General features: G+C 71.8%; 51 protein-coding genes, 1 tRNA gene and 2 pseudogenes (1 of these 54 running past the window's edge). 35 read left to right on the forward strand and 19 right to left on the reverse strand.

What is annotated here, in order from left to right:
- Positions 1–26 precede the first annotated feature (26 nt).
- From OHB09_RS17455 to OHB09_RS17475, 5 genes are all read left to right on the forward strand, one after another.
- Positions 27–1,004, forward strand: a complete 978-nt coding sequence (locus OHB09_RS17455; protein ID WP_328730439.1) for an AraC-like ligand-binding domain-containing protein — start codon at positions 27–29, stop codon at positions 1,002–1,004.
- Positions 992–1,453 carry a cupin domain-containing protein gene (locus OHB09_RS17460; RefSeq protein ID WP_093591444.1) on the forward strand — a complete coding sequence of 154 codons (462 nt, stop codon included), beginning with the start codon at positions 992–994 and terminating at the stop codon, positions 1,451–1,453. Before OHB09_RS17455 ends, OHB09_RS17460 begins: the two co-directional genes overlap by 13 nt.
- A 644-nt stretch (positions 1,454–2,097) precedes the next feature.
- A complete protein-coding gene (locus OHB09_RS17465; RefSeq protein WP_006141895.1) occupies positions 2,098–2,754 on the forward strand; it encodes a PadR family transcriptional regulator in 657 nt (218 codons plus the stop codon).
- A 267-nt stretch (positions 2,755–3,021) separates the two neighbouring features.
- Positions 3,022–3,762, forward strand: a complete 741-nt coding sequence (locus OHB09_RS17470) for an ABC transporter ATP-binding protein (RefSeq protein ID WP_006141896.1) — start codon at positions 3,022–3,024, stop codon at positions 3,760–3,762.
- Positions 3,759–6,626, forward strand: coding sequence for an FtsX-like permease family protein (locus OHB09_RS17475; RefSeq protein WP_328922224.1), 2,868 nt, complete (start codon positions 3,759–3,761; stop codon positions 6,624–6,626). The genes OHB09_RS17470 and OHB09_RS17475 overlap by 4 nt, the downstream gene beginning before the upstream one ends.
- Positions 6,627–6,752: 126 nt before the next feature.
- On the opposite strand, the gene OHB09_RS17480 is transcribed toward OHB09_RS17475, so the two are convergent.
- Positions 6,753–7,223, reverse strand: coding sequence for an ArsI/CadI family heavy metal resistance metalloenzyme (locus tag OHB09_RS17480; protein WP_040896107.1), 471 nt, complete (start codon positions 7,221–7,223; stop codon positions 6,753–6,755).
- A 78-nt stretch (positions 7,224–7,301) separates the two neighbouring features.
- Here OHB09_RS17480 and OHB09_RS17485 point away from each other — a divergent pair, with 78 nt between their 5' ends.
- Genes OHB09_RS17485 through OHB09_RS17495 form a run of 3 tightly spaced genes read left to right on the forward strand, consistent with a single transcriptional unit; the run spans position 7,302 to position 9,224 of the window.
- Positions 7,302–7,709: an ArsR/SmtB family transcription factor gene (locus OHB09_RS17485; RefSeq protein WP_093591453.1), complete on the forward strand. Its 408-nt coding sequence runs from the start codon at positions 7,302–7,304 to the stop codon at positions 7,707–7,709.
- Complete coding sequence (gene arsB, locus OHB09_RS17490; protein WP_309486428.1) at positions 7,706–8,803, forward strand: ACR3 family arsenite efflux transporter; 1,098 nt, start codon at positions 7,706–7,708, stop codon at positions 8,801–8,803. Before OHB09_RS17485 ends, arsB begins: the two co-directional genes overlap by 4 nt.
- Positions 8,796–9,224 (forward strand): arsenate reductase ArsC, encoded by a 429-nt coding sequence (locus OHB09_RS17495; protein ID WP_191854035.1) that lies wholly within the window; start codon positions 8,796–8,798, stop codon positions 9,222–9,224. Before arsB ends, OHB09_RS17495 begins: the two co-directional genes overlap by 8 nt.
- A 217-nt stretch (positions 9,225–9,441) precedes the next feature.
- On the opposite strand, the gene OHB09_RS17500 is transcribed toward OHB09_RS17495, so the two are convergent.
- Positions 9,442–9,864 carry a PIN domain nuclease gene (locus OHB09_RS17500; RefSeq protein ID WP_093591462.1) on the reverse strand — a complete coding sequence of 141 codons (423 nt, stop codon included), beginning with the start codon at positions 9,862–9,864 and terminating at the stop codon, positions 9,442–9,444.
- A complete protein-coding gene (locus OHB09_RS17505; protein ID WP_046249112.1) occupies positions 9,861–10,076 on the reverse strand; it encodes a type II toxin-antitoxin system VapB family antitoxin in 216 nt (71 codons plus the stop codon). The genes OHB09_RS17500 and OHB09_RS17505 overlap by 4 nt, the downstream gene beginning before the upstream one ends.
- Before the next feature lie 337 nt (positions 10,077–10,413).
- On the opposite strand from OHB09_RS17505, the gene OHB09_RS17510 reads away from it, so the two are divergent.
- Together OHB09_RS17510 and OHB09_RS17515 are read left to right on the forward strand one after the other, a co-directional pair.
- Positions 10,414–10,830 carry a DUF5958 family protein gene (locus OHB09_RS17510; protein ID WP_191891942.1) on the forward strand — a complete coding sequence of 139 codons (417 nt, stop codon included), beginning with the start codon at positions 10,414–10,416 and terminating at the stop codon, positions 10,828–10,830.
- A gap of 93 nt (positions 10,831–10,923) precedes the next feature.
- Positions 10,924–11,250, forward strand: a pseudogene (locus OHB09_RS17515) (transposase); the annotation flags it as partial.
- Between the two features lie 25 nt (positions 11,251–11,275).
- Here OHB09_RS17515 and OHB09_RS17520 read toward each other — a convergent pair.
- On the reverse strand, positions 11,276–12,496 hold the full coding sequence (locus tag OHB09_RS17520; RefSeq protein WP_328922225.1) for an IS256 family transposase: 1,221 nt from the start codon (positions 12,494–12,496) through the stop codon (positions 11,276–11,278).
- A 160-nt stretch (positions 12,497–12,656) separates the two neighbouring features.
- Between OHB09_RS17520 and OHB09_RS17525 the strand changes: the two are divergent.
- A pseudogene (locus OHB09_RS17525) lies at positions 12,657–13,116 on the forward strand (transposase); the annotation flags it as partial.
- An 87-nt stretch (positions 13,117–13,203) separates the two neighbouring features.
- Positions 13,204–13,521, forward strand: coding sequence for an Imm51 family immunity protein (locus tag OHB09_RS17530; RefSeq protein ID WP_167796245.1), 318 nt, complete (start codon positions 13,204–13,206; stop codon positions 13,519–13,521).
- 25 nt (positions 13,522–13,546) lie between these two features.
- Here OHB09_RS17530 and OHB09_RS17535 read toward each other — a convergent pair whose 3' ends face one another.
- On the reverse strand, positions 13,547–14,668 hold the full coding sequence (locus OHB09_RS17535; protein WP_328922227.1) for an IS630 family transposase: 1,122 nt from the start codon (positions 14,666–14,668) through the stop codon (positions 13,547–13,549).
- A gap of 81 nt (positions 14,669–14,749) precedes the next feature.
- Here OHB09_RS17535 and OHB09_RS17540 point away from each other — a divergent pair, with 81 nt between their 5' ends.
- Entirely contained in the window at positions 14,750–15,007 is a 258-nt protein-coding gene (locus OHB09_RS17540) for a hypothetical protein (protein WP_191891940.1), read from the forward strand.
- A gap of 214 nt (positions 15,008–15,221) precedes the next feature.
- Here the strand turns inward: OHB09_RS17540 and OHB09_RS17545 are convergent.
- Both OHB09_RS17545 and OHB09_RS17550 read right to left on the reverse strand, forming a co-directional pair.
- Positions 15,222–15,295 (reverse strand) — tRNA-Gly (locus OHB09_RS17545).
- Between the two features lie 66 nt (positions 15,296–15,361).
- Positions 15,362–16,390 (reverse strand): dCTP deaminase domain-containing protein, encoded by a 1,029-nt coding sequence (locus OHB09_RS17550; RefSeq protein WP_006141906.1) that lies wholly within the window; start codon positions 16,388–16,390, stop codon positions 15,362–15,364.
- Between the two features lie 285 nt (positions 16,391–16,675).
- Between OHB09_RS17550 and OHB09_RS17555 the strand changes: the two genes are divergently transcribed.
- On the forward strand, positions 16,676–17,296 hold the full coding sequence (locus tag OHB09_RS17555; RefSeq protein WP_167792879.1) for an adenylyltransferase/cytidyltransferase family protein: 621 nt from the start codon (positions 16,676–16,678) through the stop codon (positions 17,294–17,296).
- A gap of 7 nt (positions 17,297–17,303) precedes the next feature.
- Positions 17,304–18,188, forward strand: a complete 885-nt coding sequence (locus OHB09_RS17560) for a deoxycytidylate deaminase (protein WP_093591481.1) — start codon at positions 17,304–17,306, stop codon at positions 18,186–18,188.
- Here the strand turns inward: OHB09_RS17560 and OHB09_RS17565 are convergent.
- From OHB09_RS17565 to OHB09_RS17610, 9 genes are all read right to left on the reverse strand, one after another.
- On the reverse strand, positions 18,163–18,657 hold the full coding sequence (locus tag OHB09_RS17565; protein ID WP_006141909.1) for an HIT family protein: 495 nt from the start codon (positions 18,655–18,657) through the stop codon (positions 18,163–18,165). The two genes, OHB09_RS17560 and OHB09_RS17565, sit on opposite strands and share 26 nt — an antisense overlap.
- Entirely contained in the window at positions 18,654–19,262 is a 609-nt protein-coding gene (locus OHB09_RS17570) for a dihydrofolate reductase (RefSeq protein WP_328922228.1), read from the reverse strand. The genes OHB09_RS17565 and OHB09_RS17570 overlap by 4 nt, the downstream gene beginning before the upstream one ends.
- Complete coding sequence (gene thyA, locus OHB09_RS17575; protein ID WP_328922229.1) at positions 19,259–20,155, reverse strand: thymidylate synthase; 897 nt, start codon at positions 20,153–20,155, stop codon at positions 19,259–19,261. Before thyA ends, OHB09_RS17570 begins: the two co-directional genes overlap by 4 nt.
- A gap of 127 nt (positions 20,156–20,282) precedes the next feature.
- The gene (locus tag OHB09_RS17580) at positions 20,283–21,035 is read right to left on the reverse strand and encodes a helix-turn-helix domain-containing protein (protein WP_006141912.1); all 753 of its coding nucleotides are present in this window, start codon (positions 21,033–21,035) and stop codon (positions 20,283–20,285) included.
- 800 nt (positions 21,036–21,835) lie between these two features.
- On the reverse strand, positions 21,836–22,879 hold the full coding sequence (locus OHB09_RS17590; RefSeq protein WP_078631052.1) for a Yip1 family protein: 1,044 nt from the start codon (positions 22,877–22,879) through the stop codon (positions 21,836–21,838).
- A gap of 89 nt (positions 22,880–22,968) precedes the next feature.
- Positions 22,969–24,315, reverse strand: coding sequence for an FG-GAP and VCBS repeat-containing protein (locus tag OHB09_RS17595; RefSeq protein ID WP_328922230.1), 1,347 nt, complete (start codon positions 24,313–24,315; stop codon positions 22,969–22,971).
- Positions 24,316–24,473: 158 nt separating this feature from the next.
- Positions 24,474–25,949: an FG-GAP-like repeat-containing protein gene (locus OHB09_RS17600; RefSeq protein ID WP_093591494.1), complete on the reverse strand. Its 1,476-nt coding sequence runs from the start codon at positions 25,947–25,949 to the stop codon at positions 24,474–24,476.
- A gap of 79 nt (positions 25,950–26,028) precedes the next feature.
- Complete coding sequence (locus tag OHB09_RS17605; RefSeq protein ID WP_093591497.1) at positions 26,029–27,480, reverse strand: FG-GAP and VCBS repeat-containing protein; 1,452 nt, start codon at positions 27,478–27,480, stop codon at positions 26,029–26,031.
- A gap of 320 nt (positions 27,481–27,800) precedes the next feature.
- Positions 27,801–30,089, reverse strand: coding sequence for a heterodisulfide reductase-related iron-sulfur binding cluster (locus OHB09_RS17610; RefSeq protein WP_319117026.1), 2,289 nt, complete (start codon positions 30,087–30,089; stop codon positions 27,801–27,803).
- Between the two features lie 272 nt (positions 30,090–30,361).
- Between OHB09_RS17610 and OHB09_RS17615 the strand changes: the two genes are divergently transcribed.
- The 7 genes from OHB09_RS17615 to OHB09_RS17645 all read left to right on the forward strand — a co-directional run bounded on the left by OHB09_RS17615 (position 30,362) and on the right by OHB09_RS17645 (position 38,678).
- The gene (locus OHB09_RS17615) at positions 30,362–31,501 is read left to right on the forward strand and encodes an MraY family glycosyltransferase (protein ID WP_328922231.1); all 1,140 of its coding nucleotides are present in this window, start codon (positions 30,362–30,364) and stop codon (positions 31,499–31,501) included.
- A 122-nt stretch (positions 31,502–31,623) separates the two neighbouring features.
- Complete coding sequence (gene dnaK / locus OHB09_RS17620) at positions 31,624–33,480, forward strand: molecular chaperone DnaK (RefSeq protein ID WP_191852452.1); 1,857 nt, start codon at positions 31,624–31,626, stop codon at positions 33,478–33,480.
- Complete coding sequence (gene grpE / locus OHB09_RS17625; RefSeq protein ID WP_328922232.1) at positions 33,477–34,190, forward strand: nucleotide exchange factor GrpE; 714 nt, start codon at positions 33,477–33,479, stop codon at positions 34,188–34,190. The genes dnaK and grpE overlap by 4 nt, the downstream gene beginning before the upstream one ends.
- 33 nt (positions 34,191–34,223) lie before the next feature.
- Positions 34,224–35,423: a molecular chaperone DnaJ gene (gene dnaJ, locus OHB09_RS17630; RefSeq protein ID WP_093591503.1), complete on the forward strand. Its 1,200-nt coding sequence runs from the start codon at positions 34,224–34,226 to the stop codon at positions 35,421–35,423.
- A 7-nt stretch (positions 35,424–35,430) separates the two neighbouring features.
- Positions 35,431–35,895 (forward strand): heat shock protein transcriptional repressor HspR, encoded by a 465-nt coding sequence (locus OHB09_RS17635; RefSeq protein WP_006141923.1) that lies wholly within the window; start codon positions 35,431–35,433, stop codon positions 35,893–35,895.
- A 337-nt stretch (positions 35,896–36,232) separates the two neighbouring features.
- Positions 36,233–37,369, forward strand: coding sequence for a sugar ABC transporter substrate-binding protein (locus OHB09_RS17640; protein ID WP_328922233.1), 1,137 nt, complete (start codon positions 36,233–36,235; stop codon positions 37,367–37,369).
- Positions 37,370–37,643: 274 nt separating this feature from the next.
- Positions 37,644–38,678, forward strand: a complete 1,035-nt coding sequence (locus OHB09_RS17645; RefSeq protein ID WP_006141925.1) for a helix-turn-helix transcriptional regulator — start codon at positions 37,644–37,646, stop codon at positions 38,676–38,678.
- A gap of 111 nt (positions 38,679–38,789) precedes the next feature.
- Here OHB09_RS17645 and OHB09_RS17650 read toward each other — a convergent pair whose 3' ends face one another.
- A complete protein-coding gene (locus OHB09_RS17650) occupies positions 38,790–39,734 on the reverse strand; it encodes a hypothetical protein (RefSeq protein WP_006141926.1) in 945 nt (314 codons plus the stop codon).
- Between the two features lie 171 nt (positions 39,735–39,905).
- On the opposite strand from OHB09_RS17650, the gene OHB09_RS17655 reads away from it, so the two are divergent.
- The 4 genes from OHB09_RS17655 to OHB09_RS17670 all read left to right on the forward strand — a co-directional run bounded on the left by OHB09_RS17655 (position 39,906) and on the right by OHB09_RS17670 (position 44,204).
- Positions 39,906–40,280, forward strand: a complete 375-nt coding sequence (locus tag OHB09_RS17655; RefSeq protein WP_040896116.1) for a hypothetical protein — start codon at positions 39,906–39,908, stop codon at positions 40,278–40,280.
- Entirely contained in the window at positions 40,277–40,633 is a 357-nt protein-coding gene (locus OHB09_RS17660) for a Rieske (2Fe-2S) protein (RefSeq protein ID WP_006141928.1), read from the forward strand. The genes OHB09_RS17655 and OHB09_RS17660 overlap by 4 nt, the downstream gene beginning before the upstream one ends.
- A gap of 286 nt (positions 40,634–40,919) precedes the next feature.
- Positions 40,920–43,517, forward strand: a complete 2,598-nt coding sequence (gene clpB, locus OHB09_RS17665) for an ATP-dependent chaperone ClpB (protein ID WP_006141929.1) — start codon at positions 40,920–40,922, stop codon at positions 43,515–43,517.
- 138 nt (positions 43,518–43,655) lie between these two features.
- Positions 43,656–44,204, forward strand: a complete 549-nt coding sequence (locus OHB09_RS17670) for a type III secretion system chaperone family protein (RefSeq protein WP_006141930.1) — start codon at positions 43,656–43,658, stop codon at positions 44,202–44,204.
- Positions 44,205–44,255: 51 nt separating this feature from the next.
- Here OHB09_RS17670 and OHB09_RS17675 read toward each other — a convergent pair whose 3' ends face one another.
- Both OHB09_RS17675 and OHB09_RS17680 read right to left on the reverse strand, forming a co-directional pair.
- Positions 44,256–45,623 (reverse strand): glycosyltransferase family protein, encoded by a 1,368-nt coding sequence (locus OHB09_RS17675; RefSeq protein ID WP_191890412.1) that lies wholly within the window; start codon positions 45,621–45,623, stop codon positions 44,256–44,258.
- 71 nt (positions 45,624–45,694) lie between these two features.
- Positions 45,695–46,909, reverse strand: coding sequence for a pyridoxal phosphate-dependent aminotransferase (locus OHB09_RS17680; RefSeq protein WP_328922234.1), 1,215 nt, complete (start codon positions 46,907–46,909; stop codon positions 45,695–45,697).
- A 140-nt stretch (positions 46,910–47,049) separates the two neighbouring features.
- Between OHB09_RS17680 and OHB09_RS17685 the strand changes: the two genes are divergently transcribed.
- The 9 genes from OHB09_RS17685 to OHB09_RS17725 all read left to right on the forward strand — a co-directional run.
- The gene (locus OHB09_RS17685; RefSeq protein WP_328922235.1) at positions 47,050–47,538 is read left to right on the forward strand and encodes a VOC family protein; all 489 of its coding nucleotides are present in this window, start codon (positions 47,050–47,052) and stop codon (positions 47,536–47,538) included.
- 877 nt (positions 47,539–48,415) lie between these two features.
- Positions 48,416–49,015 (forward strand): DUF2617 family protein, encoded by a 600-nt coding sequence (locus OHB09_RS17690; protein ID WP_191852457.1) that lies wholly within the window; start codon positions 48,416–48,418, stop codon positions 49,013–49,015.
- A 197-nt stretch (positions 49,016–49,212) separates the two neighbouring features.
- Positions 49,213–50,862, forward strand: coding sequence for a polyamine aminopropyltransferase (locus tag OHB09_RS17695; RefSeq protein ID WP_319351187.1), 1,650 nt, complete (start codon positions 49,213–49,215; stop codon positions 50,860–50,862).
- A gap of 65 nt (positions 50,863–50,927) precedes the next feature.
- Positions 50,928–51,986 (forward strand): SRPBCC family protein, encoded by a 1,059-nt coding sequence (locus OHB09_RS17700; RefSeq protein ID WP_328922236.1) that lies wholly within the window; start codon positions 50,928–50,930, stop codon positions 51,984–51,986.
- Between the two features lie 61 nt (positions 51,987–52,047).
- Entirely contained in the window at positions 52,048–52,836 is a 789-nt protein-coding gene (locus OHB09_RS17705; protein ID WP_006141938.1) for an aldose epimerase family protein, read from the forward strand.
- 10 nt (positions 52,837–52,846) lie between these two features.
- Positions 52,847–53,431: an orotate phosphoribosyltransferase gene (pyrE, locus tag OHB09_RS17710; RefSeq protein WP_006141939.1), complete on the forward strand. Its 585-nt coding sequence runs from the start codon at positions 52,847–52,849 to the stop codon at positions 53,429–53,431.
- A 183-nt stretch (positions 53,432–53,614) separates the two neighbouring features.
- Complete coding sequence (fbaA, locus tag OHB09_RS17715; protein WP_006141940.1) at positions 53,615–54,646, forward strand: class II fructose-bisphosphate aldolase; 1,032 nt, start codon at positions 53,615–53,617, stop codon at positions 54,644–54,646.
- Between the two features lie 214 nt (positions 54,647–54,860).
- Positions 54,861–55,031, forward strand: a complete 171-nt coding sequence (locus OHB09_RS17720; RefSeq protein WP_006141941.1) for a hypothetical protein — start codon at positions 54,861–54,863, stop codon at positions 55,029–55,031.
- A gap of 300 nt (positions 55,032–55,331) precedes the next feature.
- On the forward strand, positions 55,332–56,423 hold the 5' portion of the coding sequence (locus OHB09_RS17725; RefSeq protein ID WP_234527468.1) for an MFS transporter. 384 nt of this gene lie beyond the right edge of the window; the window shows 1,092 of its 1,476 coding nt (coding positions 1–1,092); the start codon lies at positions 55,332–55,334; its stop codon lies off the right edge, out of view.

A 56,423-nucleotide genomic window follows, 5' to 3' on the forward strand; every position in this document is an offset into this window, starting at 1 on the left:
GGTGCCGCCGTTACCGTTGACCGGTGATGGGCAACCTTGAGACGTTCCAGGACGAGCTGGCCGCCGGCGGGTTTCCGCCGCTGGCCAACAAGCTGGCCGGGGCCGACTTCCGGGGCCGGATCGCCACCCGCGACCTCGGGCCGCTGCGGCTGTTCTCCCTCGACACACCGGCGAGCGCCTGCGTCGGACGGGAGCGCGACGCCTCCGACGGCGAGAACCTGGCGCTCAAGGTGATGACCAGGGGCCGGACGCGGATCGAGCAAGGGCGCGGCGACGCCGAACTCGGCCCGACCGACCTGGTGCTGCTCGATCCCACGCGTACGCTCCGGTTCGAGAGCACCGCCGCGGCGCACGTCACCATCCTGATTCCGCGCCGGGAGCTGCGGATCCGGCCCGCGCAGATCGACCGGCTCGTCGGCGTACGCATCGACGGCGGCCACGGCCCGGGCGCTCTCGTCTCCGTGCTTGCCCGGGAGTCGGCGCGGTCGGCGACCGGGTTCCGCGAGGCGGAGGCGCTGCGGTCGGCGGCGGCCGTCGTCGAGCTGGTCGCGGTCGCGCTGGAGTCCCGGCTCGGCGACGAACAACCGGCCGCGGACGAGTGGCTCCGGGACCGGATCACCGGTTACATCGAGGCACGGCTGGCCGATCCCGATCTGTCCCCGCCCGCCGTCGCCGCCGCCCACCACATCTCGGTACGCCGGCTGCACAAGCTGTTCGAGGACCAGCCGCTCACCGTCGCGGCCCTGATCCGCCGTCGTCGCCTGGAGCGCTGCCGAGCCGAACTGACCGGAAGCGGACGTACGGTCACCGCCGTGGCCACCCGGTGGGGATTCGCCGATCCCACCCATTTCAGCAAGCTCTTCAAGGCGACGTACGGCTACAACGCCCGCGCACTGGTGACCAGCAACCGTGCACAGACGACCAAGACGCGTACGGCAGGCTCGGAAAAGGATGGTGTCGACCAAGCCACGCGACAGCAAGAGGAGAAGTCATGGCGAAGGTGAACATCGTCCGCCCCGGCGAGGGCGAGATCCTCGGCAGCGGAGCACAGCGGATCCGCATCCTGGAGAACGGCGAGCACACCGAACACCGGCTGGGCTTCGCCGAGGTCACCATTCCGCCGGGCACCCCGAGCCCGTTGCAGCATCGCCACGCCCAGCACGACGAGGGCTTCTACGTGCTGGCGGGAACCTTCCGGTTCACCGTCGGCGAGGACCACTACGACGCCGGGCCGGGTACCTGGGTCATCGTGCCCACGGGGGCGCCGCACACGTTCGCCAACGTCGGCGACGAGAACGCGGTCATGCTGAACACCTTCACGCCGGACCTGTACGTGCAGTACTTCCGCGACTTCAAGGCCATGATCGATTCCGGGCAGCCCGTCACCGCCGAGACCATGCGACCGCTCTGGAAGAACTACGCCACCGAGATCTCGAACGAATACGCCTCGTGAAGCGCCTCCGGTACGACCGCTACGGCGGCCCGGAGCTGATGCGGCCGGCACAAGGTCGAGCCCCGGGCGAGGCCCGTTCCGGGCGCTGACGGGGAGGCCGGTGCCCGCCGATCTGCAGGGAGGCGGCAAGGACCCTGCGCCTCCCCATCGCCCGTACCCTCCCGTTGGCCGAGGCGAGGCCCGCGCCCAGCGACTCCGCCGCCCTCGGGGCGCCGGCGAGGGAGGGCCGGGAGCGGCCCGGCCGACCGGCCGAACCCTCCGGCTCGCCGTCCTCCACGAGCCCGGTCGTACCGCAACCGCTACGGAGGAGGGGCCCGCCGAGGAGTCGGACGGGGGCCGACGCAGTACCCGAGACGGACGTCCCCCCGGCCGCCGAGGGCATGCCGGCGGAGCAGTCGGTGGCCGCTCACGGGACCGGGACCGACCGGCACCGAGGCCCCCCTCGGCCTCTCCGACCGGCGGATTCCCGTGTTCACACGGTGCGTGGCGCCGGCCCCCGCCGGCCTCGGCATCGTCTTCCTCGGGGGTGCGGACGCGCCGCCGCCGAACGGCTCGCGACGGCCCGGGTCCCCCTTGAGTCGTACTTCCGGCGTCCGCCTCAGGACGCTTGTCCACCCGGACCTACCCGGTATTGCATACTCGGTATGTCCATCCGCCACGGGCTCCTCGCCCTCCTCGAACGCGGCCCGCGCTACGGCTCACAGCTCCGTACGGAGTTCGAGTCCCGCACCGGCTCCACCTGGCCGCTCAACGTGGGTCAGGTCTACACGACGCTCAGCCGGCTCGAACGCGACGGCATGGTCGTGCAGGACGGTGAGGACGAGGCCGGCCACCCGCTCTACGCGATCACCGACAGCGGTCGCGTCGAACTTCGCAGCTGGTTCGAGCATCCCGTCGACCGCACCAGCCCGGCCCGTGACGAGCTGGCCATCAAGCTGGCCATGGCCGTCGGGGCGCCCGGAGTCGACATCCGTGACGTCATCCAGTCCCAGCGCCGACACACGGTGAAGGCCATGCAGGACTACACCCGGCTGAAGGCGCAGGCCCTCACCGCCGTGGAGAAGAACGGGGACCGGGAGCGGGACGACATCGCCTGGCTCCTCGTCCTGGAGCAGCTGATCTTCCAGACCGAGGCCGAGGCGCGCTGGCTCGACCACTGCGAGTCCCGGCTGATCCGTCTCTCGTCGACCGCCCAGGCGGCGGGGCCGGAGCCGGCCTCGCCGGGGGCGGTGGCGGGAGCGGCGGGGACGGGAGCGCGGGCGGCGGCCGGGACAGAGGAGACCGCACGCCACCGCCCGTGACGTCCGGCCTTCACGACCGTCCCTGAGCGCCCGAACGACCGCCCCCACAGGACCGACCGAGTCCACCGGCTCCACCGGCTCCACCGGCTCCACCGGCTCCACGGGCTCCATGGGCTCCATGGGCTCCACCGGCTCCACCCGACCCACTCGGAGCACCTGAAGACTCCGAACCACCCGACCAGATCCATACCGTACGCACCGCGCTGCCAACGACCGTCCGTCGCACCGACGTCCGGCCGCTCGTCGGCGTACGCCCGAGGGGAAACCATGTCCACACCACAGCAGCAGCCCGTGCTGACTCTGCGGAACCTGACCCGCGTCCACGGCTCCGGCGCCACCGAGGTGCACGCCCTGCGCGGCATCGACCTCGACGTCCACCCCGGTGAACTCGTCGCCGTCATGGGCCCGTCGGGCTCCGGCAAGTCCACCCTGCTCACCATCGCCGGCGGCCTCGACAACCCCACCTCCGGACAGGTGTTCGTCGAGGGCACCGACATCACCGCCCTCGGCATCAAGGGGCTCGCCGCCCTGCGCCGCCGCAGCATCGGCTACGTCTTCCAGGACTACAACCTCATCCCGGCCCTCACCGCTGCCGAGAACGTGGCCCTGCCCCGCGAGCTGGACGGCATATCGGCCCGCAGGGCCCGTGGCGAGGCCCTTGCCGCCCTCGCCGAGATGGACCTCGGCCAGCTCGCCGACCGGTTCCCCGACGAGATGTCCGGCGGCCAGCAGCAGCGCGTGGCCATCGCCCGCGCCCTCGTCGGCGACCGCCGGCTCGTCCTCGCCGACGAGCCCACCGGCGCCCTCGACTCCGAGACCGGCGAGTCCGTGCTGTCCTTGCTGCGCTCCCGCTGCGACGCCGGAGCCGCCGGCATCATGGTCACCCACGAGCCGCGGTTCGCGGCCTGGGCCGACCGGGTCGTCTTCCTGCGGGACGGCGCCGTCGTCGACCAGACCCTGCGCAGCGACGCCGACTCGCTCCTGACCGACCGGGCGGCCCAGCGGTGACGACCTGGTTCCACTCCTGGCGGGCCGCGGTCCGCATCGCCCGCCGTGACGCCTTGCGCTTCAAGGGCCGCAGCTTCCTCGTCCTCGCCATGATCGCGCTGCCGATCCTGGGCGTGAGCGCCCTGGACCTGACCGTGCGCAGCGCCGAACTCACCCCCGCGCAGCGGATGGATCGCACCCTGGGCGCCGCCGACGCTCGCTTCACCGACGCCCAGATGGGCGGCGCGGCCATCCTGCAGGACCCCGCGGGCGAGAGGAACACCCCGGCCGGGGACTACGACTCGCCGGGCAAGTCCTGGCCCGAGGGCCCGACAGATGTCACCAAGGCCATCCCGGCCGGTTCGAAGGTGCTGACCGACAGCAACGGCACCGCCAAGCTGACCACCGCTCACGGTCTGCTCCAGACCGAGGTCCGCGAGCTGGCCGCCGCCGATCCCGTCGCCCGGGGCATCATGCGGCTGCGGGAGGGCCGCTTCCCCGAGAAGAACGACGAGATCGCCGCGACCACCCGGTTCCTGGAGAGCAGCGGGCTCTCCGTCGGCTCCACCCTCACCGCCCGCGGCTTCGACCGCACCTATGTGATCAGCGGCTCGTACGAGTTGCCCAGCGACCTCACGACAGAGCAGGTCAACGCCCTGCCGGGGGCCTTCCTCGCGCCGTACGCCAAGGCGGTCGAGAAGGCCGGGCTGCCGAAGCCCAGCATCTCCACCAGCTACCTGGTGAAGAGGGCCGGTGGTTTCACGTGGAACACGGTCCAGGTGATCAACGCCAAGGGTGTCGTGGTCACCTCGCGCCTCGTTGTCCTCGACCCGCCCGCCGACTCCGACGTGCCGCTCTACCAGAAGAATGACTGGGTCAACTACGAGAACGGCGGGGGCACGGACGCCGCCGCGCTCGCCGCCGTGGCTACGGTCGTCGGCCTGGCGATGCTGGAGATCTGCCTGCTCGCCGGTCCGGCCTTCGCCGTCGGTGCCCGTCGTTCCCGCCGCCAGCTCGGCCTGGTCGGCGCCAACGGCGGTGCCCGCAGCCACATCCGGGCCATCGTGCTGAGCGGCGGGCTGGTCATCGGCGTCGCGGCGGCCCTGGTCGGCATCGTCCTCGCCCTGATCCTGACCTTCGCCCTCCGGCCGTTCCTCGAGGACCACATGGGGCAGCGGTTCGGCGGCTTCACCGTCAGGCCGCTGGAACTGCTCGCCATCGCCGCGCTCGCCGTCCTCACCGGCCTGCTCTCCGCGATCATCCCGGCCGTCACCGCCTCCCGGCAGACCGTCCTGGCCTCCCTCACCGGCCGTCGCGGCGTGCGTCGCAGCAACCGCGTGCTGCCGCTGATCGGCTTCGGCGCCGTCCTGCTCGGCGCGGCCGTCGCCCTGTACGGCTCGGTCGTCTCCGACCGGTCCGTCCTGGTCTCGGGCGGCTCGGCCGTCGCCGAGCTGGGTGTGGTCGCCATGACGCCCGCCCTGGTCGGCCTGTTCGGCAGGGCCGGCCGCTGGCTGCCGCTCTCGCCGCGCCTCGCCCTGCGGGACGCCGTCCGCAACCGGGGCCGCACGGCACCCGCTGTCGCCGCGGTCCTGGCCGCCATCGCGGGCACCGTCGCCGTCTCGGCGTACGCCGCGAGCCGCGACGCCCAGAGCCAGGCCGAGTACCGGGCCACCCTGCCGTACGGGGCCGGCGCCGCGCTCGTCACCGAGGAGGGGGGCCGGGACGTCCCCGCGGTTCGCGACGCCGTGCAGCGGACGCTCCCCGTCGACGTCCGCGCGGACGTGTCCCGGGTCGCCGTCGGCAAGCCCGGCTGCGACCCGTACGGCGAGGGCGAGGGCTGCGGTTACTACGAGGTCGTCACCCCGCCGGGCAACGAGTGCCCGCTCTGGGCCGACACCCCCGACGGCTCCGACCCGGCGGAGAAGTACACCGACGAGCAGCGGCGCGCGCTCACCAAGGACTGGCGCTGCCGCTCGCGTGACGGACACGGCATCCACGTCGACAACGGTCTCGTCATCGCCGACGCCCCGCTCCTGAAGGTCCTCGGCATCGACGACCCGGGCGCGGCCAAGGCCCTCGCCGCCGGAAAGCTCGTCAGCTTCTCCAAGCCCCAGGTCGACAAGAACGGCGCCGTCGGCATCAGGCTGATCAGCGACCCGGAGGCCGCCGACCGCGCCCGCGAGCGGAACAAGCCGATTCCGGGCGAGGTGAAGTCGTTCCCCGCCTACCAGGTGCCGGGCTCGCCCGACTCCTACGGAGTGCAGAGCGTGCTCAGCCCCGCCGCCGCCAAAGCCGCCGGACTGATCACCGTTCCCCTCGGCGCCGTCTTCAGCACCGACCGGATGCCCAGCACCGAGCAGCGGCAGAAGCTCGACGCCGAGATCGCCAAGCTCGGCAGCGACGTCGAACTGACCTTGGAGCGGGGCTGGGTCGACGAGAACGGCCTCGTCCTGCTCGCGCTGACCGTCTTCGCCGGCCTGGTCACCATCGGTGCGGCCGGCATCGCCACCGGTCTCGCCCAGGCCGACGCGGAGGCCGATCTCAAGACGCTCGCCGCGGTCGGCGCCCCACCCCGGGTGCGCCGTATCCTCAGCGGCTTCCAGTGCGGTGTGGTCGCCGCGATGGGTGTGGTCCTCGGCTCGGCGGCCGGTTTCCTGCCCGCGGTCGGGTTGCGGCTCACCGAGGGGCGCGAGCAGATGCGCTCCTACCAGGAGGCTCTCGACCGGGGGTGGACCGACGCCGGTGACGTCGCGCCGCACGTGCCGATCGTCGTCCCCTGGGAGACACTCGCCGCCCTCCTGGTCGCGGTCCCCCTCGGCGCCGCGCTGCTGGCCGCACTGCTGACCCGCTCTCGCGGTGCACTGTCCCGCCGCGCCGCCCACTGACCCCCCACCGCCGGACCGTGCCCCTGGGCGAGGGCGAATCACCCTCGCCCAGGGGCGCACCGTGTCCGGCTGCTCAGCGGCGGTCGTCGACCGGACTCGCCTGGACGGTGGCCACCGTTCCTGAATCTAGCCGCACGCGCAGCCGGCCGCTGCCGGGGTCTCCTCGGTGGTCCGGCTGGTGCAGCACCCGTCGCCGGTGGCGTCGGGGGCGGCGCTCTTTCCGAGGGTGTCGGCGTCGGCCTTCACGACGTAGACCTCCCACGGCTCCTTGCCGGGGCCGTGGACCCACACCTTGTCCTGGAGCGCGTAACAGCAGGAGGTGTCGTTCTCCTCGAAGGTGGCCAGGCCGGCGTCCTTGAGCCGGGCGGTGGCGGCGCCGACCTGGTCGGTGGAGTCGACCTCGACGCCGAGGTGGTCCAGGCGGGTCTCCTCGCCGGGCGCTCCCTCGATCAGCACGAGCTTGAGCGGGGGCTCGGTGAGGGCGAAGTTGGCGTATCCCTCGCGCCGCTTGGCCGGTTCGGTGCCGAACAGCTTCGAGTAGAAGGTGATCGACGCTTCCAGGTCACTGACACGCAGGGCGAGCTGAGCGCGGGACATGACGGGCTCCCCTCCAGTTGGATTGACGTTTGTCAATACAACATTGCGCACTGGATCGAAGAATGTCAACATAGAGTTATGTCGAAACAAGAGCTGGTGGTCCTCGACGAGAGTGACGACGCCGGAGCGTGCTGCCCCGGACTGCTGACCGCTCCCCTGGCCGAGGGCCAGGCCGTGGAGCTGGCGAAGGTGTTCAAGGCGCTGGGCGATCCCGTGCGGCTGCGCCTGCTGTCGATGATCGCCTCCCGGTCGGGCGGCGAGGTGTGCGTCTGTGACCTGACCCCGGCCTTCGAGCTGTCCCAGCCGACGATCTCGCACCACCTGAAGCTGCTGCGGCAGGCGGGCCTGATCGACTGCGAGCGGCGCGGCACCTGGGTCCACTACTGGCTCGTCCCGGAGATGACCGACCGCCTTGCCGGTCTCCTGACCCGTCCGGCCGGTGAGCCGCTGCCCGAGCGCACCGCACCGGTCGGAGCCGCCTCGTGAGCACTGCCGTACCCGAAGGGAACGTGGCCGGACGCCTGTCCTTCGTCGACCGCTACCTGGCTGTCTGGATCCTCGCGGCCATGGCCGTGGGCCTCGGGCTGGGCCGCCTGGTCCCCGGCTTGGGTGACGCGCTGGCCGAGGTGACCGTGACGGGGGTGTCCCTGCCGATCGCCCTGGGCCTGCTGGTGATGATGTACCCGGTGCTGGCCAAGGTGCGTTACGACCGCCTCGACACCGTCACCCGCGACCGCCGCCTGCTGCTGCCGTCGCTGCTGCTGAACTGGGTGGTCGGCCCGGCGCTCATGTTCGCTCTGGCGTGGCTGCTCCTGCCGGACCTGCCCGCCTACCGCACCGGCCTGATCATCGTCGGCCTGGCCCGCTGCATCGCCATGGTCATCATCTGGAACGACCTCGCCTGTGGGCACCGTGAAGCCGCCGCCGTCCTGGTCGCCCTGAACTCCGTCTTCCAGGTCGTCGCCTTCTCGGCACTGGGCTGGTTCTACCTCTCCGTCCTACCAGGTCGGCTGGGCCTGGAGCAGACCGGACTGGACGTGCCGGTAGGGGAGATCGCCCGCAGCGTGCTCCTCTTCCTCGGCATCCCCCTCGCGGCCGGCTACCTCACCCGACGCATCGGCGAGAAGACCAAGGGCCGCGCCTGGTACGAGAACAAGCTCATCCCGCGCATCGCCCCCTTCGCCCTGTACGGGCTGCTGTTCACGATCGTCGTCCTCTTCGCCCTGCAAGGCGACGCCATCACCTCACAGCCCTTCGACGTCGCCCGCATCGCCCTGCCGCTGCTGGTCTACTTCGCCGTCATGTGGGCCGGGTCCATGGCCCTGGGCCGCGCGGTCGGCCTCGACCACTCGCGGGCCACGACGCTGGCGTTCACCGCCGCGGGCAACAACTTCGAGCTGGCCATCGCCGTCGCCATCGCCACCTTCGGCGCCACCTCCGGCCAGGCCCTCGCCGGCGTCGTCGGCCCCCTCATCGAGGTGCCCGTCCTGATCGGCCTGGTGTACGTCGCCCTGTACGCCCGCCGCTACTTCCCCGCCCCCGCCCTCCCCGCGCCCCAAGAGGACCCCACCCATGCCTGACACCGCCACGCCGTCCGTGCTCTTCGTCTGCGTCCACAACGCCGGACGCTCACAGATGGCAGCCGCCTTCCTCACCCACCTCGCGGGCGACCGCGTCCAGGTCCGCTCCGCGGGCTCCGCCCCCGCCGACACCGTGAATCCGGCCGTCGTCGAAGCCATGGCCGAGGCGGGCATCGACATCAGGGCCGAGGTGCCCAAGGTGCTCACGGCGGAAGCGGTCCAGGCGTCCGACGTCGTCATCACGATGGGCTGCGGCGACACCTGCCCCGTCTTCCCCGGCAAGCGCTACCTCGACTGGCAGCTCCCCGACCCGGCCGGGCAGGGAGTGGAAGCGGTACGCCCGATCCGCGACGAGATCGAGGCACGCGTCCGCCGCCTGATCGACGACATCGCGGCGGTTGGACTGCCTCGTACCCTCTGACCTGCCCAGATTCGTGGTGCGGCTGGAGGTGCGGCGGCCTGATGGCACCGCTGTTCGCGTAGTTGTCCGCTCCTTTTGGCACGCCGTGGGCACGGGAGCGCGGCGAGGTGACGCGCGGGGCCCGCGAGAGTCTTCCTCTGCCAGGTTCACCACGGCACCTCGGCTGGCTCTGCTGTGCCATTACGCACGGGACAGCCGAACGCCCGGCCTCTTGGGTTTACTTGCCGGGTTCTGGCCCGTACCACTGGAGCGCCTGGCCTGTGACGGTGGCGATGCAGTCGAAGTCCCTGTCGCGGTGGAGGAGGGTCAGTCCCTGCAACTCGGCCGTGGCCGCCACCACGAGGTCGACGGCTCCGGCACTGCGGTGCTGTCCGCGCTGGGTGAGGATGTCCTGGACCTGCGACGCGCGGTCGTAGGCGCGGTCGTCGACCGGTACCCAGCCGAAGAGCAGACGCAGGTCCTCGATACCTCGGGCACGGTCGGCGGCGGAACGCGCGCTGTAGAAGAACTCCAGCTCGGTGAGGGGGCACGTGGCGATGAGCCCGGCTGCCGCCGCCTGGTCCCATCCGTATTGCTCGGCATCGCCGCGCAACAGCCGGGCGAGCGCGCTGGTGTCGATCAGGAATTGGGCGGCGTTCACCGACGGTAGTTTCCCTTGTCCTCAAGGAGATCGAGATCGAAGGCGCCCTCGGCCGCCGCCGCCCGCAGGCGGGTGAGGGCCAGAGCCCGCCGCCGGTTCTCCAGAACCTCGCGCAGGGCGGTGTTCACCGTCTCCTTCTTGGTGCTGGTGCCGAGGGCCTTGGCCACGTCGGCGACCAGCTGATCATCGAGGTCTATTACGGTGCGAGTCATTGATGCACCTCCACGGATATATAGAGTGCCATCAAGTATATACAGAGATATCGCTCCTGCTGAACGGTGATCGCGTTCGGGTGCCGGTGCTCCCACGCCCAGTTCCCGCGATCGGTTTCCCCTGGGCGTCACCAGGCGGTTGGGTGTTAAGGCCTGTGTGCTCCTGGGGTCAAAGGCGAGATCGTTGACGTGTTCAGGATCGGCGTGCGACACCTAAAATCGAACCAAACAGACACCAGCGAACTAAACGCTCACTTAGTACTCCAGTGCGACTTCGTGATCTGGTTCGATGACCTCGTGGGGTAGGAAGCCAGGCTTGTTGTGGAGGTGGGGCGGGATGGACGGACGCACGGTCATCCTGAACGAGTTGGCGCAAGGTATCCGGCCCGTCGCCCAGGGCGTCGGCTGGTTTGAGGGCCTCGCCGACACTGAGCAGTTCGGAGTCCTGCGCGACCTGGCAGGGTTCTGTATCCAGGCCCGTGCAATCAGCGAGGACGGGCCGGAGAGCATCCGCAAAGCCGGCATCCGGCCCACCCACACACCGGCCGTGCTGGTCACGCGCGGAAGCCTCACCGAGCAACTGGCAAAGATCATCAATCTTCCGCAGGACGAGCGGGTCAAGGCATTCCGGCTGCTTGTCGCACTTCTTGGCGTCGCTGATGAGCGGCGGCAGCTCCGCTTCTGTGCTGACGGGTGCGGGCACGCCTGGCACCACCTGAGGACCGGAGCGGGCACCGAAACGGCCACCTCGTGATCATCGGGGGTTGTGTGGACTCCTGAAGATCGTGCGGTGGCCGCGGGCCACGGCATAGACGCCGCCCGTTGGCGGGCGATGTTCGAACAGGCCATGGCCCGGATCGCGGGCCGGTTCAGGCGGGTTGAGCCGCGCGCCACGGCCCGCGCCTTCGTGCTCGGGTTACTGTCCGGCGTCGAGCGGAAGAACTGCTGGCGGCTGGCCGAGCAGGATGGCCATGCCCGCCCCGGGCCGATGCAGCGGCTGCTGCGAACCGCCCGCTGGGACGCCGACGCCCTCCGTGACGACGTGCGCGCCTACGTCCACGAGCACCTCGGCGCCGACAACGGCGTGCTGGTCGTCGACGAGACAGGCTTCCTCAAGAAAGGCTTCGCCTCGGCGGGCGTGCAGCGGCAGTACACCGGCACCGCGGGGCGGGTCATGTCCCCTGTCGTGGTGTAGGCGATCAGTCGTCTGACGTGGCGGGCAGGGCGGTTGGGGTATCGAGGTAGAGGGCGTCCATGCTCTCGTTGGAGAGGTAGCGGCGGGGGAAGGCGATCCACTCGTCGTGGAGTTCGGCGAGGACCGCGGTGGCCAGGCGGAGGACCGCGGGCGGGTTGGGGAAGACCTGGACGACGTCGGTGCGGCGTTTGATCTCCCGGTTCAGCCGCTCCAGCGGGTTCGTGGACTGGATCTTCTTCCAGTGCTGGTGGGGGAAGTCCGCGAACGCGGTCAGGTCTTCTTTCGCCTCCAGCAGCATCTCTCTGACCTTGGGGAACTGCCGGCCGAGCATGTCGGCGACGGTGTCGAGCTGGGTGCGGACCGCATCCGCGGTGGGCTGGGCGAAGACCGTGCGGATCGTCGCGGCGACCATCTCTGCCGAGCCTTTCGGGATCACGGCGAAGACGTTGCGGACGAAGTGGACCCGGCAGCGCTGCCAGGCGGCGCCGAGCATGACCTTGCGGATTGCTTTGACCAGGCCGCTGTGGCTGTCGGAGATGACCAGGCGGACGCCACTCAGGCCGCGTTCGCGCAGGTGACGCAGGAACTGGGTCCAGAAGGCTTCGGTCTCGCTGTCGCCGACCATGACGCCGACGACTTCGCGGCCGCCGTCCTGAGTGACGCCGGTGGCGATGACGATCGCCTGGGAGACGATGCGGTGGTCGACGCGGGCCTTGACGTAGGTGGCGTCGAGGAACAGGTAGGGGAAGCGGATGTGGTCCAGCGGGCGGGTCCGGAAAGCGTCGAGCTGTTCGTCGAGGTCCGCGCAGATCCGGGAGACCTCGCTCTTGGATATCCCGGTGTCGGAGCCGAGGGCTTTGACGAGGTCGTCGACGGAGCGGGTGGAGACGCCGTGAACGTATGCCTCCATGATGACCGCGTAGAGGGCCTGGTCGATGCGCCGCCGGCGCTCGAGGAGGCTGGGGAAGAAGCTTCCGGCCCGCAGTTTCGGGATGGCGAGTTCCAGGTCGCCGGCCTGCGTGGTCATGGTCTTCTCGCGGTGCCCATTGCGCCAGGTGGTGCGGGTGTCGGTGTGTTCGCCCCACTCGGCGCCGATCTTCGTGGTGGCCTCGGCCTCGATCAGTTCCTGCAGCAGCCGCTCGGCGACCTCGCGGACGAGTTCAAGACCATCGGCCGAACGTAGTGACTCAAGCAGGCGAAGTAGGTCATGCTGGGACAAGGCCACCGTGCACCCCCTGGGGTTGAACTGCCCGTTCACTCCGGACAGTTGCACGGTGGCCTGCCAGTTGAGCAGGGAGCAGACACCGGCAGACGGTGCACCCGAGGGAGCAGAACCCGCGCACTCAACCGCAAAGATCCCCTACACCACCAGGCGGGACGCCATCGCGGGGCGGATCGAGAACAGCCAGGTCGGTGTCTTCCTTGCCTACGCCTCCAGCAGAGGACGGGCGTTGATCGACCGCCTGCTCTACCTGCCCGACATGTCCTGGTCCCGGGACGCCGAGCGCCGCACCCGTGCCGGGGTGCCCGAGCATGTGGAGTTCGCGACCAAGCCCACACTGGCCGGGCAGATGATCGCGGCCGCGCTACTACGACTGGACCTGGATCGAGATCGGCGCCGACGGCCACCGACACCTGCTGGTCCGCCGCAACCCGAGCAGCGGCGAACTCGCCTTCTACCTGTGCTGGTCCCCGAAACGGATGCCGCTGTCCGAGCTGGTCAGAGTGGCCGGGACCAGGTGGTGCATCGAGGAATGCTTCCAGGCCGCGAAAGGCCAGGTCGGACTGGATCACTACCAGGTCCGCCACTGGACCGCCTGGCATCGGCACGTCACGCTAGTGCTGTGACCGGAAAGGTTCGCCGGGTTAGGTGCGGACGAGCAGTTTGAATGGGCTGGGCAGTCTGTGTGCCGGGGGTGGGAAGATCGCGGAGTGACTATCACCCTGCATGACTTTGATGGTGAGCACTCGCTGACGCTCGATGCCGGCGACCTGGCCGCTGATGCGGCTGTGGTTGCCGCCGGACACGAGCCGAACGGGTACTTCTGGGAAGGTCTTGTGCAGTTCGCCTGGCCGGATCTTGCTGAGCGCCTCGACTTCGACAGCGAGGGCGGCATGTTCTGTGCGCTCGGGAGCTTGAGTGACCTCACGCAGCTCAAGACTGCCCTTGAGCCCGTGATCTCGAGCCCCAGCGCGGTTCGCGAGCTTGTTGCCCGTGCGGAGACGGCAGGCTTTGAGTTCGACGACTGATGCTGTGCCCAGCAGGTGTGCCCGTTCAGGCCGCAAGCTGGAGAGATCTGCCGCCCCAGCGGATGTGTTTCTCGCTGCGGATGCGTGCGCGTTCATGTCGTTGGGCGGCGAGGACGTCCGGGTGGCGGGCGTTCTCGTTGCGCCAGCGCAGGTAGGCATGCAGGGCGCGGGTCTGGACGGTGTGGTTGGGGTGGTTCGAGTTGGCGAGGGTGAACTGCCGCAGGGGCCCGAAGTGGGCCTCGATCGGATTGGCCCAGGACGCATAGGTCGGGGTGAAACAGAGCTCGACCTTGTTCCGGTCGGCCCAGCGGCGGATCCGCCGGTTCAGGTGCGCGGACAGGTTGTCGAGGATCACGTAGATCGGGGCGCCGTCCGGGCGGGCCGCGCGGATCGACCGCAGTGCCGCCCAGGTGTGGTCGATGCCCTTGCGGCGGCGGACAACTCCCCAGAGCCGGTCGTTGCCGACCGAGTAGCAGCCGTGGAAGTAGGTGATGCCGTGGGTGCGTCGGTAGGTCGCCGGCAGCCGGTCCGGACTCGACCGGGGAGCCCAGCACGATCCTGCGATCGGACGGACGCCGAGCGGGCCGAACTCGTCCAGGGCGAAGGTCCGGTCCGGCCGCTCGGTGAGCGCGAACTCGATCCGGTCGAGCTTGGCGTCGAAGTCCGGGTCCGGGGACTCCTTCCAGGTCTTGGTGCGTTGGAAGGAGATCCCGCGGCGGAGCAGTAAGCAGCGTAGGGCCTCCCGGCCGATCCTCACCGGACGGGCGATGTTGCGCCGCAGATGCTCGGCGAGCTTGCGGATTGACCAGCGGGTGAAGGGCTTGCCCAGCACGGTGGGCCGGGTGGTGGCCGCCTCGATGACGAAGTCCTCGTCCTCAATGCTCAACAGGCGGGGACGGCCTCCCGCCCACCGAGGGTCCAGACAGGCCATCCCCACCTCGTTGAACCGGTGGATCACGTCCCGAACGGTGTCCTCGTCGGCCTGGACCAGCTGCGCGATCACCGGGACCGGGCTGCCGCCCGACGAGGCCAGCAGCATCATCGCCCGCCGGAACCGCACCGAACTGGTGCTTCCCCGCCGGACGATCCGCTGCAGCTTCTGCCCCTCCTGCTCGGTAAGCCGGCGAACCCTAACCGGTGATGCCATACCCGCCCCCTCGCCGAATGCCGTCACTGGCACCCAGCACAACGAGCAACCCGGCAAAGGTTCCCGGTCACAGCACTAGCCATGCTCGGCCTGGCATTCCTGGCCGCTCTCGCTGCCGACGCGACACCGGCCAGGACCGCACAGCCGTACCGGCCCGCCCACAGCCCCGACCCCATCGACCTGACCGTTCCCGAGATCCGCCACCTGCTCGGCACCCTGCTGAGCCCACCGAACACATCCCCGCGCAGGCTGCTGCACTGGTCAAACTGGCGCAGAACCCACCAGGCCACAGCCCGGTGCAGCCACTACCGACGACTCACTGCCCCTGCGACCGGATAGATCACGAAGGCACACTGGAGTATTAGAGGAAGAAAAGGGCCGGCCGGTGTGTGAGCGCGTGCACCAGCAGCTCAGTGGAACGACGGCGCGAGCCTGCCGGTCGTGCGGGAAAGCCGCGCCGCTCCAACAGCATCCCGACCAGGAATGGCAACAGGACGTCGCCGGACTCGGCGCCAACAAAGAACCCCCGGGTCTCTGACCTGGGGGTTTCGCATGGAGCGGGTGACGAGAATCGAACTCGCGCTCTCAGCTTGGGAAGCTGATGTTCTACCATTAAACTACACCCGCGCCGGGCGCCGATGATCGGTGCCCGAGTGCTCGCTCACTCTACCGCATGTCGGTGGGGGCGCGGAGTCACTCCCCCGTGTCACCTCGGCGGTCGGCTCGGCGGCCGAAGACCCCGCGGCCGGCGGCTCTTGCGACCAGGACGACGCCGGTGACGGACGTGCCGGCGTACAGGACGGCCAGGGTGGAGAGCAGGGCCGTCTTCCAGGTGTCGAGCTCGCCGAGCTTGTCGGCGAGGGAGCCGAGCATGACCAGGACCACGCCCAGCAGTGTGGTCGTGATCAGGAAGACGCCGAAGACGACGATCATGTTGCTGGTGTCGGTGACGCGGTTCACGTCCCTTTGCGTCTCGGTCACCTGGCGGGTCGTCTCGGCCTGGTTGTCCGCGAGGGCGCGGGTGAGTTCGGACAGGCGTGCCTCGGTGCGGGCCCGCTCTGCCTCCAGCTCGGCGCGGAGGTCCTTGACGTCGCGGAAGTAGGAGAGGCCGCCGTCCTCCCGGTGCTGCCCCGCGCCGAACAGGGTGCTCAGGTGCTCGAAGCCGACGTTGGGGACGGGGCCTTCGGGAATGCGGTCGATGTCGAAGAAGTGCAGGTGCGCCAGGGCGTCGCCCTTGCGCATCGTGATGTTCTTCGGGCCGACGTTCGCCACGATGAAGTACAGGCGTTCGTCGTCCTTGGGGTGCCAGGTGCCGTCCTCCGGGTCTTCCGCCCTGCCGTAGCCGGGGTGGACGGAGGAGCCGTGCAGGACGAGGAGTCCCTTGGCGGCGAGGCCGAAACGGTCGCCGATGGTCGCGGTGATGTCGAAGTCGAGCGAGAACCTCTCGATCGTGGAGATCAGCGCGGTGTCGCCCGGCGCCAGTGTGAACTCGGGTACGACGTTCTCACCCTTGACGGCCGTGTACCGGGAGTCCCCGGGGCTGTCCGGGATGACCAGCAGGTCGTCGCTCAGACGTACCGAGTAGCCGGCGCCCAGCAGCTGTTCGGGCTTCCAGGTACCGGCGCGGAAGATCCGTTCGGAGCGGGTCAGTTCGGCGAGCAGGTCCTGCTGGGAGAGCAGGGTCCCCGTACCCCGTTGCCGCCTGGAATTTCCTCGCACCATCGCGTGGCCCCCCTCCTCGCGCTCCGGAGTCGCCGGAGTTGATCGACACCCTAAGGTCGGGCCCGCCGAGGGGGAAGGCGTGCGGCTCGCCCCGTGACGCCGCCGTGCGCGCCGGAGTGGTGCGGCAGGGGCGGCTGCCGACTCGGGGGGCCACTGGGGTGCCCGCGCGGCTACCATCGAAGCGCTACCACACACGACGACGGGTGCAGTGATCGTTGCGGCGGGGCCGGTGGAAGGTGTTCCTCCGGTTCGTCCCGCACTGGTCCCGGTGAGGCCACGAGGAACATGACGAGCAGGTTCGAGAACGGTCGGCGGGCCCAGGGATCCGTGCGCGAGGGCGCCGAGGACGCGATGTTCGGCAACTATCTGTTCGGCGACGAGTCCAATTTCGACCTGCGTTTCGTGCCGGAGTACAAGCGGATCACCGAGATCGTCGACGCGCTGCGCGTGCTGGGGATGCGTGTGGTGCTCACCAGCGGCTCCTTCGACATCATCCACGAGGGACACTCCATGTATCTGGAGGCCGCCCGCAAATTCGGCGACTTCCTCATCGTCGGCCTCGACAGCGACGAGAAGATCCGGCGGCGCAAGGGGCCCAACCGGCCCGCCGTGCCGGAGATGGAGCGGCTGCGGATGGTGACGCACCAGCGCGGGGTGGGGCTCGTCACGCTCAAGCAGGTCGATCACCCCCGGTGGAGCCTGATCGAGGCCGTGCGGCCCGACGTGCTCGTGGCCACGGCGGACACCTACACCGCCGAGGAGATCGCCGAGCTCGAGGACGCGTACTGCGGGCGCGTCGAGGTGCTGGACCGGATGGCGACCGTCAGCACCTCCGCCCGGCTGCGCCGCATCCAGCTCGGCCTCAGCGATCGCGGCGGCGACGGTTCCGGGCGCCGGGAAGACTGAGCGCGGCGTGAAGCAGACGATCCTCTACCTGCCCGTCGTGCATGCCGGGTACGAGGAGTTCCTGACCCGGCACGCCGACTCCGACGAGATCCTCGTGCTCGGACGCGGCTTCGCCGAGGTGTTCCCCAAGCTCGGCAAGGACATCCGCGCCCTCGACCCCGAGCGGGCCGCCCGGCACGCCCGGGTGATCGTGCCGGGGACCGAGGTGCGGGTGCTGGAGCCTGCCGGTCTCGCCGCCGGTGCCGTCCGCGCCGATCTGGTGGTCCTGCCGGACGAGGAGATCATGCATCTGCTCGCCGCGCGCGAGGACTTCCCCGACGGGGCCGAGCTCCGCTTCGAGTCGACGTTCCTGCGCTGGGACCGGGAGTGGAGCCGCGCGGGGAAGCCCGCCGGGTTCGACGAGCGGATCTCGCGGTCGGCGCTGGACCGGCGGTTCATGGCCGGGGCGCTGCGCGAGGCCGGGCGCAGCTCGGACTGGTGGCGGCAGGTGGGCGCGGTCGCCGCGCGGGACGGGGAGGTGCTCCGGGTCGCGCACAACCATCACCACCCCACCGAGTACGCGCCCTACATCGACGGCGATCCGCGCAACGAGTTCAGCCGGGGGGTGCGGACGGATCTGTCCACGGCCATCCACGCCGAGGCGTCCCTGGTGGCGGGCGCGGCGGGCGAGGGCATGAGCCTGGCGGGCGCGGACCTCTACGTCAGTACGTTCCCCTGCCCGGCCTGCGCGCGGCTCGTCGTCGAGGCCGGGTTCCGGGCCTGCTACTTCGCCGGGCCCTACGCGATGCTGGACGGGGAGGAGATCCTGCGGGCGGGGGGTGTCGAGCTGGTCTGGGTCGACATGGCGCGGGACCCGTCCGGGCCCCCTACGAGCGGTGCGGCGTCGAGCTGAACTTCATGCGGACCGGGGTGAAGGCCGCCGGGGCGGCGCCCTCGTCGGCTTCGGCCTCCTCCCTGGTGTCCTCGTCGCCCGTTCCCACCAGCACGTGCACATGCAGGTGCCTGATGGTGCCGCCGGTGTAGCGGGAGTCGCCGTTGCGGGAGCCGAGGCCGTAGTTGCTCAGGCCGTACCTCTCGCGCACCGCGCCCAGGACCTCCCAGAAGTCCGCCCGGGCGGCGGGGGAGAGGTCGAGCAGGTCGGTCACGTGCTCCTTGGGGATGAGGAGGAGATGCAGCCGGGTCCCGGCGTACGGGAACTCGTTGGGGGTGACCATCCAGTGCGCGGTCTCCCACAGCACCTGCTGCTTCTCATGGGCGCGCAGGACCTCGGGGCAGAACAGGCAGATGCCGGCGGCGTCGAGCCGCTCCATCTCCGCCCGCTGCTCCTCCGTCCGGCAGTTGCCGAAGTAGTAGAGGCTCACCGCGGCGGCCTTTCGAGGCGCAGGAAGGAGTGGGCCGGGACCGGGCCCTCGGCCGGTACGTCGAGGCGCGAGACCTCCTCGAAGCCCTCCAGCCATCCCTCGGGCATCCGGGTGTCGCCCTCGACCCGCAGGTGGACGCGGGTGAGGTGGACGCGGTCGACGAACGGCAGCGCCTGCCGGTAGACGGAGGCGCCGCCGATCACGCAGACCTCGTCGGTGCCGGCGGCCCGCTCCAGGGCCTCGGCGGTGGCCAGTGCCGAGGCCACCGAACGCTCCCAGCGCACGCCCCCGGCGTGCGCCGCGCTCCCGGCCGCCGTCTCAGGCGTACCCGTCGCACCGGCGGTCCCAGCCGTCGTACCCGTGCCCCCGGCCGTCTCCGCGTTCTCCGGGTGCGGGGACCGGCTCACCACCACGTTCGTGCGGCGCGGGAGGGGCCGGCCGAGGCGGGCCAGGATGGACTCGTGGGTCAGCCGGCCCAGCACCACCGCGTGGCCCTGCGTGAGCCGCTTGAAGTGCCGCAGGTCCCCGGGGATGTGCCAGGGCAGGTCCCCGTCGACGCCGATGACGTCGTTCTCCGCGGCGGCGACGATCAGCGAGGTGATCATGTCGCCACCGGGATGGAGCCGATGGCGGGGTGCGGGTCGTAGTCCGCGAGGTCGAAGTGCTCGGGGCGGAAGTCGTGGATGTCCTTCACCCGGCGTCCGCTCTCGTTGAGCGTGACCGTCGGCAGCCTGCGCGGCTCCCGGTCGAGCATGCCCCGGACGCGGTCCACCTGGTCCGCGTAGACGTGGGCGTCCGAGATCGTGTGGTAATAGCGGGCGGCCGGGATGCCCGTGAGGTGTTCGAGCATCAGCAGCAGGGCCGCGTACTGGATCATGTTGGACGGCACGCCGACGGGTACGTCGCCGGAGCGCTGGAACATGTGCAGGTGCAGCTTCCCGCCGAGGACGCGGACGTGGACCCAGCCGTGGCAGGGCGAGATCGTCGTTTTCGGGGTCTTGCCCTCGCCGCGGACCTGGTACTGCGGGATCCACGGGCTGACGAAGTGCGTGCGGTCGCCGGGGAGTTCGCGGAGCTGCTCGACGAGGTGCCGGAACTGGTCGAAGCCGGGGCCCTCCGCCGTGGGGAAGTCGTGGAACGCCCCGCCGTAGGAGCCGGGGCCCAGGTCGCCGGGGGGAAGGCCGCGGCGGGAGGTCTTGCCCTCGCTCGCCCAGGGGCCCCACCAGTCGCAGCCGAACTCGGCGAGCGCGTCGAGGGTCCGGGCGCCGTTGATGAACGCGCAGAGTTCGCCGATGGGCTTGCGCCAGAAGCGGGCGAGGCTGCGCTCGGTGATGACGGGGAAGCCGTTCGCCAGGTCGAAGCTCATCGTCTGCTGCATCAGGGTCAGCGCCTCGGGGCCCTGCCGGGTCGGCACGGGGATGCCGCACTCCAGGATGGCGCCCAGGATCCTGCGGTACTGCTCGTCGGGCGCACGGTCCTCGTAGGCGCCGTATTCCACGGGGGTTCCCTTCCTTCGACGTCTCTCGACGTCCGTCGACGTCCCCGGGCGTCCCTCGACGCCCGTCGGCTTTCCTCGGCCGGCCTTCGGTGTCCTGCGGCCGCCCGCGAGGCGCGGGCGGCGGTGGTCAGAGGAGGTCCCGCACGCTCACTCCCAGGGCGAAGGCGATCTCCTCGAGGAGGGCCAGGCTGAGGTTGTTCAGGCGGTCGCTGTGCTGCTCCCACTCCCTGAGCTGCTCCGCGCCGAAGGCGCCCGGGATCCTCGTGGCCTCCGCGACCTGGCGGCGGGTCATCCCCCGCTGCTCCCGCAGCGCCCGCATCCGGGCGCCGACGCGGTTCTCGTCGAGCCTCTCGACGGCCTCCCGGCGGCGCAGCAACTGCGGGCGCAGTTCGCCGATCTCCTGGTCCAGCCGCTTCCCGAGCTCGGCCACGGAACCGTACCGGACCAGGGTGAGCGGACCAGGGATGCCGGTGACCATGCGGCTGATCCGGGTGTCCATGTGCGCGATCACCAGGATCGGGACGACGGCCTCCTGGGCGAAGACCAGTTCCTGCCCGGCTCCGGTGCTCGGGTGGTGGGCGAGGTAGACCAGGAAGTCGGAGCGGATGACCCGGTGGCGGTCCGTGCGGAAGACCTCGACGTCCGGGACGGAGGTGTGGTGGACCGGGTCCGTGACCTTCCGGGGTTCGTAGAGCCGCACGTCGTGCCGCAGACAGACCTCGGCCACGGTGTCCGAGATGTCGAACAGGTGGGTGCGCTGCTCGGAGTCGAGTCCGGTCAGCGCGGAGGCGAGGTAGGCGTCGAGGAGGCGGCGGGTGACGGCGGGGTTCTCCGCGCCCGGCTCCCGGACGGCCGGGGACAGGTGGTGTGGCAAGCTCATCGCGCGGCGCCCGTCCTGTCGTCGTCCCTGCGTGTGCGGTACTGCGTTCCCTGGTCCTGCGTTCCCGGTGCCCCTCGCGCCCCGGACTGGCCCCAGACTACTCTGCGCGTCCCGGCCCTCCGAGTCCCGCACCCCGTCCGCGGTCCTGCCGCGGGAACCCCGGCGGATGTCCGTGTGTCCGGCCCGTGACCTGCCGTGATGCGGGTCCGGACGTCGTCCGCGGCGCGGTGTGCGAGCCGGTCCGGGCGGGTGCCGGCGAGCCACGCCGTGCCACCTGGACGGGGCTGTGCGGGCGGGAGTCGGGGCGTACGGTGGGGGCCGTTCGGACGTCGCGCGCGGGGGCCGGAATGCCGCCCGCGAGAGGCGTTCCTTTGATGCCGTAACGTGGCTTTCGTCGGCGCACGAGAAGTATGTGTCCTCGGGCGGGAAGCCGAGAAGCAGGGTGTCAGGCAAGGCAGGAAACAGCCCTCGGGCGGGAGAGCGCCCGATGCGGCCTTTGGGGAAGGGATCGCAGGACTTGATGGAGCGCACCGTCGTCCGCTGTGCCGAAGGGCACGTGTTCACCACCGTTTCGTTCCCGATGCAGCAGGCGGAACGGCTCGGGCCCGGCCGGCTCGTCCGGTGCCCACGGTGTGCCCGGCTCCGCAGCGCGGTACCGGTCACGGCGGACAAGAGGTGACGAGGCCGACGAGGCCGAGAGGCCGCTGAGGCGGTCGAGGCCCACGAGGCCGACGTGAGAAGGGCCCCCGGGATGTCCCGGGGGCCCTTCTCCGTGCCGGGGGCCCGTGGACCCCGGGGGTTCAGAACGTGCCGAGCTTGACGATCGACAGGATCGCGATGAGCTGGATCGCGGAGGCGCCCAGCGCCTTCGGCCAGGGCAGGTCGTGCGAGCGGGAGACCATCAGGGTCAGCAGCGCCCCGGCCGCGACCCAGGTGACCCAGCCGAGGATCTGGACGAACGAGGCGTCGCCGCCCGCGAACATCGCGACCACCAGGCGGGGCAGGTCCGTGAGGGACATGATCAGCATGGAGAGCCCGACCGTCGGCTGCCAGGCCCCGTTGCCGCCGAGCTGACGGGCCAGGGTGTGGGTGACCACGCCGAGGACGAAGGAGCTGATCACCATCGCCACACCCGTCGTCAGGACGAGCGGCACGGCGCTGGACAGCGTGGCGTCGAGCACGTCCTCGCGCGCCTTGTCGAAGCCGAAGACGGCGAGCAGGCCGTAGAGGAAGGTGACGACGAGGGCCGGGCCCCACATCGTGTAGTCGCGCATCCGCAGGAAGGTCTGGCCCGGCGAGAGCACGATGCCGCGCAGCAGGTCCTTCCAGTGCAGCCGGGGGCCGATCGGGGCGGCCGGCGCCTGGCCGGCGTGGTAGGTCTCGCCCTGGGTGAAGTGGTCCTCGTCCAGGGAGAAGGCCTGGGTGTGCCCGGGGTTGTTCGCCGCGTACGGGTCCGCGCCGGGGCCCTGGGCGTAGCCGCCGTGCGGGTCGTCGCCGAAGTACTCCGGCTCGCCGTGGTCGGGGCCGCCGCCCGCGCCGTAACCCTGCGGGGCGCCGTAGGGCGGCCGCGGGCCGCCCGCGTACGGGCGCTGCCCGGGGCCGGGGCCGTACTGCGGCGCCCCCGCCTGCGGGTAGCCGTAGCCCGGGCCACCGCTCGGTCCGCGCGGCGCCTGCGCCTGCTGTCCGTACGGGGCCTGCTGCCCGCGCGCCTGAGGTCCTCGGCCGTTGTTCTGGCCGCCGCGTCCGCTCCTGAATCCAGCCACGCCTTCGAACGTACCTGGTCCGCCGGTGCCGCGGGCCCGGGCCCCGTCCCCCGCGGCGGCTTTGCGTCCGAGCTGTGACATCCCCTAGGGGTGACACCGGGGACGGCATCGGGGGTGTCAACGGGTGTGCGGGGGACGGGAACTGAGGTTGGTCGCGGGTTGCCCCTCCGCTACTGCAGGAGGCCCTCCACCAGATCGGAGCCCACCTCGGCGATGCCCGTCGTGGTGAGGCCGGACGTCGCGCCGGGCAGGCGCAGCCCGCCGTACATCCCGTGGACCCACAGGTCGGCGTGGCCGTCCCGGTCGGTGTCGCGCAGGCGGACGGTGGCGCCGAAGGAGTCGTCGCCCTCGACGGCGCCGGGCACGCCCGCGGTGTTGCGGGCGAACCACTGGGACTTCTTGCCGGTGACGCCGGAGGAGCCGCCCCGCAGCAGGTGCACGCCGCCCGCGTACTCGACGTCGCCGATGGCCTCGCCGTACACGCCGACGGCCAGGTCCTGGTAGCCGTCGCCGTCCACGTCGCCGGCCGACACGCTCGCGCCGAACGAGTCGTCCGGCTCGGGGGTGCCCGCGACGTCGCTCGTGGACTGGGTGATGCGGGCGCTGGTGGAGGGGCCCGAGGAGGAGCCGTACCAGAGGGTGACGCGGCCCTTGTACGCGGACCAGCCGGGGGTGCCGACGGCGATGTCGCCGTAGCCGTCCTTGTCGAAGTCGGCGATGACGCCGTCGCCGCCGCCCTCGGTGCCGGAGTTGACCTGGAGCGAGGGGCCCGGGGTGAGGGTCTTGCCGCCCTTGACGAACCAGGCGTCGGCGGTCTCCCTGGTCCCGGAGAAGGCGGCGCCGACGATGACGAGGTCGGTCTTGGCGTCCCGGTCGACCTTGCCCGCGATCAGGTGGCTGGAGTCGAAGCCCGTCTTGTCCAGCGTGGTGACGGAACCGGTGGTGCCGGAGCGGGTGAGGGGGCCGCGGTAGACGTAGGTCTTCCCGGCGTTGACGAGGGCCAGGTCCTGCTTGCCGTCGCCGTCGAAGTCGCCGGTGGCGAGGTCGTCGCCCATGTAGCCGTAGGACTGCTTGGGCGCCTTGCCGGGGATCGTGGTGCCGCCCTCGAGGCCCTTGGCGCCGCCCCACAGGACGGTCACGGCGCCCTGGTCCTCGCGGCCGCTGACGTCCTCGCCGCGGGCGGCGACCACGAGGTCGCCGTAGCCGTCGCCGTCGAGGTCGGCGGCGGCGCGGACCTCGCCGAACATGTCGTCGGCCTCGTCGGCGCCGGGCACGCCGCTGCTCGACTGGTCGATGTACTGGGTCCGGGTGCCGGGGCCGGTGGCCGTGCCGAAGGTGACGCGGACGCCGCCGCCCAGGCTGTCGTAGGACGGGGCGGCGTAGTCCCGGTAGCCGTCGCCGTCGAAGTCGTCGCCGTGCGCGGCGGGTGCGGCGGAGGCCGGGGCGGTCAGGGTGAGCGGGCTGAGCAGGCCGGCGACCAGGGGGGCGGCCAGCAGGAGGGCGCGGGTGTGGCGCACGGGGGCTCCCGGTGAGAGGGGTGGGTGGTGTGCCGGTTCCGCGCGCGCGGCGCGCACCCGGTACGGGGGCGGGGCGGGCCTCGCGGTGGAGGCCCGCCCCGTGCCGGCCGGCCGGTCAGTCGGTCGGCTCGGTGTGCGGACCGGCCGTGACAGGTCCGTCAGTCGGCGAAGTTGGCGCCGAAGTTGGGCGTGCCCGTGGTGGCCACGCCGGCCGCGCTCGGGGAGATCGTGCGGCTGCCGGTGGTGACGATCCTGGTCCCGTCGGAGGGGAGCAGCAGGACCGAGCCGTTGCCGGCGTTCTCCCAGGAGCCCGCGATCAGGTCCGCGCGGCCGTCGCCGTTGACGTCGTCGAGCTTGACGTCGGTGCCGAGGGAGTCGTACTCCTCGTCGCCGCCCGGGACGCCCGCCGTGGACTGGGCGAAGAACTGGGCGCCCGAGGTGGTGTCGATGCCGCTCGCCGAGCCGTAGAGCACGGTGAGGGCGCCGGTGTCCTCGACGCCGCCCAGGTCCTCGCCGGGGGCGCCGACGACCAGGTCCTGGTAGCCGTCGCCGTTGATGTCGCCGAGGTCGAGCTCGGCGGCGAAGAAGTCGCCCTTCTCGGAGCCGCCGGGGACGTTGCCGGTGTCCTGTGTGAGGGTCGCCGTGCCGGCGGGGCCCGTGGCGGAGCCGTAGGTGAGGTGGGCGCGGCCGCCGTCCGTGGAGTTGGGGATCGTGGTGCCGTCCGCGGTCCTGTGGTCCCAGTAGGCGCCGCTGACGATGTCGCCGTACCCGTCGCCGTTGACGTCGCCGATCGCGGTGATGACGCCGGGGCGCAGCTTCTCGGCGGCGGCGGTGCTGGGGCCGCTCGCGGTGCCGGGCAGGAAGTAGTTGGCGTTCCAGCCGTACTCGCTGTCCGTCTCGAAGCCGTCGACGACGAGGTCGGTCCGCCCGTCGCCGTTGACGTCGCCCGCGGTCAGGTTGAGCGGGCCGGTGTCGCCGCCGGACTGGACGGGCGGCTTGACGGTGGAGCGGGCGGTGCCGGCCGCGCCGGAGGCGGTGATGCCGCCCTTGTAGACGTAGACGGTGCTGGAGGAGTTGGCGACGGCGAGGTCGTCGCGGCCGTCGCCGTCGAAGTCGCCCGCGGCGAGGTACTTGCCCCACAGGTCGTGCGAGGAGGCGGCCGGGTCGGGGACGGTGACGCCCTTGCCGGTGAGGCCGTTCGCCGAGCCCCACAGCACGGCGACGGTGCCGCCGTCGGTGTCGCCGGAGACCTTCTCGTGCGGGGTGCCGACGGCGAGGTCGTCGTAGCCGTCGTGGTTGAAGTCGCCGTAGGCGGTCTCCGAGCCGAAGGCGTCGCCCTTCTCGGAGCCGCCGGGGACGCCGGCGCTGTCCTGGCTGAGCACGGACCGCTTCGCGGCGCCGACGCCGGTGGGGGTGCCGTAGAGGACGACGACCTGTCCGGCGTTCTTGAGGCCGGAGACGTAGGCGCCGGCAGCGGAGAAGGCGACGTCGCCGATGCCGTCGCCGTTGAAGTCGGCCTGCGCGACCGTGGTGGAGTCGGCCGCCGTCGCGGTGGTGGCCGTGAAGGTGAGCAGACCGCCCGTCAGGACGGCCGCGGTGGCCGTGGCGAGGGCGAGTCTCGAACGCTGCTGCATGCGGGTTTCTCCTGGGCCTGCGGGGGCGCCCCGCGCGGGGCGCCCCCGTGGAGGGACGGTGGGACGTGCGGGGCCGGTGTCAGTCCGCGAAGTTGTTGCCCAGGAGCGGCGTTCCGGAGCCGGAGACGCCGACCGTGGAGACGTAGATGCCCGCGGTGCCCTTCAGGGAGCCGTCGCTGCCCGAAAGCAGCGGGTAGACCGCGCCGTTGTCGCTGTTCTCGCCGCTCGCGCCCACGACGACGTCGCCCAGTCCGTCGCTGTCCAGGTCGTCGACGTGGACGTCGGAGCCGAAGAAGTCGCCCGTCTCGTCGGAGTTGGGGACGCCGGGGCTGTCCTGGGAGAGCATCTTCGCGCCGGTGCCGGTGATGCCGGAGCCGTCGGCCGCGCCGTACAGGATGGTGACCGCGCCGGCGTCCTTGACGCCGTCCAGGTCCTCGCCGGGGGTGCCGACGACCAGGTCGAGGTGCCCGTCGCCGTTGATGTCGCCGAGGTCGAGCTCGGCGCCGAAGGAGTCGCCCTTCTCGCCGCCGCCGGGCACGCCCGAGGTGTCCTGGCTGAAGGACTGCTGGTCGCCGTAGGCGGGGCCGTCGGCCGAGCCGTGGCCGATCAGGACGGCGCCGCCCTTGCGCGCGCCCGCGATGCCGTCGTCCCAGCCGATGCCGTAGATGATGTCGCCGTAGCCGTCGCCGTCGGTGTCGCCGACGTCGGTGACGAAGCCGGCGGGCAGCTTCTGGGAGGTGCCCGCGCGGACGCCCGAGGAGGAGCCCGGGAACCAGAAGTTGGCGTCGTAGGCGTCGTAGGTGTCGTTCTCGTAGCCGTTGACGATCAGGTCCTCGATGCCGTCGCCGTTGGCGTCGCCGGAGTGCAGGTTCCGCAGGCCGTCGCCGTTGCCGCTGAGGATGGGCGGGAGGAGTGTGTACTGGCCGCCGGTGGAGCCGCCGCGGGTGAAGCCGCCGCGGTAGATGTCGACGGTGGCGGAGGTGGTCGTCCCGAGCGCGAGGTCGACGCGGCCGTCGCCGTTGAGGTCGGCGGCCTCCAGGATGCCGCCGAAGCGGTCGTGCTTGGTGGGGCGGGGGTCCTTGACGGTGGTGCCGCCGTGCAGGCCGGAGGCGGAGCCCCACAGGATGACGGCCGTGCCGCCGTCGACGTCGTCGCCCACGTCCTCGCCGCCCGCGCCGGTGGCGAGGTCGTCGTAGCCGTCGCCGTCGAAGTCGCCGTAGGCGAGGTCGGACCCGAAGTAGTCCTCCGTCTCGGCGGCACCGGGGACGCCCGCGCTGTTCTGGCTGATGGTGGTGTGCCCGCCGCCTCCGTAGAGGACGGTGATCTGGCCGGCGGCCTTCTTGCCGTCCACGTAGGCGCGGGTGGCGGAGGTGGCGACGTCGCCGAGGCCGTCGCCGTTGAAGTCGGCGTCCGCGGTGGTGGCCCCGGGAGTGGGGGCGGCGCTCGCGGTGGCGGCGGAGAGGGTGAGCAGACCACCCGTCAGCGTGGCCGCGGCGGCCGTCGCGAGGGTGAGCCTGAGTCTCTTGTGCATGCGGGATTCTCCTGGGCATGCGGAACGCCCGCGCGGGCGTCCACGTGAATGGGGTGCCGGATCGCCCGGGTTCGCCTGAGGTTGTCCTCGGCGTCACCCAGGGTTCGGCGATCAAGAGACCGGCGAGGTGGTGTGGGGGTTGTACGTGTGTTCGGCAAAGTTCTGGTGTGGTCGGCGTGGTTCGTGAGGCCGGTGCGAGAAGCCGGGAACGACGCGGCCCCGCGCCCCCTGGGCGGGGCGCGGGGCCGGGCGGACGTGAGGGCGCCGGGGCGCCTGCCTCACGTCATCGTCGTCACGTCATCCTCGGCGGGCCACCGCCGTCACTTCACCGGCTCGGGTTCCGGCGCCTTCGCGCCGTCCGCCGTGCCCGCCGGCGGCTCGTCCACCGGGGTCTTGACCGAGGTGAGCAGGAGCTGGGCGACGTCGACGACCTGGACCGACTCCTTCGCCTGCCCCTCGTTCTTCTTGCCGTTGACCGAGTCGGTCAGCATCACCAGGCAGAACGGGCAGGCCGTGGAGACGATGTCGGGGTTGAGCGACAGCGCCTCGTCGACGCGCTCGTTGTTGATGCGCTTGCCGATCCGCTCCTCCATCCACATCCGCGCGCCACCGGCGCCGCAGCAGAAGCCCCGCTCCTTGTGGCGGTGCATCTCCTCGTTGCGCAGTCCGGGCACGCCCGCGATGATCTCGCGCGGCGGCGTGTAGATCTTGTTGTGGCGGCCCAGGTAGCACGGGTCGTGGTAGGTGATGAGGCCCTCGACCGGCGTCACCGGGACCAGCTTGCCCTCGTCGACGAGGTGCTGGAGCAGCTGCGTGTGGTGGATGACCTCGTAGTCGCCGCCGAGCTGCGGGTACTCGTTGCCGATTGTGTTGAGGCAGTGCGGGCAGGTGGCGACGATCTTCTTCGCCGACTTCGGCCTGCGGGACTCGGGGGTCACCTTGCCGTCGTCGTCCATCTCCTCGCCGAACGCCGCGTTCAGCGTCATGACGTTCTCCATGCCGAGCTCCTGGAACAGGGGCTCGTTGCCCAGGCGGCGGGCGGAGTCGCCGGTGCACTTCTCGTCGCCGCCCATGATCGCGAACTTGACGCCCGCGATGTGCAGCAGCTCGGCGAAGGCCTTGGTGGTCTTCTTCGCGCGGTCCTCCAGGGCGCCCGCGCAGCCGACCCAGTACAGGTACTCGACCTCGGTGAGGTCCTCGACGTCACGGCCGACGACGGGGATCTCGAAGTCGACCTCCTTGGTCCACTCCAGCCGCTGCTTCTTGGCCAGGCCCCAGGGGTTGCCCTTCTTCTCCAGGTTCTTGAGCATCGTGCCCGCCTCGGACGGGAACGCGGACTCGATCATCACCTGGTAGCGGCGCATGTCGACGATGTGGTCGACGTGCTCGATGTCGACCGGGCACTGCTCGACGCAGGCACCGCAGGTGGTGCAGGACCACAGGACGTCGGGGTCGATGACCCCGTTCTCCTCCAGCGTGCCGATCAGCGGGCGCTCGGCCTCCGCGAGGGCGGCGGCGGGAACGTCCTCGAGCTGCTCCTCGGAGGCCTTCTCCTCGCCCTCCATGGACTTGCCGCCCCCGGCCAGCAGGTAGGGCGCCTTGGCGTGCGCGTGGTCGCGCAGCGACATGATCAGCAGCTTCGGGGAGAGCGGCTTGCCGGTGTTCCACGCGGGGCACTGCGACTGGCAGCGGCCGCACTCGGTGCAGGTGGAGAAGTCCAGCAGGCCCTTCCAGGAGAAGTGCTCGACCTGGGAGACGCCGAAGACGTCGTCGTCGCCCGGGTCGGTGAAGTCGATCTCCTTGCCGCCCGAGGTCATGGGCTGCAGCGCGCCGAGCGCCGTGCCGCCCTCGGCCTCCCGCTTGAACCAGATGTTCGGGAAGGCCAGGAAGCGGTGCCAGGCGACGCCCATGTCGGTCTTGAGGCCGACCACGATCATCCAGATGAAGGAGGTGGCGATCTTCAGCCCGGCGAAGAAGTAGGTGAGGTTCTGGAGCGTGTCCAGGTCCGTGCCCCGCAGCCAGGACACCACCGGGTAGGAAATGAAGAACGAGGCCTCGTAGGCGTCCACGTGGTGCTGGGCGCCCTCCAGCGCGTGCAGCATGAAGATGCAGACGCCGACGATGAGGATGACGGTCTCGACGAAGTACGCCTGGCCGAAGTTGGAGCCCGCGAACCGGGACTTGCGGCCCGGCCTGCGCGGGTGGGAGAGCTGGCGCACCACGATCAGGACGAGGATGCCCAGGACCGTCATCGTGCCGATGAACTCGACGAAGACGTTGTACGGGGCCCAGTCGCCGAGGACCGGCAGCAGCCAGTCGGCCTGGAAGAGCTGCCCGATCGCGTTGACGATGGTCAGCAGCAGGGTGAGGAAGCCGACCGCCACGAACCAGTGTGCGACGCCGACGACGCCCCAGCGGTTCATCCGGGTGTGGCCGAGGAACTCCTTGGCCACGGTGACCGTGCGCTGGACGGGTTCGTCGGTGCGGGTCCCGGCGGGCACGGACTGGCCGAGCCGATGGAAGGCGTAGAGCTGGAGGAGGGCGCGGCCGAACAGCGCCACGCCGACCACGATCAGGACCAGCGACACGATGATCGCGGCGAGTTGCATTGGGGCTCCTGGGGCGGCCTCGACGTCACTGAGCTCGAGATTACTAAGCGGTAACTTATCCAGTCCGTCTGAGACTACCCGCATCCCGCTTCGCAATGTAACCGGACGCGAGGTGATCTGAGTCGCTGAGGCGCGCCTGGCCGCGGAGGTGCCCGCGGCCGTGCCCGCGGCCGTGCTCCGAGGCGTGACCGCGGGCCTCACGGTGGACGGACCACACGAACGGATCGTGTTATTCGTACGGTATTGCGGCATATGCGCCTACGGTGTACTCCGTGCTCTACGGGATCGTGGCCGCCACCACCGCCGTTCTCCTCGCCGCCGCGCTGTGCGCGCTGCTGCGGGGCCCCGGCCTGCGGGCGGGCGTCGTGGTGGTGGGGCGGCGCGGACGGCGGGTGCCCGTGGTGGGCGGACTCGCGGTCGTGGGAACGGTCGGCGCGGTGATCGGGGCCGGTGAGTGGAGCGAGGCGGCACGCCTCGGCGGCGAGGTCACCCGCGTGCTGCTCGCGGCGGCGGCCGTCGCCGCGACCGGCTTCGCCGAGGACCTGTGGCCCGCCCGGCCCCGCCCCGGGGGCCGGTGGCCGCGCGTGGCGCGCCGGACGCTGCGGTTCGGGGTGCCGGCGGCCGCTGCGGCCCTGGTGGTGCCCTACGACGTCCTCGGTGTCCCCGCCGGTCTGCTCGCCGCCGGCTGGATCGTGCTCGTCGCCCATGGATTCGTGGCCCTCGACCACGCCGACGGGGTGATGGGCACCGCCGGCGTCGTCATGGCCTTCGCCCTCGGGGTGTGCGCGGTCGCCGACGTGCGCGACGGGCTGGCCGCGCTGCTGTGCGTGCTGGCGGCCGCGCTCACCGGGTTCCTGATGCACAACGCGGCCCCCGCGCGGGTGACCGCCGGGCGCGGGGGAGCCCTGTTCACGGGGTTTGTGCCGGCGGCCGTCGCGGTACTCGTGCTCGCCGGGCGGGGTCCGGGAGTGGGCGGGAGCGTGCTGGCGGCCCTGGGCGCGGTGCCGCTGGTGAGCGTGCGGCTGCGCTGGGCGCGGGGGCTGCGGGGAACGGGAGTCACCCCCCGGGGCGTTGCCGTGGTGGTGGCCGTGCTGTCCGCCGGGGCGGCCGTCCCCGCCGTGCTGGTGTTCCTGGAGTGGGCTCCGCCGCTCGCGGCGTGGGGCGCGGCGGCGGCCGTCGCCGGTGCGGTCGTGGCCTGTGGCCTGGTGCGCCGGAGGGTGCGCCGCCCGGCCGTCGGGGCGGGCCCCGGAACGCGGGGCGGCCCGGCGGGCGCGGAGGAGTGCGCCACGTTCACGCGGGTTCCCGCGCCGCAGCGGGGGCGGACGGGCGGCCCGGACCGCGGGGCCGGAGCGGTGGGCGGAGGCCCGGGGGCCCTCGGGAGCCGTCCCGTCGCGCGCACCCCCGAGGGGTGACCGTCCCCTGCGGCCCACGCCCGCTTGAAAGTTGAGCCGAGCCCACTCACCTCTCTTGACTCTGTGGCGGGCTCCTGGCATGGTTGAGTCCGTTGCACTCAAGTCAGCTGGAGGAACTCACCATGGCACGTGCGGTCGGCATCGACCTGGGCACGACTAACTCCGTCGTCAGCGTTCTGGAGGGCGGCGAGCCCACCGTCATCACCAACGCAGAGGGCGCCAGGACCACGCCGTCCGTCGTCGCCTTCGCGAAGAACGGCGAGGTGCTGGTCGGCGAGGTCGCCAAGCGTCAGGCGGTCACGAACGTCGACAGGACCATCCGGTCGGTCAAGCGCCACATGGGCACCGACTGGAAGATCAACCTGGACGGCAAGGACTTCAACCCGCAGCAGATCAGCGCCTTCGTGCTGCAGAAGCTGAAGCGGGACGCCGAGGCCTACCTGGGCGAGAAGGTGGCCGACGCGGTCATCACCGTCCCCGCGTACTTCAACGACGCGGAGCGCCAGGCCACCAAGGAGGCCGGCGAGATCGCGGGCCTGAACGTCCTGCGCATCGTCAACGAGCCGACGGCCGCCGCCCTGGCGTACGGCCTCGACAAGGACGACCAGACCATCCTGGTCTTCGACCTCGGTGGCGGCACCTTCGACGTCTCGCTGCTGGAGATCGGCGACGGCGTCGTCGAGGTGAAGGCCACCAACGGCGACAACCACCTCGGTGGTGACGACTGGGACCAGCGCGTCGTCGACTACCTGGTCAAGCAGTTCCAGTCCGGGCACGGCGTGGACCTGTCCAAGGACAAGATGGCGCTGCAGCGTCTGCGCGAGGCCGCCGAGAAGGCGAAGATCGAGCTGTCCTCGTCCACCGAGACCTCGATCAACCTGCCCTACATCACCGCCTCCGCCGAGGGTCCCCTGCACCTCGACGAGAAGCTCACCCGCGCCCAGTTCCAGCAGCTGACCGCGGACCTGCTGGAGCGCTGCAAGACGCCGTTCCACAACGTCATCAAGGACGCCGGCATCCAGCTCAGCGAGATCGACCACGTCGTTCTCGTCGGCGGCTCGACCCGTATGCCCGCCGTCGCCGAGCTCGTCAAGGAGCTGACCGGCGGCAAGGACGCCAACAAGGGCGTGAACCCGGACGAGGTCGTCGCCATCGGCGCCTCGCTGCAGGCCGGTGTCCTCAAGGGTGAGGTCAAGGACGTCCTGCTCCTCGACGTGACCCCGCTGTCCCTCGGTATCGAGACCAAGGGCGGCATCATGACCAAGCTCATCGAGCGGAACACGACGATCCCGACCAAGCGGTCCGAGATCTTCACCACCGCCGAGGACAACCAGCCCTCCGTGCAGATCCAGGTCTACCAGGGCGAGCGCGAGATCGCGGCGTACAACAAGAAGCTCGGGATGTTCGAGCTGACCGGTCTGCCGCCGGCCCCGCGCGGCGTGCCGCAGATCGAGGTCTCCTTCGACATCGACGCCAACGGCATCATGCACGTCACGGCGAAGGACCTGGGCACCGGCAAGGAGCAGAAGATGACCGTCACCGGCGGCTCCTCGCTGCCGAAGGACGAGGTCGACCGGATGCGCCAGGAGGCCGAGCAGTACGCGGACGAGGACCACCGCCGCCGCGAGGCCGCCGAGACCCGCAACCAGGGCGAGCAGCTCGTCTACCAGACGGAGAAGTTCCTCAAGGACAACGAGGACAAGGTCCCCGGTGACGTGAAGACGGAGGTGGAGACCGCGCTCGGCGAGCTGAAGGAGACGCTGAAGGGCGAGGACACCACCGAGATCCGTACCGCCACGGAGAAGGTCGCCGCCGTCTCGCAGAAGCTCGGCCAGGCCCTCTACGCCGACGCCCAGGCCCAGCAGGCCGCCGGTGGCGCCGAGGCGGGTGCGGGTGCGGGCGCCGGCCAGGCCAAGGCCGAGGACGACGTGGTCGACGCCGAGATCGTCGACGACGAGCGCAAGGACGGTGCCGCGTGACGGAGGAGACCCCGGGCTTCGAAGAGCAGCAGCCCGACGTCCCCTCCGGCGCGACCTCCGACGACGCCGAGCCGAAGGCCGCCGCCCCCGGTACTCCCGGGACCCCTGAGAAGGGGGCGGCGGCCCCGGCCGGGGACAGTGACCGCACGGCGGGTCTGACGGCGCAGCTGGACCAGGTGCGCACCGCGCTCGGCGAGCGCACCGCGGACCTCCAGCGGCTGCAGGCCGAGTACCAGAACTACCGGCGCCGGGTCGACCGCGACCGGGTCGCGGTCAAGGAGATCGCCACGGCGAACCTCCTGTCCGAACTCCTGCCCGTGCTCGACGACATCGGGCGGGCGCGGGAGCACGAGGAACTGGTCGGCGGCTTCAAGTCGGTGGCCGAGTCGCTGGAGACGGTGGCGGCCAAGCTGGGTCTGCAGCAGTTCGGCAAGGAGGGCGAGCCCTTCGACCCGACGATCCACGAGGCGCTGATGCACAGTTACGCGCCGGACGTCACCGAGACGACGTGCGTGGCGATTCTGCAGCCGGGGTATCGCCTCGGTGAGCGCACCATCCGCCCCGCGCGGGTGGCGGTCGCCGAGCCGCAGCCCGGCGCGCAGACGGTCAAGGCGGACTCCGCCGAGGGCGCCGAGGCGGGCGACGAGGCCGCCGACGCTGCCGGCACCGCCGTCGACAACAAGGAGAACGGTGGCCCGGACGAGGGCTGAGTTCGTACGCGGAAGGAAGGAGGGACGTCGAGGATGAGCACCAAGGACTTCATCGAGAAGGACTACTACAAGGTCCTCGGCGTCCCCAAGGACGCCACCGAGGCCGAGATCAAGAAGGCGTACCGGAAGCTCGCCCGCGAGTTCCACCCGGACGCCAACAAGGGCAACGCCAAGGCGGAGGAGCGTTTCAAGGAGATCTCCGAGGCGAACGACGTCCTCGGCGACCCCAAGAAGCGCAAGGAGTACGACGAGGCCCGGGCCCTGTTCGGCAACGGCGGTTTCCGCCCGGGCCCCGGAGCCGGCGGCGGAACGTTCAACTTCGACCTGAGCGACCTCTTCGGAGGCGGCGCCCAGGGCGGGGGTGGCGGTGCGCAGGGCGGCTTCGGCGGCGGACTCGGTGACGTCTTCGGGGGCCTGTTCAACCGCGGCGGCGCGGGCGCCGGCGCCGGCACCGGCACGCGCACCCAGCCGCGGCGGGGCCAGGACGTGGAGTCCGAGGTCACGCTGAGCTTCACGGAGGCGGTCGACGGCGCCACGGTGCCCTTGCGGATGTCCAGCCAGCAGCCCTGCAAGGCCTGTTCGGGCACCGGCGACAAGAACGGCACACCTCGCGTGTGCCCGACCTGCGTCGGCACCGGCCAGGTGGCGCGGGGCTCCGGCGGCGGCTTCTCGCTGACCGACCCGTGCCCGGACTGCAAGGGCCGCGGCCTGATCGCCGAGGACCCCTGCGAGGTGTGCAAGGGCTCGGGCCGCGCGAAGTCCTCGCGGACCATGCAGGTGCGTATCCCGGCGGGTGTCAGCGACGGGCAGCGGATCAGGCTGCGCGGCAAGGGCGCCCCCGGCGAGCGCGGCGGTCCGGCGGGTGACCTCTATGTGGTCGTCCACGTCGGGACGCACCCGGTGTTCGGGCGCAAGGGCGACAACCTCACCGTCACGGTCCCCGTCACCTTCGCGGAGGCGGCCCTCGGCGGCGAGGTGCGGGTGCCCACCCTGGGCGGGCCGCCGGTCACCCTGAAGCTGCCTCCGGGCACGCCCAACGGGCGTACGATGCGCGCCCGGGGCAAGGGCGCGCTCCGCAAGGACGGCACGCGCGGGGACCTGCTGGTCACCGTGGAGGTGAGTGTGCCCAAGGACGTGTCGGGGAAGGCTCGTGACGCGCTGGAGGCGTATCGCGAGGCGACCGCGGGGGAGGACCCGCGGGCGGAGCTGTTCGAGTCCGCGAAGGGAGCATGAGGACGCCATGGACACATCCGGCCGTCGTCGCAATCCGTACGAGCTGACGGAAGAAACCCCGGTGTACGTCATCTCGGTGGCCGCACAGCTCTCGGGGCTGCATCCGCAGACCTTGCGCCAGTACGACCGGCTGGGTCTGGTCTCGCCCGACCGCACCGCCGGGCGCGGTCGCCGCTACTCGGCCCGCGACATCGAACTGCTCCGCCAGGTGCAGCAGTTGTCGCAGGACGAGGGCATCAACCTGGCCGGCATCAAGCGGATCATCGAACTGGAGAACCAGGTCGCCGCGCTCCAGCAGCGCGTGGCCGAACTCCAGTCGGCGGTCGAGGGCGCGGCGGCCACGATGCGGCAGCGCGAGGCCGCGGTGCACGCCTCGTACCGGCGGGACCTGGTGCCGTACCAGGAGGTGCAGCAGACCAGCGCGCTGGTGGTGTGGCGTCCCAAGGGCCGGCCTTCGCAGCCCACGGACTGACGGACAGGCCCCTTCGGGGGCGATCCGGTGAAAGAGCCGGGAGACCGCAGGGTCTCCCGGCTCTTCGCGTTCCCGGGGCGCTTCCTCCGGAGGCTTGCCCCGATTCCCCGTCGTTTCTGTGTTGTTGTGAACCTGCTTGCGACTCGGGCTCATTGGTGTGATTGCATGAACAAGGCGCATGACAAAAGCACGGTTACTCCTTGATCATTCACGGATCTCTCACAGGGGAGCTGTTGCCATGTCGTTAACCGGTACTCCTTGACGGTGAGTGCCGCGTCCGCGTTGGCTTTCAGCCACATGGCTCACGAACGCCCCCCCTGTCCGGAAGGCACCTGATGTGAACACTCGTAACACCGGCAAGACCGCCGCGCGTCGCACGTTCCTGGCGCTCTCCGCCGCGGCCGCCGCCCTGTCCCTGAGCGCCTGCGGCGTGATCGACGGCGTGGGCAGCGACGACGCCTCCGCGACGCCGAAGAAGGGCAACGACATCACGGTGGGCCTGCTTCTCCCGGAGAAGGAGAACCAGCGTTACGAGAAGTTCGACTACCCGATCATCAAGGACCAGGTCGGCGTCCTGACCAAGCACCAGGGCAAGGTCGTCTACGCCAACGCCCTGCAGGACGCCGAGCGGCAGAGCGCGCAGATGGAGGGGATGATCCACGACAAGGTGGACGTCATCCTGCTCGACGCCGTGGACGCCAAGAGCATCGAGCCCGCCGTGCGCAAGGCCAAGGACGCGGGTATCCCCGTCATCGCCTACGACCGGCTGGCGCGGGGCCCGATCGACGCGTACATCTCCTTCGACAACGAGCTGGTCGGCCAGGTGCAGGGACGGGCGGTCGTCGAGGCGCTCGGCACCAAGGCCGGTACGAGCAAGATCGTCATGATGAACGGCTCGAAGACCGACCCGAACGCGGGCCAGTTCAAGGAGGGCGCGCTCAGCGAACTCGAGAACAAGGTCAACATCGTCAAGTCCTTCGACACCGTCGACTGGAAGCCGGAGAACGCCAAGCGGAACATGTCGCAGGCGATATCCGAGGTCGGCCTGGACAACATCGCCGCGGTGTACTCCGCCAACGACGGCATGGCGGGCGCGGTCATCGACGCGCTGAAGGAGGCCGGCGCCGGCAAGATCCCGCCGGTCACCGGGCAGGACGCCGACCTGTCGGCCGTGCAGCGGATCATCGCGGGCCAGCAGTACATGAGCGTCTACAAGCCGTACCCGGAGGAGGCCACCAACGCCGCCGAGATGGCGGTGGCCAGGGTGCAGGGGCGCTCCATCGAGTTCGACGCGCTGACCCGCGACTCGGTCGACAGTCCGACGCACCAGAAGATCCCGGCGATGCTGGTCCAGGTGGTCGCGCTGACCAAGGACAACATCCAGGAGACGGTGCTGAAGGACAGCATCTACACCGTCAAGGAGCTGTGCACGGCCAAGTACAAGGCGAGCTGCGACCACCTCGGTCTCGAGTAGCGCGCGGCGTGCGCGCCGTCCCCGCGACGGCCCGTCAGGGAGCCCGGTGGTCACCGACCGCCGGGCTTCCGCGCTGTCCGGGCCCTTCCCCGCCGGGTCGCGGAGGGGAAGGGGAAAACCGGCCTGATCGGCGGGGATCGCGGGCAGGTTGGGGAAGGGACCGTGTTGCGGAGGCGGGCGGGTCCGCGCATAGTTGCGCTGCGCGGCAACCCGCGGGCGGTACGGAAGCCCGGGAACGGCGCGGAGAGTCGAGGGCGGGAGCCAGGGGTGGGAGATGGCCGTGCACGGGACGGACACGCATCCGCACGGTGCTGACGACCTGTGCGAGGCCGGCCACCACGTGTACTCCCGGGCCGTACGGCGGGGCCGTGTCCCGCGCACGGACGCCGACCCGGTGCCCTGCCTGGTCGAACTGGCGCTGCTGCACCCCGATCCGGACGACATGGACTGGCTCGTCCCGACCCCGCCGCAGGAGGTCATGACCCGGCTGCTGCGCGGACTGCACGCCGAGGTGAGCGCCAGCCGCACCCGGGTGGGCGCGGCGGTGGCCGCCGTGGAGTGGTACGCCGGGCTCGGCGGCCGTGAGCAGCCCCCGGCCGAACGCTCCGCGATCCGGGTGCTGGACGGACTCCCGCGCATCCGGGCGGCGGTGGACGAGGCGACCGCCGCCTGCGTCTCCGAGGTGCTCACCGTGCAGCCGGGCGGCATCCGGCGCGAGGACGAACTCGCCGAGGGGCTGCACCGGGGGCTGGAGATGCGCCGGCGCGGGGTGCGGATGCGGGACCTGTACACCCATGTCGCCCGGCACGGGCAGGGGCTGCACACCTACCTGGAGCTGGTGGGCGAGGCGGCCGAGGCGCGCACGCTGGACGAGGTCACCGAGCGGCTGATCCTGTTCGACCGCACGGTCGCCTTCATCCCGGCCAACGCCGACCGCACGGTGGCCCTGGAACTGCGGCACCCCGCGCTCGTCGAGTACCTGGTCACCGTCTTCGAGCGGCTGTGGCGCCTCGCGATCCCGCTCACCTCGCCGCTGCCCAAGACCGGCATCGACGGCATCACCCACCGCGAGCGGTCCATCGCCGCGCTGCTCGCCGAGGGGCACCAGGACGCGGCGGTCGCGGAGCGGCTCGGGATCAGCGTGCGCACCTGCCGCGCGCACATCGCGCGGCTGTCGGAGACGCTGGGGGCGGCGAGCCGGACCCAGTTGGGCGTGCGGATCGCCCAGGCGGGCCTGGACGGCCCTCGGAGCGCCCCCGGGCTCCTCCCGGTCCCCGCCCCGGCCGGAGACGCGCGTACGGCGCGCTGAGGGGCGTACGGGGGCCGCGGCGCGCGGAGGGTGCGGGCCGGCGTGCCGGGGAGGTGCGGGCCGGCCTGTGGGGGAAGGCGCGGCGGTGCCGGCGCGGTTCCCGGGCGGGCCTCAGTGGTCCCGCTCCAGGATTCCCGACTGGGCGATCAGATAGCCCAGTTGGGCCCGGCTGCCGCTGCCCAGTGCGGCCGCGAGCTTGGCGATGTGCGCGCGGCAGGTGCGCACGTTCATGCCGAGGCGGCGCGCGATCGCCTCGTCGACGTGCCCCTCGATCAGGAGTTTCGCGATGGACCGCTGCACCCCCGTGATGCCCTCGGGCGTCGACTCGTAGGGGACCTCGTCCATCAGCGGCGTCGCCCGCTGCCACAGGTGCTCGAAGACCTTGATGAGGTACTGCACGAGCCCGGGGTGGCGCAGTTCGAGGGCGACCTGGTTGTCGTCCTGGGCGGGGATGAAGGCGACGGTGTCGTCGCAGATGATCAGCCGTTCGATGAGCTGTTCCAGCGTGCGTATCTCGATCTTCGCGCCCGCCATCTGGTCCACGTACGCGAAGGTGCTCTGGCTGTGCCGCACGGTGTGCTGGTAGAGGGTGCGCATCGACAGGCCGCGTTCTATCAGCGGCTTGCTGCGTTCCAGCGCCTGGCTCAGGATGTGTTCCGGACGGCTGCCGCCCGGCTGCACGGTGAGCACCTCGGTGCGCGCCTCGGCCACGGCCACGTCCAGCGCGGTGTGGATGCGGGCGTTGCCCTCCAGCACGGTGATGGCGTGGGTGGTGGCGGGTTTCTGCGCGCTGAGCGCGAGAAAGGGCTGGAAGGCGTCCGCGAGGTCGAGGGTGAGCCGCCGGCGGTCCTGGATCTCGCGTTCCAGCGGCTGGATCTGCTGGGCGAGCGCGATCGAGGGGGGAACCGGGCGCAGCCAGTCGGCGTCGTCCGGATCCGGGTGCAGGAGCGCGAATTCGAGCAGGCAGGGAGCGGGCTCCACCTCCGCCCGGGAGATGCGCCCGGAGCTCAGCGCGGTGGCGTAGAGACGGGAACCCTCGGGGCAGAGTTCTGTCACGCCGTGAGGATGTGTCGGTTTTGTGCGCTTTGTCGGCAAATCTCCACCCCCCAGGGTCCTGAACGTGCAGGAACATGATGCATCGCGTCTGTGGCATTGACGTGCCTGAATGAGCCATCGTCTTCCTCAGACGGGGGGAGAGGAAGCCATCAAGTGAGGACGAAGCCGACCATGAAGAAGAAAATGCTTCGCTCGGTGCTTGCCACTGCCGTCGTCGCGCTCGCGCTGGCCGGTGGTGCGGCTGCCGGTCCTCTCGACGTCGGCTGGGGCACCTCGGCCCGTACGGCGTCGACCACGACGGTGCAGTCCGCCGGCCTGGGCGACGTGGGCTGGGGAGCGGTGACCTCCGCCGATGACGGCGACGTGGGCTGGGGCGTCTCGCCCGCCGACGACTCGGGCGACGTGGGCTGGGGCGTGGCTCCGGCCGCCGGCTCCGGCGATGTCGGCTGGGGATTCAAGGCCGTCTCCGGTGACGTCGGCTGGGGAGCACCGGTCGCCTCCCCGGGTGATGTCGGCTGGTCGGCACCGACGGAAGCGGAAGCATGACGACTCCGCCCGACGACCGGTCCTTCCGGCGCGAGATGGCCACCGCCTACCGCTCCGGCTGGCACTTCATCGACCTCGTCACCGCGATCCCCCACCCCGGTGACTCGTTGATGGTGACCGTGTTCGGAGAGCCCGTCGTCGTCACCCGCGACGAGGACGAGGACGTACGGGCGTACCGCTGTCTGCGACGGCCTCGGGGGGCGCCGCAGCCGGTCAGGTGCGCCATCCGCTACGGAATGATCTTCGTCAATCTCGACCGGCGCGACCACCGGCTGGACGGGACCGACACCCCCGACTCCCCCCACGAGGTACCCGACCTGAGGACCATCTCGGCCACCCCCCGCAGTGCCTGACGCGATTCCCCCGTCGTAAAAAGATCGCTCAGGCGCTTCCCCCCGCAGCGGCGTCACCGTGACCTGAACACGGTGACGCCGCTGCATTTTGTGGGGAACCCTCCTGGTATGGGTCTGCCCCGGATCGCCCACGGATGGCCGAAATCTTGCCCGCTTCGCCGGTACCCCCGCCTCTGCCGGGGTACCGGCGAGGCGCGTGCCCTCCCGGCTCCCGCCCTGAGCGGAGTAGACTCAACTTTGTCGACGTTGCTCACGTCATACCGAGTTCGAGGAGGGACACGCGACCGTGGACGCCGAGCTGACCAACAGGAGCCGGGACGCGATCCACGCGGCCGGCAACCGGGCCGTGTCGGAGGGGCACCCGGACCTCACGCCGGCCCATCTGCTCCTCGCGCTGCTGGAGGGGCAGGACAACGAGAACGTCATCGACCTGCTGGCCGCGACGGGCGCCGACCAGGCCGCCGTGCGCACGGGCGCCGAGCGCGCGCTGGCCGCCCTGCCCAGCGTCACCGGCTCCACCGTCGCGCCGCCGCAGCCCGACCGCGAGCTGCTCGCCGTCATCGCCGACGCGCAGTCCCGCGCCAAGGACCTCGGTGACGAGTACCTGTCCACCGAGCACCTGCTCATCGGCATCGCCGCCAAGGGCGGCCGGGCCGCCGAGGTGCTGTCCGGGCAGGGAGCCACCGCCAAGAAGCTGCTGGAGGCCTTCCAGCAGTCCAGAGGAGGACGCCGGGTGACCACGCCCGACCCGGAGGGCCAGTACAAGGCCCTGGAGAAGTTCGGCACGGACCTGACCGCCGCCGCCCGCGAGGGCCGCCTGGACCCGGTGATCGGCCGGGACCAGGAGATCCGCCGCGTGGTGCAGGTGCTCTCCCGCCGCACCAAGAACAACCCCGTGCTGATCGGCGAGCCCGGCGTCGGCAAGACCGCCGTCGTCGAGGGCCTCGCCCAGCGCATCGTCAAGGGCGACGTGCCCGAGTCGCTGAAGGACAAGCGGCTGGTCTCCCTCGACCTCGGCGCGATGGTCGCGGGCGCCAAGTACCGCGGCGAGTTCGAGGAACGCCTCAAGACGGTCCTCGCCGAGATCAAGGACTCCGACGGGCAGGTCGTCACCTTCATCGACGAACTGCACACCGTCGTCGGCGCGGGCGCCGGCGGCGACTCCGCCATGGACGCCGGCAACATGCTCAAGCCGATGCTGGCCCGCGGCGAACTGCGCATGGTCGGCGCCACCACCCTGGACGAGTACCGCGAGCGGATCGAGAAGGACCCCGCCCTGGAGCGCCGCTTCCAGCAGGTGCTGGTCGCCGAGCCCTCCGTCGAGGACTCCATCGCGATCCTGCGCGGGCTCAAGGGCCGCTACGAGGCCCACCACAAGGTGCAGATCGCCGACGCCGCCCTGGTGGCCGCCGCGACCCTCTCCGACCGGTACATCACCTCCCGGTTCCTGCCCGACAAGGCCATCGACCTCGTCGACGAGGCCGCCTCCCGGCTGCGCATGGAGATCGACTCCTCGCCCGTCGAGATCGACGAGCTCCAGCGCGCCGTCGACCGCCTCCGCATGGAGGAACTGGCGCTCGACAAGGAGACCGACGCCGCCTCCCGCGACCGTCTGGAGCGGCTGCGCCGCGACCTCGCCGACAAGGAGGAGGAACTGCGCGGGCTGACCGCCCGCTGGGAGAAGGAGAAGCAGTCCCTCAACCGCGTCGGCGAGCTGAAGGAGAAGCTCGACGACCTGCGCGGCCAGGCCGAGCGCGCCCAGCGCGACGGCGACTTCGACACCGCCTCCAAGCTGCTCTACGGCGAGATCCCCGACCTGGAGCGCGACCTGGAGGCCGCCTCCGAGGCCGAGGAGGAGGTGTCCCGGGACACCATGGTCAAGGAGGAGGTCGGCTCCGACGACATCGCCGACGTCGTCGCCTCCTGGACCGGCATCCCCGCCGGCCGCCTGTTGGAGGGCGAGACGCAGAAGCTGCTCCGCATGGAGGAGGAGCTCGGCAGGCGGCTCATCGGGCAGGGCGAGGCTGTGCGGGCCGTCTCCGACGCCGTGCGCCGCAGCCGGGCCGGCATCGCCGACCCCGACCGCCCGACCGGCTCCTTCCTCTTCCTCGGCCCCACCGGCGTCGGCAAGACCGAGCTCGCCAAGGCGCTCGCCGACTTCCTCTTCGACGACGAGCGGGCCATGGTCCGCATCGACATGTCGGAGTACGGCGAGAAGCACAGCGTGGCCCGGCTGGTCGGCGCGCCCCCCGGGTACGTCGGCTACGAGGAGGGCGGCCAGCTCACCGAGGCGGTGCGCCGCCGCCCGTACAGCGTGGTGCTGCTCGACGAGGTGGAGAAGGCCCACCCCGAGGTCTTCGACGTCCTGCTCCAGGTGCTCGACGACGGCCGCCTCACCGACGGCCAGGGCCGCACGGTCGACTTCCGCAACACCATCCTGGTGCTCACCTCCAACCTGGGCAGCCAGTTCCTGGTGGACCCGCTGACCAGCGAGGCCGAGAAGAAGGAGCAGGTCCTGGAGGTGGTCCGGGCCTCCTTCAAGCCCGAGTTCCTCAACCGGCTCGACGACCTGGTGGTCTTCTCCGCGCTGTCCCGCGACGAGCTGAGCCGCATCGCCCGGCTCCAGATCGACCGCCTGGCCGCCCGGCTCGCCGAGCGCCGGCTCACCCTGGAGGTCACCGACGAGGCGCTGGCCTGGCTCGCGGTCGAGGGCATGGACCCGGCCTACGGGGCCCGGCCGCTGCGCCGGCTGGTCCAGACGTCCATTGGCGACCGGCTGGCCCGGGAGATCCTGGCCGGAGAGATCAAGGACGGCGACACCGTCCGCGTCGACCGCGCCGGCGAGGGACTCGTCGTCGGCCCCGCCTCCGGGAAGACGCTGTAAGGGGGCGGGCCGCCACGCCCGTCCCACCCGCCCCCGGAAGGATCCTGTCCGCCGGGGGCGGACATGCGCCGCCCGGGGTTGCCACCCCCCTCCCCGCATGGGGGAGGATGGCGGCATCCGTACGAAGGGAAAAACACGGTGACCATCGACCCGTCCTCGATTCCGAACTTCGGGGGCCAGGAGCCCGAGCCCGGGCCGCCGCCCGGCCCCGTCGTCCCGGATCAGGACCTCGTGAAGCAGCTCCTGGACCAGATGGAGCTCAAGCACCTCGTCGACGAAGAGGGAGACCTCGTCGCGCCGTGGGAGCAGTTCCGTACGTACTTCATGTTCCGCGGCGAGGACGACCAGGCGGTCTACTCGGTCCGTACGTTCTACGACCGGCCGCACAAGATCGACGACAAGCCTGCCCTGCTGGAGGCCATCGACGACTGGAACCGCCGCACCCTGTGGCCCAAGGTCTACAGCCACACCCACGACGACGGCACCGTCCGCCTCATCGGTGAGGCGCAGATGCTGATCGGCCAGGGCATCAACCTGGAGTTCTTCGTCTCCTCGACGGTGAGCTGGGTGCGCGCCGCCATCGAGTTCGACCGGTGGCTCGCCGAGCAGCTCGGCCTCGAGCAGGAGGTCGACGGCGTCGAGAAGGCGAACGACGACGGCGACGACGAGGCCGACACCGACGAGTGATCCGGCGGCCGTGAGCCGGGCCGCGGCCCCGGGGACCGCCCCGGGCGCGGCTCACAGCGCGGCACGGGCGAACACCACCAGGTACGCCCCGTAGGCGAACGAGAGCCCGGTCAGGGCGCCGACCACCAGGACGGCGTGCCACGGCCGGGCTCTTGCCGTGCGCACCAGCGCCCGCGCGGGCGGGATCAGCAGCGGGAAGGCGGGCAGCAGGAAGCGCGGCTTGGAGGCGAAGTAGCCGGAGCCGCCGAGGACCACCAGCAGCAGCACCCCGCAGTAGACGAGCAGCGGCAGCGGCGCCCGGTCGGCCAGCAGCAGCGCGAACAGCAGCAGCGCGAGGACCACGATCACCACGGTCAGCGGGTGCACGGACCGGGTCGCGTGCACCATGAAGTGCCGGACGAACTCCACCGAGCCGCGCCCCAGGTCGAAGCGCGAGCCCCACTGGTCCTGCACCCGGAAGTAGCCGCCGAGCGGATCGCCCTGGCGGACCCCCACCCACAGCACGTACCCGCACCAGCCGAGCGGGGCGAGCGCCGCGCCCGTCCACAGCCTGTGGACGGAGCCGTCGGAGTCCGCCGCGGGGCGGGGGCCGCCGGGGCCGGGGGCGCGCGAGGCGGCGGGCCCGTCCGGGGTACCGGGGCTGTGCGCGGTGCCGGTGCCGTGTGCGGTGCGAGGTGCCCGTGCCCGCGCCCGTCGCCGGAGTTCCCACCCCGCCGCCGCGAGCACCGCCGCCGCCACCGCGAAGCCGTTCGGCCGCGCGAGCCCCGCGCCGGCCGCGAGCACCCCCGCCCACACCCAGCGCCCGCTCAGCACCGCGTACAGCGCCCACGCGGCGAAGGCCGTGAGCAGCGGCTCGGTGTACGCCATCGACAGCACCACCGAGTGCGGCAGCACCGCCCACAGCAGCACCAGCACGGTCGCGACGGCGCCCCCGTACAGCCGCCGCCCCACGAGATGGATGCCGTACGCCGCCAGCACCGCCGAGGCCCACGAGACCAGCAGCCCCGCCGCGCCCCAGCCGACCGGGAGCACGGCGGTCACGGCCCGTACCAGCCCCGGGTAGAGCGGGAAGAAGGCCAGGTCGCTGCGGACGAAGAGCTCGCCGTGGTGGTGATCGGCGCGGATCTCTCCGTAGCCGTGGGCGGCGATGCCGAAGTACCAGAGCGAGTCCCAGGAGCGGCCCAGCAGGGCCAGCGGATGCGCGTGCCCGGCGCTCCGCGCGCTCGCCAGGACCAGCAGCGCCCCGGTCAGCCGTACGGCGAGGAACAGGGTGAGCGCGGCGGGCGCCCCGGTGAGGCTCTCCGCCCGCGGTCGCCGGAACCCCCCGTCGGGCCGCCCGCGGCCGCCGGGCCGGGGCAGCCGGGGCGCCCCGACCGCATCGGGGACATCGGGACGCGCGAGAGTGTGGAACTCGGTCACACGGGAACCATGCGCTGTTTTAGTCGGATTTCCGCGCTTTGTCCCTCACGCGGCCCAAGGCGGACGGGCCGTCAGACGCCCGTCCGGGAGAGCCCCTTCAGCCTCCGCACGGCCTCCTCCAGGACCTCGACCCGCTTGCAGAACGCGAACCGGACGAACGGGGCCCCCATCTCCCGGTGGTCGTAGAACACCGCGTTGGGGATCGCGACGACGCCCGCCCGCTCCGGCAGCGCCCGGCAGAAGGCGAAGCCGTCGCTCTCCCCCAGCGGCCGGACGTCGGCCGTCACGAAGTACGTCCCGGCCGGGCGGAACACGGAGAAACCCGCGTCCCGCAGCCCGTCCGCGAGCAGGTCCCGCTTCCTCGTGAAGTCCTTCCGCAAGCCCTCGAAGAAGGACTCCGGCAGCGCCAGCCCCTCCGCGACGGCGTACTGGAACGGCCCCGAGGCCACGTAGGTCAGGAACTGCTTCGCCGAACGCACCGCCGTGACCAGCGCGGCCGTGCCCGTCACCCAGCCGACCTTCCAGCCGGTGTACGAGAAACTCTTGCCTGCGCTGCCGATGCCGATCGTCCGCTCCCGCATCCCGGGGAAGCTCGCGAGCGGCACGTGCTCGGCGCCGTCGAACACGAGGTGCTCGTACACCTCGTCCGTCACGACCAGCAGATCCCGCTCGACCGCCAGCTCGGCGATGGCGGCGAGTTCCGTCCGGTTCAGCACCGTCCCGGTCGGGTTGTGCGGGGTGTTGATCAGCAGCAACCGGGTGCGCCCGGTCACCGCGTCGCGCAGCTCGTCGAGGTCGAGGCGGAAGACGGGCCCGTCCGGGCCCTCGTGGGGCCGCAGCGTCACGGGCACCCGCCTGCCGCCCGCCATGGCGACGCAGGCCGCGTAGGAGTCGTAGTACGGCTCCAGGGCGATCACCTCGTCCCCCGGCTCGACCAGCGCCAGCAGCGCGGCCGCGATCGCCTCGGTGGCCCCGGCGGTGACCAGCACCTCCGTGTCCGGGTCGTACGCCAGTCCGTACCGCCGCTGCTGATGGGCGGTGATCGCCGCGCGCAGCTCGGGGACGCCGGGACCGGGCGGGTACTGGTTCCCGCGCCCCTCGCGCAGCGCCCGCACGGCCGCCTCGCGCAGCTCCTCGGGCCCGTCGGTGTCGGGGAAGCCCTGGCCGAGGTTGAGGGAGCCGGTGCTCAGCGCCAGCGCCGACATCTCGGCGAAGATGGTCGTGCCGAACTCGGTGAGCCGCCGGTTGAGGAGGGGGCGGCGCGCGGAGGAGGTCATGGGCGCCATCCTGCGCCCGCGTTCCGTGGTTCCTCAACTCCGCCGCCGCCCGAGCGAGGGCGGGTGGCTCCCCGCGCCCGTCCGCCGGCCCCGGCTGTCGGCCCCGGTTGTCGGCCCCGGTTGTCGGACCCGTCTGGGACGCTCCCGCGATGGAGACGACAGCGCGGGAGACGCGGGAGACGCCGGAGATGACGGTGCAGTTGACGATCGACTGCTCCGATCCGCAGCGGATGGTGGCCTTCTGGGCCGAGGCCCTGGGATACGTGCCGGAACCCCCGCCGGCCGGGCACGCCACGTGGCGTGCCCACTGGGTGGCGGCGGGGGTCCCGGAGGAGGAGCTGCCGCCCGGTGCCGGGGACGTCCCGGAGTCGATCGTCGATCCCTCGGGGCGCGGACCGCGGGTGTGGTTCCAGCAGGTACCGGAGCCGAAGGTCGCCAAGAACCGGTGGCATTTCGACCTCAAGGTGGGCGGGGGCCGCGAGGTCCCCCTGGAGGTCCGCGCGCGGCGGGTCGGGGAGACGGTGGAACGGCTCGTCGGGGCGGGAGCCACCGTGCTGCGGATCGAGCAGGATCCGGACACGGGGTTCTGCGCCGCCGCCCTGCAAGACCCCGAGGGCAACGAGTTCGACGTCGTCTGAGGGCCGCCGGGACGGGGCGCGGACACCCGGAAGATGTGGATCAGTGCAGGTCGGAGGTGCTTTCCGGATGCTCACCCTCAGAAGTTGCTCAACTTCGCTTTGGGGCGCGCGGCGTGAGGGCATCTCCCGTGCACACAAGAGCCGGGACGCCGACGAGGCCGGCCCGGCATCGAACGGCCTCCAGGGGGATCTGCCGGGGGCCGATGGGGGATTCGAAAGGAGGGTGACGCCATGGTGTTGGGCATCATCCTTGTGGTCATGGCACTGCTGCTCGTCTGGGCCTTCACCGCGAACCGGAAGGCCGCGAACCGGAAGAACGCGAGCCGGAAGGGGAAGCGGTCCCGTCGCGCCGCCGGGTACGCGGCGGGTGGCGGAGGCAGCTGGTGGGCCGGCGACTCGGGCAGCGGCTCGGGCGGTGACTCGTCCTCGGGCGGTCATCACGGCGGCGGCGGTCACTCGTGCGGGGGAGGAAGCTGCGGTGGCGGCTCCTCGTGCGGCGGTGGTTGCGGGGGAGGCGGCGGCTGCGGAGGGGGCTGAGGCCGAGGGGCCCCGCGGAGGGGCCCGAGGCCGTTCGGCCGGCCGGGGAGGGGCGCGCGGGGGCGCGCGTCACACGTGAACAGTTGAGCTGTGCAGCCCTCGGGGGGATGGAAACCCCACGAAGTTGGGTAAAAACGCTGTGGCGGCCCCAGAGTTCATGATTCCCTCTAGATCACGAAACAGCCTCAGGACGTCCCGCGGGGCATCCCGCGGACGGACCTCTTCGGGACCGGGCTGTTCCGGACGTCCTGTCCGGCCGGCCGAGCCGGCCGGTCTACTCCGGCGCCACCGAGGTGTGTGCCGGCCCCCTCCCCTTTTTGCGTGCTAGCGGAGCCGATCCATGCTCACGACCCTGAAAACCTCCTACACCGACACGCGCGCGGCCGACCTCGCCTGGACCCTGGACAGCGGACCGCTGCCCGCACTCGCCACCCTCGACCTCGAACTGGAGGACACGAACCTGCAGTTGCGTCTTCTCGGCGCCTCCCACCAGGTACTCCTGGAGGCGCCGGAGGGGCCCTGCTCGGAGACGGTCGCCTGCATCCGGGGCAGCAGCACGCCGCTGCCGCTCGGTGTGGCGAAACGGATCGACGACTGGGAGTACGAGTTCGCGGCCCGTGTGGAGGTGCTCTCCCCGCGCTCGTTCGCGGGGCGCGCCCAGGAGCTGCTGGCCCTGGTCGCCGACCATCCGCACGGCCTGGCCGGCGTCTTCCCCGGCAGTCCGCACGCGTTCACGGCGATGCTGGCCCAGCGGCACGAGGGCCAGATCCACTGGCGCACCTGGCACGCGTACCCGCAGGACGGCCAGCTCGTCGCCACCCGCACGCGGGTGGGCACGGTCACCCGCGCCAACCGCGCCAACCGCGCCTCCGCGGAGGAGTGGCGGCTCGGCCTCCCGGTGGACCATCGTGCGCCCCGGCTCCAGGCCACGGGCGTCTGAGCCGGAACGCGCCGGTCGGCGCGGTTTCATGCCCGCCCCGAGGGCCCCGTCACGTGAGCGTCGCCGCCGGCCGTACGGCGCCCGGACGCGCACCAGGGGTGGAGCTCGCGAAGGGCGCTCCCCGTGCACCACTTCACCACCGCTTCACTCTCGTGAGTGACCGGGCCGGGCCGCGGCGCCCGGGTAGCGTTCCGTCAGTGATCGACCCGCACGCCCCCGCACCTCCCGGCACCCCGCCCCGCCGGGGCGAGCCGGGCCGGGCGCCGCTGCCCGTACGCCCCGGCACGGGACGCTTTCTCGTCCTGGCCGGCGTGTTCGTCTGCGCGGCCTGCGGACTGGTGTACGAGCTCGAACTCGTCGCCCTCGCCTCGTACCTGATCGGCGATTCCGTCACCCAGGCCTCCGTCGTCCTCTCGGTCATGGTCTTCGCGATGGGCATCGGCTCGCTCGCCGCGAAACGGCTGCGCTGCCGCGCGGCGGTCGGCTTCGGCGCCGTGGAGGCAGCCCTCGCCCTCGTCGGCGGCCTCAGCGCCATGGCGCTCTACGCCGTCTTCGCCTGGTCCGGCGGCGACTGGGCCGGTGTCCCGGCCGCCGGCCCGCGCTGTCTCCTCGTCGCGTTCTCCCTGGCCATCGGCCTGCTCATCGGCGCCGAGGTCCCCCTCCTCATGGAGCTGATCCAGCGCATCCGCCGCCAGGAGGCGGGCGGCGCGGTCGCCGACCTCTTCGCCGCCGACTACGTGGGCGCCCTCGTCGGCGGCCTCGCCTTCCCCTTCCTCCTCCTGCCGCTGCTCGGCCAGTTGGAGGGCGCCCTGCTCACCGGCGCGGTCAACGCGGTCGCCGGTGCCGCCCTCGTCCTCGGCCTGTTCCGCCGCGACCTCCCGACGCGCACCCGTCACGTCCTGCTCGCCGTCAACGTCACCGTGCTCGGCGTGCTCGCGCTGGCCGCACTGCTCGCCGGGGACTTCGAACGGGCCGCCCGGCACGCCGTGTACGGCGCCGGCGTACGCGTGGCGCTGCACACGGGTGTCCAGGAGGTCGTCCTCACCGGCGGCGAGCACGGCCGCCCCCTCGGCCTGTTCCTCGACGGACGGCTGCGGGTCAGCGGCAGCGACGAGTACCGGTACCACGAGGCCTTGGTGCACCCCGCCATGAGCGGCCCGCACGCCCGCGTGCTCGTCCTGGGCGACGGTGACGGCCTGGTCGCCCGCGAGGTGCTGCGCCACCCTGGCGTACGGCGGCTCGACGTCGTCGCGCCCGACCCGGAGGTGGTGCGTCTGGCCCGCCGGGACCCCGCCCTGTCCCGCCTCAACGCGCACGCCTACGAGGACCCGCGCGTCCGCGTCCTCACGGACGACGCGTTCCGCCGGCTGCGGGAGGTTCCCGCACGGTCGTACGACGTGGTGATCGCCGACCTCCCCGCCCCCGGCATCGGCGACAGCACCAAGCTGTACTCGCAGGAGTTCTACGGCCTGGCCCGCCGCGCCCTCGCCGAGGGCGGCCGGCTCGCCGTGCACGGGGGGCAGGTCACCCGCCGCCGGGTGTTCTGGACCGTGGAGGCGACGATCCGCTCGGCCGGACTGCGCACCGTGCCGTACCGGGTCGACGGGCGCGGCGCCTGCTCCGCGGGCGGCCCCGAGCGCACGGTCCGCGGCATCCACCCGGAGGTCACCGACTGGGGCTTCGTCCTGGCCGGCCGCACCCGCCCGGCGCTGCGGCTCGACCCGGCGGCACCGCCGCCGCGCTCGCTCACCCGGGAGAGCCTGGCCGCGGACCGGCGGGCGGCGGCCCGCACCCGGCTGCCCGGACTGCCCCCGTCGACGCTGGTGCACCCGCGCTACGCGGGCTGACCCGCCCCGGCGAATCCCCGCGTGCACGGGTTCGGTTCCGGCCACGGTGGGTAGGCTCGGCCGGCATGGAGCATGAGGTGTTCGTTCCGGTACCGGCCGAGCGACTCGGCGAGGTGCTCGCCGACCCCGAACGGGCGGCCGGGGCCGTGCCGGGCTTCCAGCAGGACGCGGGCGCCGAGCCCGGCGCAGGGCGTCTGAAGGTGCGCGTCGGGGGACACAGCATCACCTACCGCGGTGCCTTCACGCTGCGGCGGCGGGACGACGGCTCGTACGCCCTGCAGGGCGAGGCGACGGAGGCCCGCGGCAGCGGCACGGTACGGCTCGCCCTGACGGTACGGCTGCGGCCGGCCGAGGACGGCACGACCCTGACCTTCGGCGGCACGGCCACGGGCGACGGCCGCATCGCCGAGCTGCCCGAGGAGACCGTCGCCTCGGCGGGCGCCCGCCTGCTGACCCGCTTCGCGGAGAGCGCGGCCCGCGCGGCGGCGGCCGGGCGGAGCGAAGATCCGGCGCCGGCCGGGGCGGAAGGGCCGGCATCCGGCACGAAACCACCGGCGTCCGGGGCCGAACCCCCGGCATCCGGCACGAAACCACCGGCGTCCGGGGCCGAACCCCCGGCATCCGGCGCGAAGCCCTCGGCACCCGGAACCGAACCTCCGGCCGCAGGCAGTAAACCTCCGGCCGCAGACAGCGAACCTTCGGCCGCGGGCAATGAACCGCCGCCCGCCGGCAGCGAACCGGCGGCCCCCGACACCGAGTCCTCGTCCCCGCCCCCCTCGTCCCCGCCCCCCTCGTCCCCGTCCCCCTCGTTCCCTTCCGCCTCCGACGCGGAGGTCCCGGACCTCCCCGAGATCCCCGAGTCCCTGGAGATCCCGGCGGACGCGCAGGGCGGGCCCGGCGACGCGGAGGCCGGGCCCCCGGCCGAGGCGGCGCACGCACGGCGGACGATGATCGGGCGCAGCGCGGAGGAGGTCGACCACGCCCCGCCGCGCGGACGCTACGCCCCGGTTCCGGCGCCGGAGGCGACGGCGTCCGCCGGGGTGCTGCGCTGGGCGGCCCCCGCCGCGGTGGTCGTCCTGGCCTCGGCGATCGTCGTGAACAGGGTGCTGCGCAAACGCCGCTGAGGGCGCCGGGCCCTCCCGCCCGGCCCACCGGTGGCCGCGGGGAGGCTCTAGGGTCGCCCTCGTGAGCAATGAACAGATCACGCTGACCGCGGGCACCGCGGAGGCCACCCTCCATCCCGCGAACGGCGGACGCCTCACCGGCCTCCGCATCGCCGGCACGGAACTCCTCCGGCAGGGCGAGCGCTACGGCTGCTTCCCGATGGTCCCCTGGTGCGGCCGCACCAGGGACGGCCGTTTCCGTGACGGCGCCACCGTGCACCAGCTCCCCCTGAACTCGCCCCCGCACGCCATCCACGGCACCGCCCGCAACGCCCCGTGGGCCACCGCCCGGGTCACCCCCACCGAGGCCGTGCTGACCTACGACCTGAGCGAGCCGTGGCCGTACCCCGGCCGGGTCACCCAGGTCGTCACCCTCGCCGAGGACTCGCTGACCCTCGCCATGGCCGTGGAGACGTACGGCTCGTCCTTCCCGGCGCAGATCGGCTGGCACCCCTGGTTCCACCGCAGCCTCGACGGCAGCGAGGTCAGTCTGGACTTCGCGCCGGCCTGGCAGGAGGAGCGCGGCGAGGACCACCTGCCCACGGGCAACCGCGTCGAGCCCCGCCCGGGCCCCTGGGACGACTGCTTCGGCATGCCCGAGGGCGTCGACGTCACCCTGACCTGGCCCGGCAGGCTCGCGCTGACGGTGGCCTCGCGCGAGCGGTGGGTCGTCGTCTACGACGAGCAGGAGGAGGCGGTGTGCGTGGAGCCGCAGACCGGCCCGCCCAACGGCCTCAACACGCTCCCGCGCCTGGTCACCCCCCTCGAGCCGCTGGAAGCCACCACCACCTGGACCTGGCGCCCCGCATAAGCTGAGCGCCATGACGAAGGACGACGACAAGGCCACCGGCTCGGCCGGCACCGACGTGCGCGGCGCGCTGCTGCGGCAGATCAAGGACAAGGCCGTCGTGCACGGCAGGGTGACCCTCTCCTCGGGCCTGGAGGCGGACTACTACGTGGACCTGCGCCGCGTCACCCTCGACGGCGAGGCCGCGCCGCTGGTCGGGCAGGTGCTGCTCGACCTGACGGCGGAACTGGAGTTCGACGCGGTCGGCGGCCTCACGATGGGCGCCGACCCGGTCGCCGGCGCGATGCTGCACGCCGCCGCCGCGCGCGGCCGGCGTCTGGACGCCTTCGTGGTCCGCAAGGCGGCCAAGGCGCACGGCATGCAGCGCCGGGTCGAGGGGCCGGACATCGCGGGCCGCCGGGTCCTCGTCGTCGAGGACACCTCCACCACGGGCGGTTCGCCGCTCACCGCCGTGGAGGCGGTGCGGGAGGCGGGCGCCGAGGTCGTCGGCGTCGCGACCATCGTCGACCGTGCGACGGGCGCCGCGGAGAAGATCCGCGAGGGTGCCGGGGTGCCGTACCTGTACGCCTTCGGCAAGGACGAACTCGGCCTGGACTGAGCCCGGTCGGGCCCCCGGGCCGGCCACCGCGCGGCCCCGTTCCGACTCGGCCCATCCACAGGCTGGACAGGGTGTCCGACGCAGGGGGCCGAGTCTGGAAGGATGGGGCCGACGATGACGTCACCCCCTAGGTCAGGGACCTGAGTACGCAGAACGCACCCGTACATCACAAGGAGCGGACAGATGCCCATCGCAACCCCCGAGGTCTACAACGAGATGCTCGACCGGGCGAAGGCAGGCAAGTTCGCCTACCCGGCCATCAACGTGACCTCGTCCCAGACCCTGCACGCGGCGCTGCGCGGCTTCGCGGAGGCGGAGAGCGACGGCATCGTCCAGATCTCCACGGGTGGCGCGGAGTTCCTCGGCGGCCAGCACAACAAGGACATGGTGACCGGCGCGGTCGCCCTGGCCGAGTTCGCGCACATCGTCGCCGAGAAGTACGACGTGAACATCGCGCTGCACACCGACCACTGCCCGAAGGACAAGCTCGACGGGTACGTGCGGCCGCTGCTCGCGGTCTCGGAGGAGCGGGTCAAGGCCGGCCGCAACCCGCTGTTCCAGTCCCACATGTGGGACGGCTCGGCGGAGACGCTGGCCGACAACCTCGCCATCGCCCAGGAGCTGCTGGGCCGCGCCGCCGCCGCGAAGATCATCCTCGAGGTCGAGATCACCCCGACCGGCGGCGAGGAGGACGGCGTCTCCCACGAGATCAACGACTCCCTCTACACGACGGTCGACGACGTGACCCGCACCGCCGAGGCCCTCGGCCTGGGCGAGAAGGGCCGCTACCTGCTGGCCGCCTCCTTCGGCAACGTGCACGGCGTGTACAAGCCGGGCAACGTCGTCCTGCGCCCGGAGCTGCTGAAGGACCTGAACGAGGGCGTGGCCGCGAAGTACGGCCGCCCGGCCGGCAGCCAGCCCTTCGACTTCGTCTTCCACGGCGGCTCCGGCTCCACGGAGGAGGAGATCCGCACGGCGCTGGAGAACGGCGTGGTCAAGATGAACATCGACACGGACACGCAGTACGCCTTCACCCGTCCCGTCGTCGACCACGTCTTCCGCAACTACGACGGCGTCCTCAAGGTCGACGGCGAGGTCGGCGCCAAGAAGACCTACGACCCGCGCACCTGGGGCAAGCTCGCCGAGGCCGGCATGGCCGAGCGTGTCCTGGCGGCCTGCGGCCACCTCCGCTCCACCGGCACGAAGATCAAGTAACCCCTTCGTCCCCCACCGCCCCGCGCCCCGCACAGGGACGCGGGGCGATGTCGTTCCACCGGGGCCGGGGCCGGGGCCGGGGCCGGGGGCGGGGCGGCTGCGGGCCGGCGGCCGAACCGGTGACGAATGCCCGGAGGACGCGTGAAGAAACCAGGTAATTTCGCTGTGTGTTCGGCCTGTTGGCGGGCACGAGGAGCGGCGGAGGTCGATAACTATGGTTCCCCTGCTTCTGGTTCTTCTGCTGGCTCTGATCCTCTTCGGCGCGGGCTTCGCGCTGAAGGCCCTGTGGTGGATCGCCATCATCGTGCTGGTGGTCTGGCTGCTGGGCTTCGTCGTCCGCAGCGCGGACAGTGGCGGCCGCAAGGGCCGCTGGTATCGCTGGTAGCCGTACACCCGCCGGTCACCGCGCACCGGCACGAGCCACAAAGGCCCCGGACAACCGTCCGGGGCTTCCGGCATGTCCCGGCTCCCGGTGCACCTCCCGCGGAACGGCCGCGACGGTCACGACGGCCCGGCACCGCACCCAAAGGGTGTGAATACCGGCCTCACGGGCACTTGGTGTGCAGCCGGGGCCCGGTACGCCATGGGATCCACCTCCGATCACCGGGCCCCGGCGACTCCCCCTCGCCGCGCCCGCCGCCGGAGCAGTCTGGTGGAGCCCCCGCCCCTGCGGGATGATCCCCCCATGGCCGCACCCTCCGGCACACACCTCCCCACCCCCGCCGCGCGCTGGATCCTCCTCACCACGGTGCTCGGCTCCAGCATGGCGCTGCTGGACAGCACCGTCGTCAACGTCGCCCTGCCCCGCATCGGCGAGGACCTCGACGCCCCCCTCACGGCCCTGCAGTGGACCGTCAACGCCTACCTCCTCACCCTCGCCTCCCTCATCCTCCTCGGCGGCTCCCTGGGCGACCGCTTCGGCCGCCGCCGGATCTTCGTCCTCGGCGTGACCTGGTTCGCCCTCGCCTCCCTGGCCTGCGGCCTCGCCCCCACCTCCGGCGTCCTCATCGCCGCCCGCGCCCTGCAGGGCGTCGGGGGCGCGCTCCTCACGCCCGGCTCCCTCGCCCTCATCCAGGCCTCGTTCCACCCCGACGACCGGGCGCGGGCGGTCGGCATCTGGTCCGGCTTCGGCGGCATCGGGGCCGCCGTGGGCCCCTTCCTCGGCGGCTGGCTGGTCGAGGGCCCCGGCTGGCGCTGGGTGTTCCTGCTCAACGTCCCCCTGGCCCTGATCTGCGTCCCCGTCGCCCTCCGCCACGTCCCGGAGTCCTCCGACGAGCGCGCCCACGGCCGCTTCGACCTGTCCGGCGCCGCGCTCGGCGCGCTCGCGCTCGCCCTGGTGACGTACGCCCTCGTCGAGGCCCGGCAGGGTTCGCTCGCCGTCGCGCTCACCGCGCTGGCGGGCGTGGCGGCGGGCGTCGCCTTCGTGTACGTCGAACACCGCGCGGCGGACCCGATGCTGCCGCCCTCGATCTTCGGCTCGCGCCAGTTCACCGCGGTCAACCTGGTGACGCTGTGCGTGTACGCGGCGTTCGGCGGTTTCTTCTTCCTCACCGCGCTCCAGCTCCAGGTGGTCGCGGGCTACTCACCGCTCGCGGCCGGCACGGCCATGCTGCCGACGACCGCCCTCATGCTGCTGTTCTCGGCGCGTTCCGGCGCGCTGGCCGAGCGGATCGGGCCGCGGATCCCGCTCACCCTCGGCCCGCTGCTGTGCGCGGCCGCGATGCTGCTGATGCTGCGGGTGGGCGAGGACGCGGCGTACCCGACCGATGTGCTGCCC

Source organism: Streptomyces griseoaurantiacus, assembly GCF_036189845.1.
Classification (GTDB): Bacteria; Actinomycetota; Actinomycetes; order Streptomycetales; family Streptomycetaceae; genus Streptomyces; species Streptomyces griseoaurantiacus.

Coding starts and splice junctions, on each gene's coding strand:
- OHB09_RS17455 (WP_328730439.1), top strand. CDS start 27: ATGGGCAACCTTGAGACGTTCCAGGACGAGCTGGCCGCCGGCGGGTTT.
- OHB09_RS17460 (WP_093591444.1), top strand. CDS start 992: ATGGCGAAGGTGAACATCGTCCGCCCCGGCGAGGGCGAGATCCTCGGC.
- OHB09_RS17465 (WP_006141895.1), top strand. CDS start 2,098: ATGTCCATCCGCCACGGGCTCCTCGCCCTCCTCGAACGCGGCCCGCGC.
- OHB09_RS17470 (WP_006141896.1), top strand. CDS start 3,022: ATGTCCACACCACAGCAGCAGCCCGTGCTGACTCTGCGGAACCTGACC.
- OHB09_RS17480 (WP_040896107.1), bottom strand. CDS start 7,223: ATGTCCCGCGCTCAGCTCGCCCTGCGTGTCAGTGACCTGGAAGCGTCG.
- OHB09_RS17485 (WP_093591453.1), top strand. CDS start 7,302: ATGTCGAAACAAGAGCTGGTGGTCCTCGACGAGAGTGACGACGCCGGA.
- OHB09_RS17495 (WP_191854035.1), top strand. CDS start 8,796: ATGCCTGACACCGCCACGCCGTCCGTGCTCTTCGTCTGCGTCCACAAC.
- OHB09_RS17505 (WP_046249112.1), bottom strand. CDS start 10,076: ATGACTCGCACCGTAATAGACCTCGATGATCAGCTGGTCGCCGACGTG.
- OHB09_RS17510 (WP_191891942.1), top strand. CDS start 10,414: ATGGACGGACGCACGGTCATCCTGAACGAGTTGGCGCAAGGTATCCGG.
- OHB09_RS17535 (WP_328922227.1), bottom strand. CDS start 14,668: ATGGCATCACCGGTTAGGGTTCGCCGGCTTACCGAGCAGGAGGGGCAG.
- OHB09_RS17540 (WP_191891940.1), top strand. CDS start 14,750: ATGCTCGGCCTGGCATTCCTGGCCGCTCTCGCTGCCGACGCGACACCG.
- OHB09_RS17550 (WP_006141906.1), bottom strand. CDS start 16,390: ATGGTGCGAGGAAATTCCAGGCGGCAACGGGGTACGGGGACCCTGCTC.
- OHB09_RS17555 (WP_167792879.1), top strand. CDS start 16,676: ATGACGAGCAGGTTCGAGAACGGTCGGCGGGCCCAGGGATCCGTGCGC.
- OHB09_RS17570 (WP_328922228.1), bottom strand. CDS start 19,262: ATGATCACCTCGCTGATCGTCGCCGCCGCGGAGAACGACGTCATCGGC.
- OHB09_RS17580 (WP_006141912.1), bottom strand. CDS start 21,035: ATGAGCTTGCCACACCACCTGTCCCCGGCCGTCCGGGAGCCGGGCGCG.
- OHB09_RS17590 (WP_078631052.1), bottom strand. CDS start 22,879: ATGTCACAGCTCGGACGCAAAGCCGCCGCGGGGGACGGGGCCCGGGCC.
- OHB09_RS17600 (WP_093591494.1), bottom strand. CDS start 25,949: ATGCAGCAGCGTTCGAGACTCGCCCTCGCCACGGCCACCGCGGCCGTC.
- OHB09_RS17605 (WP_093591497.1), bottom strand. CDS start 27,480: ATGCACAAGAGACTCAGGCTCACCCTCGCGACGGCCGCCGCGGCCACG.
- OHB09_RS17610 (WP_319117026.1), bottom strand. CDS start 30,089: ATGCAACTCGCCGCGATCATCGTGTCGCTGGTCCTGATCGTGGTCGGC.
- dnaK (WP_191852452.1), top strand. CDS start 31,624: ATGGCACGTGCGGTCGGCATCGACCTGGGCACGACTAACTCCGTCGTC.
- dnaJ (WP_093591503.1), top strand. CDS start 34,224: ATGAGCACCAAGGACTTCATCGAGAAGGACTACTACAAGGTCCTCGGC.
- OHB09_RS17635 (WP_006141923.1), top strand. CDS start 35,431: ATGGACACATCCGGCCGTCGTCGCAATCCGTACGAGCTGACGGAAGAA.
- OHB09_RS17645 (WP_006141925.1), top strand. CDS start 37,644: ATGGCCGTGCACGGGACGGACACGCATCCGCACGGTGCTGACGACCTG.
- OHB09_RS17655 (WP_040896116.1), top strand. CDS start 39,906: ATGAAGAAGAAAATGCTTCGCTCGGTGCTTGCCACTGCCGTCGTCGCG.
- OHB09_RS17660 (WP_006141928.1), top strand. CDS start 40,277: ATGACGACTCCGCCCGACGACCGGTCCTTCCGGCGCGAGATGGCCACC.
- OHB09_RS17680 (WP_328922234.1), bottom strand. CDS start 46,909: ATGGCGCCCATGACCTCCTCCGCGCGCCGCCCCCTCCTCAACCGGCGG.
- OHB09_RS17685 (WP_328922235.1), top strand. CDS start 47,050: ATGGAGACGACAGCGCGGGAGACGCGGGAGACGCCGGAGATGACGGTG.
- OHB09_RS17690 (WP_191852457.1), top strand. CDS start 48,416: ATGCTCACGACCCTGAAAACCTCCTACACCGACACGCGCGCGGCCGAC.
- OHB09_RS17700 (WP_328922236.1), top strand. CDS start 50,928: ATGGAGCATGAGGTGTTCGTTCCGGTACCGGCCGAGCGACTCGGCGAG.
- pyrE (WP_006141939.1), top strand. CDS start 52,847: ATGACGAAGGACGACGACAAGGCCACCGGCTCGGCCGGCACCGACGTG.
- fbaA (WP_006141940.1), top strand. CDS start 53,615: ATGCCCATCGCAACCCCCGAGGTCTACAACGAGATGCTCGACCGGGCG.
- OHB09_RS17720 (WP_006141941.1), top strand. CDS start 54,861: ATGGTTCCCCTGCTTCTGGTTCTTCTGCTGGCTCTGATCCTCTTCGGC.